The 57,671-nt window shown below is 55.4% G+C and carries 50 protein-coding genes (1 of these 50 running past the window's edge); 25 read left to right on the top strand and 25 right to left on the bottom strand.

All coding sequences use genetic code 11. The annotated features are described in order from the left end of the window. On the bottom strand, positions 1 to 1,039 hold the 5' portion of the coding sequence (locus tag OXR04_RS20325) for a sigma-54-dependent Fis family transcriptional regulator (protein ID WP_267372718.1). Its footprint begins 851 nt before the window's first position; the window shows 1,039 of its 1,890 coding nt (coding positions 1-1,039); the start codon lies at positions 1,037 to 1,039; its stop codon lies beyond the left edge, outside the window. A 275-nt stretch (positions 1,040 to 1,314) separates the two neighbouring features. On the opposite strand from OXR04_RS20325, the gene ssuD reads away from it, so the two are divergent. The 5 genes from ssuD (at position 1,315) to OXR04_RS20300 (ending at position 8,275) form a co-directional block, all read left to right on the top strand. Beyond that, positions 1,315 to 2,487 carry an FMNH2-dependent alkanesulfonate monooxygenase gene (ssuD, locus tag OXR04_RS20320; protein ID WP_009093153.1) on the top strand — a complete coding sequence of 391 codons (1,173 nt, stop codon included), beginning with the start codon at positions 1,315 to 1,317 and terminating at the stop codon, positions 2,485 to 2,487. Positions 2,488 to 2,506: 19 nt separating this feature from the next. After that, complete coding sequence (locus OXR04_RS20315; protein ID WP_267372717.1) at positions 2,507 to 3,919, top strand: FAD-dependent oxidoreductase; 1,413 nt, start codon at positions 2,507 to 2,509, stop codon at positions 3,917 to 3,919. Positions 3,920 to 3,988: 69 nt separating this feature from the next. Then, positions 3,989 to 5,395 carry an LLM class flavin-dependent oxidoreductase gene (locus tag OXR04_RS20310; protein ID WP_267372716.1) on the top strand — a complete coding sequence of 469 codons (1,407 nt, stop codon included), beginning with the start codon at positions 3,989 to 3,991 and terminating at the stop codon, positions 5,393 to 5,395. A gap of 209 nt (positions 5,396 to 5,604) precedes the next feature. Next, positions 5,605 to 7,065, top strand: a complete 1,461-nt coding sequence (locus tag OXR04_RS20305; protein ID WP_267372715.1) for an MFS transporter — start codon at positions 5,605 to 5,607, stop codon at positions 7,063 to 7,065. Next, complete coding sequence (locus tag OXR04_RS20300; protein WP_267372714.1) at positions 7,058 to 8,275, top strand: monooxygenase; 1,218 nt, start codon at positions 7,058 to 7,060, stop codon at positions 8,273 to 8,275. Before OXR04_RS20305 ends, OXR04_RS20300 begins: the two co-directional genes overlap by 8 nt. A gap of 34 nt (positions 8,276 to 8,309) precedes the next feature. Here the strand turns inward: OXR04_RS20300 and OXR04_RS20295 are convergent, their stop codons facing one another. The 7 genes from OXR04_RS20295 to OXR04_RS20265 all read right to left on the bottom strand — a co-directional run bounded on the left by OXR04_RS20295 (position 8,310) and on the right by OXR04_RS20265 (position 15,385). Further along, positions 8,310 to 8,960: a methionine ABC transporter permease gene (locus OXR04_RS20295; protein ID WP_009093148.1), complete on the bottom strand. Its 651-nt coding sequence runs from the start codon at positions 8,958 to 8,960 to the stop codon at positions 8,310 to 8,312. Continuing rightward, entirely contained in the window at positions 8,944 to 10,047 is a 1,104-nt protein-coding gene (locus tag OXR04_RS20290; RefSeq protein WP_154929215.1) for an ATP-binding cassette domain-containing protein, read from the bottom strand. The genes OXR04_RS20295 and OXR04_RS20290 overlap by 17 nt, the downstream gene beginning before the upstream one ends. 2 nt (positions 10,048 to 10,049) lie before the next feature. Next, the gene (locus OXR04_RS20285) at positions 10,050 to 10,856 is read right to left on the bottom strand and encodes a MetQ/NlpA family ABC transporter substrate-binding protein (RefSeq protein ID WP_267372713.1); all 807 of its coding nucleotides are present in this window, start codon (positions 10,854 to 10,856) and stop codon (positions 10,050 to 10,052) included. A 24-nt stretch (positions 10,857 to 10,880) separates the two neighbouring features. Continuing rightward, positions 10,881 to 12,239: an LLM class flavin-dependent oxidoreductase gene (locus OXR04_RS20280; protein WP_267372712.1), complete on the bottom strand. Its 1,359-nt coding sequence runs from the start codon at positions 12,237 to 12,239 to the stop codon at positions 10,881 to 10,883. Next, complete coding sequence (locus OXR04_RS20275) at positions 12,236 to 13,426, bottom strand: SfnB family sulfur acquisition oxidoreductase (protein WP_267372711.1); 1,191 nt, start codon at positions 13,424 to 13,426, stop codon at positions 12,236 to 12,238. Before OXR04_RS20275 ends, OXR04_RS20280 begins: the two co-directional genes overlap by 4 nt. 9 nt (positions 13,427 to 13,435) lie before the next feature. Continuing rightward, entirely contained in the window at positions 13,436 to 14,647 is a 1,212-nt protein-coding gene (locus tag OXR04_RS20270; RefSeq protein ID WP_267372710.1) for an SfnB family sulfur acquisition oxidoreductase, read from the bottom strand. A 270-nt stretch (positions 14,648 to 14,917) separates the two neighbouring features. Further along, positions 14,918 to 15,385: an SgcJ/EcaC family oxidoreductase gene (locus OXR04_RS20265; protein WP_009093142.1), complete on the bottom strand. Its 468-nt coding sequence runs from the start codon at positions 15,383 to 15,385 to the stop codon at positions 14,918 to 14,920. Positions 15,386 to 16,225: 840 nt separating this feature from the next. Between OXR04_RS20265 and OXR04_RS20260 the strand changes: the two genes are divergently transcribed. Further along, on the top strand, positions 16,226 to 17,263 hold the full coding sequence (locus tag OXR04_RS20260) for a tyrosine-type recombinase/integrase (protein ID WP_267372709.1): 1,038 nt from the start codon (positions 16,226 to 16,228) through the stop codon (positions 17,261 to 17,263). A 228-nt stretch (positions 17,264 to 17,491) separates the two neighbouring features. Here OXR04_RS20260 and feoB read toward each other — a convergent pair whose 3' ends face one another. The 3 genes from feoB to OXR04_RS20245 all read right to left on the bottom strand — a co-directional run bounded on the left by feoB (position 17,492) and on the right by OXR04_RS20245 (position 21,157). Further along, positions 17,492 to 19,816 carry a Fe(2+) transporter permease subunit FeoB gene (feoB, locus tag OXR04_RS20255; RefSeq protein ID WP_267395158.1) on the bottom strand — a complete coding sequence of 775 codons (2,325 nt, stop codon included), beginning with the start codon at positions 19,814 to 19,816 and terminating at the stop codon, positions 17,492 to 17,494. Next, a complete protein-coding gene (locus OXR04_RS20250; RefSeq protein ID WP_058958133.1) occupies positions 19,816 to 20,040 on the bottom strand; it encodes a FeoA domain-containing protein in 225 nt (74 codons plus the stop codon). The genes feoB and OXR04_RS20250 overlap by 1 nt, the downstream gene beginning before the upstream one ends. A gap of 166 nt (positions 20,041 to 20,206) precedes the next feature. Continuing rightward, complete coding sequence (locus OXR04_RS20245) at positions 20,207 to 21,157, bottom strand: Rpn family recombination-promoting nuclease/putative transposase (protein WP_267372830.1); 951 nt, start codon at positions 21,155 to 21,157, stop codon at positions 20,207 to 20,209. 355 nt (positions 21,158 to 21,512) lie between these two features. On the opposite strand from OXR04_RS20245, the gene OXR04_RS20240 reads away from it, so the two are divergent. From OXR04_RS20240 to OXR04_RS20230, 3 genes are all read left to right on the top strand, one after another. Beyond that, positions 21,513 to 21,794, top strand: a complete 282-nt coding sequence (locus OXR04_RS20240) for a hypothetical protein (RefSeq protein WP_140029903.1) — start codon at positions 21,513 to 21,515, stop codon at positions 21,792 to 21,794. 912 nt (positions 21,795 to 22,706) lie between these two features. Next, entirely contained in the window at positions 22,707 to 22,943 is a 237-nt protein-coding gene (locus tag OXR04_RS20235) for a YgdI/YgdR family lipoprotein (RefSeq protein WP_009093133.1), read from the top strand. A gap of 352 nt (positions 22,944 to 23,295) precedes the next feature. Then, positions 23,296 to 23,601, top strand: a complete 306-nt coding sequence (locus OXR04_RS20230; RefSeq protein ID WP_033736866.1) for a hypothetical protein — start codon at positions 23,296 to 23,298, stop codon at positions 23,599 to 23,601. A gap of 66 nt (positions 23,602 to 23,667) precedes the next feature. Here the strand turns inward: OXR04_RS20230 and OXR04_RS21585 are convergent, their stop codons facing one another. After that, positions 23,668 to 23,844 carry a DUF2256 domain-containing protein gene (locus tag OXR04_RS21585; protein ID WP_072215522.1) on the bottom strand — a complete coding sequence of 59 codons (177 nt, stop codon included), beginning with the start codon at positions 23,842 to 23,844 and terminating at the stop codon, positions 23,668 to 23,670. A gap of 1,216 nt (positions 23,845 to 25,060) precedes the next feature. Here OXR04_RS21585 and OXR04_RS20220 point away from each other — a divergent pair. Further along, positions 25,061 to 25,462, top strand: coding sequence for an H-NS family nucleoid-associated regulatory protein (locus OXR04_RS20220; RefSeq protein ID WP_009093130.1), 402 nt, complete (start codon positions 25,061 to 25,063; stop codon positions 25,460 to 25,462). A gap of 153 nt (positions 25,463 to 25,615) precedes the next feature. Here OXR04_RS20220 and OXR04_RS20215 read toward each other — a convergent pair whose 3' ends face one another. Next, entirely contained in the window at positions 25,616 to 27,172 is a 1,557-nt protein-coding gene (locus OXR04_RS20215) for a sensor domain-containing diguanylate cyclase (RefSeq protein WP_267372827.1), read from the bottom strand. 275 nt (positions 27,173 to 27,447) lie between these two features. Here OXR04_RS20215 and OXR04_RS20210 point away from each other — a divergent pair, with 275 nt between their 5' ends. Then, on the top strand, positions 27,448 to 27,849 hold the full coding sequence (locus OXR04_RS20210) for an H-NS family nucleoid-associated regulatory protein (protein ID WP_267372826.1): 402 nt from the start codon (positions 27,448 to 27,450) through the stop codon (positions 27,847 to 27,849). Positions 27,850 to 27,925: 76 nt separating this feature from the next. Here OXR04_RS20210 and OXR04_RS20205 read toward each other — a convergent pair whose 3' ends face one another. The 5 genes from OXR04_RS20205 to OXR04_RS20185 form a co-directional block, all read right to left on the bottom strand. Beyond that, the gene (locus tag OXR04_RS20205; RefSeq protein ID WP_267372825.1) at positions 27,926 to 28,918 is read right to left on the bottom strand and encodes a helix-turn-helix domain-containing protein; all 993 of its coding nucleotides are present in this window, start codon (positions 28,916 to 28,918) and stop codon (positions 27,926 to 27,928) included. A gap of 71 nt (positions 28,919 to 28,989) precedes the next feature. Beyond that, complete coding sequence (locus OXR04_RS20200; protein ID WP_267372824.1) at positions 28,990 to 29,769, bottom strand: MBL fold metallo-hydrolase; 780 nt, start codon at positions 29,767 to 29,769, stop codon at positions 28,990 to 28,992. 217 nt (positions 29,770 to 29,986) lie between these two features. Further along, positions 29,987 to 31,003 (bottom strand): NAD(P)-dependent alcohol dehydrogenase, encoded by a 1,017-nt coding sequence (locus tag OXR04_RS20195; RefSeq protein ID WP_009093125.1) that lies wholly within the window; start codon positions 31,001 to 31,003, stop codon positions 29,987 to 29,989. A 104-nt stretch (positions 31,004 to 31,107) separates the two neighbouring features. Next, positions 31,108 to 33,081, bottom strand: a complete 1,974-nt coding sequence (locus OXR04_RS20190) for a methyl-accepting chemotaxis protein (RefSeq protein ID WP_267372823.1) — start codon at positions 33,079 to 33,081, stop codon at positions 31,108 to 31,110. Positions 33,082 to 33,430: 349 nt separating this feature from the next. After that, the gene (locus tag OXR04_RS20185) at positions 33,431 to 33,727 is read right to left on the bottom strand and encodes a hypothetical protein (protein ID WP_140923814.1); all 297 of its coding nucleotides are present in this window, start codon (positions 33,725 to 33,727) and stop codon (positions 33,431 to 33,433) included. Positions 33,728 to 33,925: 198 nt separating this feature from the next. Between OXR04_RS20185 and OXR04_RS20180 the strand changes: the two genes are divergently transcribed. The 3 genes from OXR04_RS20180 (at position 33,926) to yajD (ending at position 35,009) form a co-directional block, all read left to right on the top strand. Next, positions 33,926 to 34,102, top strand: a complete 177-nt coding sequence (locus tag OXR04_RS20180; protein ID WP_009093122.1) for a general stress protein — start codon at positions 33,926 to 33,928, stop codon at positions 34,100 to 34,102. Positions 34,103 to 34,317: 215 nt separating this feature from the next. Continuing rightward, positions 34,318 to 34,485, top strand: coding sequence for a hypothetical protein (locus OXR04_RS20175; protein WP_162836542.1), 168 nt, complete (start codon positions 34,318 to 34,320; stop codon positions 34,483 to 34,485). 176 nt (positions 34,486 to 34,661) lie between these two features. Continuing rightward, positions 34,662 to 35,009, top strand: coding sequence for an HNH nuclease YajD (gene yajD / locus OXR04_RS20170; RefSeq protein ID WP_009093119.1), 348 nt, complete (start codon positions 34,662 to 34,664; stop codon positions 35,007 to 35,009). A gap of 56 nt (positions 35,010 to 35,065) precedes the next feature. Here the strand turns inward: yajD and OXR04_RS20165 are convergent, their stop codons facing one another. Continuing rightward, complete coding sequence (locus OXR04_RS20165) at positions 35,066 to 35,788, bottom strand: 2-phosphosulfolactate phosphatase (protein ID WP_267372822.1); 723 nt, start codon at positions 35,786 to 35,788, stop codon at positions 35,066 to 35,068. Positions 35,789 to 35,977: 189 nt separating this feature from the next. Between OXR04_RS20165 and OXR04_RS20160 the strand changes: the two genes are divergently transcribed. The 4 genes from OXR04_RS20160 to OXR04_RS20145 all read left to right on the top strand — a co-directional run bounded on the left by OXR04_RS20160 (position 35,978) and on the right by OXR04_RS20145 (position 41,349). Continuing rightward, positions 35,978 to 36,316: a cupin domain-containing protein gene (locus tag OXR04_RS20160; protein WP_267372821.1), complete on the top strand. Its 339-nt coding sequence runs from the start codon at positions 35,978 to 35,980 to the stop codon at positions 36,314 to 36,316. A gap of 496 nt (positions 36,317 to 36,812) precedes the next feature. Beyond that, a complete protein-coding gene (locus OXR04_RS20155) occupies positions 36,813 to 39,140 on the top strand; it encodes an FdhF/YdeP family oxidoreductase (protein WP_009093116.1) in 2,328 nt (775 codons plus the stop codon). A 236-nt stretch (positions 39,141 to 39,376) separates the two neighbouring features. Beyond that, positions 39,377 to 40,492: a metallophosphoesterase gene (locus OXR04_RS20150; RefSeq protein WP_267372819.1), complete on the top strand. Its 1,116-nt coding sequence runs from the start codon at positions 39,377 to 39,379 to the stop codon at positions 40,490 to 40,492. Positions 40,493 to 40,548: 56 nt separating this feature from the next. Then, positions 40,549 to 41,349 (top strand): MBL fold metallo-hydrolase, encoded by an 801-nt coding sequence (locus OXR04_RS20145; RefSeq protein ID WP_267372818.1) that lies wholly within the window; start codon positions 40,549 to 40,551, stop codon positions 41,347 to 41,349. A 49-nt stretch (positions 41,350 to 41,398) separates the two neighbouring features. Here OXR04_RS20145 and OXR04_RS20140 read toward each other — a convergent pair whose 3' ends face one another. Both OXR04_RS20140 and OXR04_RS20135 read right to left on the bottom strand, forming a co-directional pair. Continuing rightward, positions 41,399 to 43,324, bottom strand: coding sequence for a methyl-accepting chemotaxis protein (locus OXR04_RS20140; RefSeq protein WP_150030324.1), 1,926 nt, complete (start codon positions 43,322 to 43,324; stop codon positions 41,399 to 41,401). Positions 43,325 to 43,932: 608 nt separating this feature from the next. Beyond that, complete coding sequence (locus OXR04_RS20135) at positions 43,933 to 45,597, bottom strand: methyl-accepting chemotaxis protein (RefSeq protein ID WP_140029914.1); 1,665 nt, start codon at positions 45,595 to 45,597, stop codon at positions 43,933 to 43,935. Between the two features lie 617 nt (positions 45,598 to 46,214). Here OXR04_RS20135 and OXR04_RS20130 point away from each other — a divergent pair. Continuing rightward, positions 46,215 to 46,544 (top strand): hypothetical protein, encoded by a 330-nt coding sequence (locus tag OXR04_RS20130; protein ID WP_046103071.1) that lies wholly within the window; start codon positions 46,215 to 46,217, stop codon positions 46,542 to 46,544. Between the two features lie 59 nt (positions 46,545 to 46,603). On the opposite strand, the gene OXR04_RS20125 is transcribed toward OXR04_RS20130, so the two are convergent. Next, positions 46,604 to 46,837 carry a DNA polymerase V subunit gene (locus OXR04_RS20125; RefSeq protein ID WP_267372815.1) on the bottom strand — a complete coding sequence of 78 codons (234 nt, stop codon included), beginning with the start codon at positions 46,835 to 46,837 and terminating at the stop codon, positions 46,604 to 46,606. Between the two features lie 726 nt (positions 46,838 to 47,563). Here OXR04_RS20125 and OXR04_RS20120 point away from each other — a divergent pair. From OXR04_RS20120 to OXR04_RS20110, 3 genes are all read left to right on the top strand, one after another. Next, positions 47,564 to 48,781, top strand: a complete 1,218-nt coding sequence (locus OXR04_RS20120; RefSeq protein ID WP_267372814.1) for a diguanylate phosphodiesterase — start codon at positions 47,564 to 47,566, stop codon at positions 48,779 to 48,781. Positions 48,782 to 48,950: 169 nt separating this feature from the next. After that, entirely contained in the window at positions 48,951 to 49,160 is a 210-nt protein-coding gene (locus OXR04_RS20115) for a CsbD family protein (RefSeq protein WP_009093260.1), read from the top strand. A 187-nt stretch (positions 49,161 to 49,347) separates the two neighbouring features. After that, positions 49,348 to 50,112, top strand: a complete 765-nt coding sequence (locus OXR04_RS20110) for a MerR family transcriptional regulator (RefSeq protein WP_033736893.1) — start codon at positions 49,348 to 49,350, stop codon at positions 50,110 to 50,112. A 72-nt stretch (positions 50,113 to 50,184) separates the two neighbouring features. Here the strand turns inward: OXR04_RS20110 and OXR04_RS20105 are convergent, their stop codons facing one another. Together OXR04_RS20105 and OXR04_RS20100 are read right to left on the bottom strand one after the other, a co-directional pair. Further along, on the bottom strand, positions 50,185 to 50,673 hold the full coding sequence (locus tag OXR04_RS20105; RefSeq protein WP_009093258.1) for an Hsp20 family protein: 489 nt from the start codon (positions 50,671 to 50,673) through the stop codon (positions 50,185 to 50,187). Between the two features lie 171 nt (positions 50,674 to 50,844). After that, complete coding sequence (locus OXR04_RS20100; protein WP_009093257.1) at positions 50,845 to 51,084, bottom strand: hypothetical protein; 240 nt, start codon at positions 51,082 to 51,084, stop codon at positions 50,845 to 50,847. Between the two features lie 367 nt (positions 51,085 to 51,451). Between OXR04_RS20100 and OXR04_RS20095 the strand changes: the two genes are divergently transcribed. From OXR04_RS20095 to OXR04_RS20085, 3 genes are all read left to right on the top strand, one after another. After that, positions 51,452 to 51,676, top strand: coding sequence for a DUF3606 domain-containing protein (locus OXR04_RS20095; protein ID WP_267372813.1), 225 nt, complete (start codon positions 51,452 to 51,454; stop codon positions 51,674 to 51,676). Positions 51,677 to 52,194: 518 nt separating this feature from the next. Next, entirely contained in the window at positions 52,195 to 53,979 is a 1,785-nt protein-coding gene (locus OXR04_RS20090; RefSeq protein WP_046103066.1) for an EAL domain-containing protein, read from the top strand. A 168-nt stretch (positions 53,980 to 54,147) separates the two neighbouring features. Further along, positions 54,148 to 55,335, top strand: coding sequence for a diguanylate phosphodiesterase (locus OXR04_RS20085; protein WP_009093254.1), 1,188 nt, complete (start codon positions 54,148 to 54,150; stop codon positions 55,333 to 55,335). A gap of 1,262 nt (positions 55,336 to 56,597) precedes the next feature. Here the strand turns inward: OXR04_RS20085 and OXR04_RS20080 are convergent. Continuing rightward, positions 56,598 to 57,671: a RepB family plasmid replication initiator protein gene (locus tag OXR04_RS20080; RefSeq protein WP_009093253.1), complete on the bottom strand. Its 1,074-nt coding sequence runs from the start codon at positions 57,669 to 57,671 to the stop codon at positions 56,598 to 56,600.

Below are 57,671 nucleotides of genomic sequence, written 5' to 3'. Positions count from 1 at the left end.
GTTCCCGCTCATGCTCCGGAGCCTGGCAGGAAGCGGTCTGGCGCTGACGCAGGGCGGTGCGGCGCGGTTTAATCACGCCGAGGTGTCCCAGCTGGGTTCGCAGCGTATGACGGCTGATGCCGAGCAGAGCGGCAGCCTGAAGCTGATTGCCCTGGGTCAGTTCCAGCGCATTTTTCACCAGCGCGGCAATCACGCGGGGATAGAGTGGCGTTTCGCTCTGCTGCATCTGCTGGCGCAGGAACTGATCCAGCGCCTCTTCGCCAGGCGGCAGATCGCTCTCCGCCAGCGGACTCAGCCGCAGCTGCTGCGGCGTTACCACGGAGCTTTTGCTGAGCAGCACGGCGTTGTGCAGCGTGTTCTCCAGTTCGCGGATGTTGCCCGGCCAGCTGTAGGCCATCAGCGTCGCCAGCGCCTCCTCGCTGAGGCGGAGCTGAGGACGGCCCAGGCGACGCGCATAGAGCTGCAGAAAGTGTGTGGCCAGCACCGGGATATCCTCGCTGCGCTGGCGCAGCGGGGGCAGCGTCACACTGGCTACATTCAGCCGGTAGTAAAGATCTTCCCGGAATCGCCGTTCACGAATCGCTGCGGCCAGATCACGGTTCGTCGCCGCAATCACACGCACATTGACCTTTACCGCCCGTGACGATCCGACGCGGGTGATCTCACGCTCCTGCAGCACGCGCAGCAGCTTTATCTGTAGCGACAGACTCAGTTCGCCGACTTCATCCAGCAGCAGCGTGCCGCCTTCTGCCGCTTCAAACCAGCCCCGATGCCGCTCCTGTGCGCCGGTAAACGCCCCTTTCTCATGCCCGAACAGTTCTGACTCCGCCAGACTTTCGGTCAGCGCGCCGCAGTTAACCGCCAGGAACGGCTGCCGGCTGCGCGCGCTGTGGTGATGCAGATAGCGCGCCATCACCTCTTTACCGGTGCCGGTTTCGCCAATGATCAGTACGGTCGCATCGGTGGGGGCGAGCTGATCCAGCACGCTTTTAAACGCGCGCGATGCGGGGTCAATCAACTCAGGGCTGGAAATCTGCATCTCGTTTTACCGGGTTACCAGAAGAGTGATGACCATACCGCGCGTCCGCCGCATAAACGAGAGGCCGGAGGTGCCGGATTGTTGCCGACGCGACAGCCTGCCACCCTTACTGTTGCAAATGCAGCAGTACCAGTCGAAATGGTAAATGCCTATCTCACTGAATTAACGGGATAAAAATAGCTGCTCACTCTGGCACGCTATCTGCTAATGGCTATATAACCAAAGGAATTATCCCTATGTATTAAATTCAAATATCGTTATAAAGGAATCTGCTAATGAGTCACGCGACACAGGAAAACCTGAATCTCTTCTGGTTTCTGCCCACCCACGGTGACGGGCGCTATCTGGGGACAACCGAAGGAGGCCGGGCGGTCGATTTACCCTATTTACAGCAGGTGGCGCTGGCAGCAGACAATCTGGGCTACTACGGTGTGTTAATCCCGACCGGCAAGAGCTGCGAAGATTCATGGCTGGTCGCCTCGGCGCTGGCCCCGATCACCAAAAACCTGCGCTATCTGGTGGCCGTGCGCCCCGGCCTGCAACCGCCGAGCCTGGCGGCACGCATGGCCGCGACGCTGGATCGCCTCTCGGGCGGGCGTCTGCTGATTAATGTGGTCACCGGCGGCGACCCGGTGGAGAACAAGGGTGATGGTATCTTCCTCAGTCACGCCGAGCGCTATCAGGTGACCAGGGAGTTTCTCGACGTCTACTCCCGCCTGCTGAAAGGCGAGAAGGTCGACTTCGCAGGAGAGCATATTCGCGTAGAAGGCGCGGAGATCCTCTTTCCTCCGGTGCAGGAGAACGGCCCGCCGCTCTATTTTGGCGGTTCCTCGGAGGCGGCTATCGACGTTGCCGCCAGCCAGATCGATACCTATCTGACCTGGGGAGAACCGGTCGAACAGGTGGCAGAGAAGCTGGCTGTAGTGCGTCAGCGGGCGCAGGAACAGGGCCGCACGCTCTCCTATGGCATCCGGTTACATGTCATTGTACGGGAAACGGAAGAGGAGGCCTGGGCCGCCGCCGATCGGCTGATCTCGCATCTGGATGACGAGACGATCGCCGCAGCGCAGAAGATTTTCGCCCGGATGGATTCAGCCGGTCAGGCGCGGATGAGTGCGCTGCATCAGGGATCGCGCGAGAGTCTGCGCATCGGGCCTAATCTCTGGGCGGGCGTGGGACTGGTGCGCGGCGGCGCAGGCACCGCGCTGGTGGGCAATCCGCAGCAGGTTGCCGATCGTATTCGTGAATATCAGGCGCTGGGGATTGAGAACTTTATCTTCTCCGGCTATCCGCACCTTGAAGAGGCGCACCGCTTTGCCGATCTGGTGATGCCGCTGCTACCGCTGGCGGCCAATGCTGAAAAGAAACAGCGCAGCGTGAATACCGGGCCCTTTGGCGAAACCATTGGCGGCGACCGTCGCCCGGAAAAGCACTCCAGCGCCAGTTAACAGAAGAAAAGGCTCGTTTATGTCACAACAGCAGATTGTCATCATCGGCGGGGGATTCACCGGCACCGCACTGGCGATCCATCTCGCCCGGCTGGGCGAGGCGGGGTTGAGCGTGACGGTGATCGAACCGCGGGCGCAGCTGGCGCAGGGCGTGGCGTATGGCACGCCCGATCCGGCGCATCGTATCAATGTGCCGGCTGCCAGAATGCAGCTGGCCGGGGATGAAGCGGGCGCGTTTGACCGTGACTACCGGGCCTCGCCGCACTTCCGCGACGATCCGGACGCGCTGTGGCATGACGGCAATGTTTACCCGCAGCGCGGTGAGTTTGGCCGCTGGGTCAACGCGCAGTTTATTTATCAGCAGCAGCACTCGCCCGTGACGCTGCGCCATTTACAGGACAGCGCGGTTTCCCTGCAGGATGGCATCGTCACTACGGCTTCAGGTCAGCGCATCCGGGCCGATCAGGTGGTGCTGGCGATCAGTCATCCGCCGCCTGAACTGCCTGCGCTGCTTAAACCGCTGCAGGCGCACCCCGCCGTCATCGCTAATCCCTGGCAGGGTGATGCGCTGGCCCGGATTGCGCCAGACGAGCGGGTGGCGATCATCGGCTCAGGGCTGACCATGTCTGATGTCGTCGCCTCGCTGCACCGCCAGCGGCATCGCGGCGGGATAACCGTTTTCTCGCGTCGCGGGCTGGTGCCGCGCGCCAACCTGAGCGGCAGCGAAGAAGAGTACACGCTGGATTACCGCCTGCCGCAGCCCGCCAGCGCGCGAGGCTGGTTACATCGGGTACGTCAGGAGGTTAAGCAGGCTGCGGCGCTGAATCTCCCCTGGCAACTCGTGCTGGATGATATTCGCCGCAACGGGCAGCGTATCTGGCAGAGTCTGCCGCTGCATGAACAGCAACGCTTTCTGCAGCATCTTCGTCCCTGGTGGGACGTTCACCGCTACCGCATCGCCCCCCAGGTCAGCCAGGTGCTGACTCAGCTGCAGGCCAGCGGGCAGCTTTCGCTGCGGGCGGCGCGTCTGATCGCCGCCGAACCGGCGGGAGACGCGCTCCGGCTGACGCTGCGGCTGCGGGGCGCGCATCAGGAGAGCCAGGTAGTGGATCGGGTGATTGTGACGACCGGCCCGGCGCATAACGCGCTGCTCAACAGCAATGCCCTGCTGCGCCAGCTACACCGCGACGGCGTGATTCAGCCCGATGCACTGTCGCTGGGCATCAGCGTCAATGCGCTGTCGCAGACGCTGGATGCCCGGGGCGAACCCAACCCGCATCTCTCTGTCGCCGGGCCTGCCGCACGAGGACGTTTTGGCGAGCTGATGGGACTGCCACAGGTGGCAGAGCATGCGGAATTGGTGGCGCACAGGCTGCTGAGCATTACGCCCTCCTCCCTCAGTGAGCGATGTCCCGGCTCCCTGACGCACTGATTCAGCCCTGAAAAAACCTCAATCTATACGCGGGCGGCAAGCGATTGCCGCATCCGCTCAGGAGTCGCTATGTCATCGCAACGTGAAATTCGCCTTAATGCTTTCGATATGAACTGTGTCGGTCATCAATCTCCCGGCCTGTGGGCGCATCCCCGCGACCGCTCCTTGCAGTATAAAGATCTGGAATACTGGACCGACCTGGCGCGCCTGCTGGAGCGCGGTAAGTTTGACGGGCTGTTTATTGCGGACGTACTGGGTGTCTATGATGTGCTCAACGGCAATAATCAGGCGGCCATTCGCCAGGCCACCCAGGTGCCGGTTAACGATCCGCTGGCGTTAATTACGCCGATGGCGCTGGTGACGGAGCATCTGGGGTTTGGCCTCACCGCCTCGCTCTCGTTTGAACACCCCTACCCGTTTGCACGGCGCATTTCCACGCTCGATCACCTGACCAAAGGCCGCATCGGCTGGAACATTGTGACCTCCTATCTGGAGAGCGGCGCGCGCAATATCGGCCAGCAGACGCAGACCGATCATGACGCGCGCTATGACTATGCCGATGAATATCTTCAGGTGATCTATAAACTGCTTGAGGGTAGCTGGGAAGATGACGCGGTCGTGCGCGATCGCGAACGCCATATTTTCAGCGACCCGGATAAAATTCATCCGATTAACCATCAGGGCACCTTCTTTCAGGTGCCGGGCATTCATCTCTGCGAACCGTCACCGCAGCGCACGCCGGTACTTTACCAGGCGGGAGCCTCCAGCCGCGGCAAGGCGTTTGCGGCGGAACATGCCGAGTGCGTGTTCGTGGCGGCTCCCTCGAAAGTGCTGCTGAAAAAAACCGTGGCGGATATTCGCCAGCGAGCCGCCGCGGCGGGACGCGATCCACGCGACATACTGATCTTCAATCTGCAGACGGTGATTGTGGGTGAAACTGACCTGGCAGCGCAGGCCAGATGGCAGGAGTACAAACGCTATGTCAGTTACGAAGGCGCGCTGGCGCTGATCTCCGGCTGGACCGGTATCGATTTCGGCCAGTATCAGCCGGATCAGGTGCTGAAGCATCTGCACACCAATGCGATTCAGTCGGCGGTAGAGACCTTCTCCACCGCCGATCCGAACCGCCAGTGGACGGTCCAGGGCCTGGCAGACTGGGTCGGGATCGGGGGATTCGGGCCACTGCTGGTGGGCAGTGCTGAAACCGTGGCGGATGAGCTGCAGAGCTGGGTGGAGGAAACCGATGTGGATGGTTTTAACCTCGCCTACGCCGTAACGCATGAAACCTTTACCGACGTGGTGGAGCTGCTGGTGCCGGAGCTGCAAAAACGGGGGGTCTATAAGCAGGATTATCAGCCGGGAACGCTGCGTGAAAAGCTGTTCGGACAGGGGCCACGGCTGGCATTGCCGCATCCGGGGGCTGGCTATCGCCGGCGTTCTGATTCAGCGCAGCGGACGCTCAACCTGGCGGTTTAGTATCAGGCTGTACGCACAGCCGCCTGACACCGGATTTACCTGAACGCTGCCGGATGAAATAACCCCTTCATCCGGCCTTTCGCATGCCAGTAAAATCGCATTAACTTATTGAATTTATTATAATCGTTATCCATATTTGTTGGTTGTTTACTGCCCCGGGAATACCTATAAAAGCCTCGTTACCTGCTGAATACAATAACGAGGATACGATGAGTACACTGAATATTGACGACACCCTGACCATCCCGCCGCCCCACTCCACGCCGGTGCGTTCGGTGAGCGACGTGGCCCGGCTTATCAACAGTAAAAGTGAGAAAAACAGCTACGCCCGCTGGATCGTGTTTCTGGCGCTGGGCGGTGTGTTTCTTGATGCCTACGACCTGACGACGCTCTCTTACGGCATTGATGATGTCGTCAGAGAGTTCAGCCTGACGCCGGTGCTCACCGGGCTGGTGACCTCCTCCATCATGATCGGCACTATCGTGGGCAATCTGATCGGCGGCTGGCTGACTGATAAATATGGCCGCTACTCCGTATTTATGGCGGATATGCTCTTCTTTGTCGTCTCCGCCATCGCTGCGGGTCTGGCACCCAACGTCTGGGTGCTGATTGGAGCGCGCTTTCTGATGGGGATCGGCGTGGGGATCGATCTGCCGGTGGCTATGGCTTATCTGGCGGAGTTTTCTAAATTCTCCGGCAAAGGCAATAAAGCGTCGCGCCTCGCGGCCTGGTGCCCGATGTGGTATGCCGCCTCATCCGCCTGTTTCTTCATTATTTTTGCGCTCTATTTTCTGCTGCCTGCTGAACACATCGACTGGTTATGGCGCGCCTCGCTGCTGTTTGGTGCCGTACCGGCCCTGCTGATTATCGCGGTGCGCAGCAGATTTATGAACGAGTCTCCCCTCTGGGCGGCTAATCAGGGCGATCTGCGTGGTGCGGTGCGCATCCTGCGCGACTCTTACGGCATCGAGGCGCATGAAGTGCAGCCCGAAAGAGGCGTTACCGTGAAGGCGGCGCCGAAAGTGAGTTTCCGGGTGCTGTTTCAGAAGCCTTATCTCGATCGCACGCTGGTCAGTGGGGTGATGAACGTCTGTATCGCCTTTGAATACACCGCCATCGCCTTCTTCCTGCCGTCGATCCTTGCGCAGTTTCTGGGAGCGGGCGTCTTCGAAACCATCTCTGCCTCGCTGGGACTGAATGCGTTGTTTGCCTTTACCGGCGGCCTGCTGGGCATGCGGCTGGCGTGGAAATTTCCCTCCCGTCATGTGGCGATTGCCGGCTTTGCGCTGCAGTTTATCGCGCTGATCTCGCTGGCACTGATTGGTCATCCGCAGGCGACGACGGGTGTGGTGGTGGCGGTGCTGATGCTCGGTCTCTGGCTGTTTGCTGAAGGTTTCGGGCCGGGTGCGCAGTTGATGATCTATCCGGCACTCTCCTACCCGACGCATATCCGGGCCACCGGTGTCGGCTTCAGCCGCTCGCTTTCCGGCATTGGCAGTGCGCTGGCGCTGTTTATTCTGCCCATTCTGCAGGCGCGCTACGGCACCAATATGTTCTGGATTGTCTCTCTCGCCGCCCTTATTCCGATTATTTTCCTGTTGATCGTCCGGTTTGAACCGACCCGACAGGACATTGATGAACAACCCGCCACAGGAGACGATCATGTCTGAACTCAACCCGACTGAATTTGCCGCGCTGCGTGACCATTTCAGACCGCTTTTTGCCCGTATTGCCAGCGAGGCGGCGGCACGGGAAACCGGCCGCACGCTGCTGCATGAGCCGATCCGCTGGCTGAAAGAGGCCCGGTTCGGCACACTGCGAATCCCGAAAGAGGACGGCGGCTTTGGTGTTTCGCTGCCCCAGCTCTTTTCGTTACTGACTGACCTGGCCGAGGCAGATTCGAACCTGCCACAGGCGCTGCGCGCGCACTTTGCCTTTATCGAGGATCGTCTGAACCAGCCTGACAGCGAAGCACGCCGTCGCTGGTTCCGGCGTTTCGTCGACGGTGAGCTGGTGGGCAGCGGCTGGAGCGAGGTTGGCGCGGTGAAACTGGGGGAGGTGATCACGCAGGTTTCCCCCGCGCCGGCGGGATGGGTGATCAGCGGTGAAAAGTTTTACAGCACCGGAACCCTCTATGCCGACTGGATCGATGTCTATGCAAAGCGGACGGACAATGGCCGCGACGTGATTGCGCTGGTGAACACGCACCAGACCGGGGTGGAGCGCGATGACGACTGGGATGGTTTCGGGCAGCGGCTGACCGGCAGCGGCACCACCCGCTTTCATCAGGCCGGGGTTGAGCAGCACCACGTTTATGATTTCAGCGAGCGCTTCCGCTATCAGACCGCTTTTTACCAGCATGTCCTGCTCGCGACGCTGGCGGGAATTGGCCGGGCGGTGGTACGCGATGCGGCACAGGCGGTGGCGCAGCGTAAGCGGATTTACAGTCACGGCAACGCCCCTCAGGTGAGGCAGGATGTGCAGGTGCTGCAGGTGGTCGGACAGATCAGCAGCTGGGCCTGGGCCGCCGAAGCCGCCGTCGACCGCGCGACCCACTCACTGCAGCGGGCGTTTGAGTTACAGCTCAGCGGCGCGGATGATGCAGCGCTTCACGCGGCTAACGTGCTGGCAGAAGTGGAATCTGCTAAAGCGCAGACCGTAGCCACGGAGCTGGTGACGCGGGCCGCCACGGAGCTGTTTAATGCGCTTGGTGCGTCGGACACCCGCGTCAGCAAGGCACTGGACCGCCACTGGCGTAACGCCCGCACGGTCTCATCACACAATCCGGTGATCTACAAAATCCGCAATGTGGGTGACTGGGAAGTGAACGGCAGCGATCCGACGTTCATCTGGCAGATAGGCAATGGCGAAGGCGCGTGAGATCGCTAAGGCCGGGTTTCCCGGCCTTAACCGCTCAGCGATGATTCAGACGACGCGACAGCCGGTCTCCGCATAACTGAAGCAGCGTGACCAGTGCGACCAGCACCACAATGACCGTCACCATGACCTGCATGTCAAAGCGCTGGTAACCATAACGATAGGCCAGATCCCCTAATCCCCCGGCACCGATGGCACCCGCCATGGCTGAGGCGTTGATCATGGTGACCAGCGTAATGGTGAAACCGCTGACGATGCCAGGGCGCGCCTCCGGCAGCAGCACATGCCAGATAATGTGCCAGCGATGAAAACCCATCGCCTGCGCCGCTTCGGTCAGCCCTTTATCCACCTCCCGCAGGCTGACCTCCGCAATGCGGGCAAAGAACGGGGTTGCCGCCAGGGTCAGCGGCACGACGGCCGCCCAGACGCCGTAGGTCGTCCCGACGATCCAGCGGGTAAAGGGGATTAACGCCACCATCAGAATCAGAAAGGGTATGGAGCGGAAGAGATTCACTATCCAGCCCAGCACCCGATTGAGTGCCGGACTGGGAAAGAGATCGCCCCGTCCGCTGACCACCAGAATCACCGCCATCGGCAACCCCAGCGCCAGAGCCAGCGCAGAGGAGACGCCAACCATCAGCAGGGTGTCCAGTAACGCGGTCCACAAACGATCAATAGCCTGTGACATAACCCACTACCTCCAGTCGATCGGCAATGTGCGCCAGTTGAGCGGTGACGGATTGCGCCTCATGCTGTGCATCCAGCAGCACCAGCAGCTGCCCCACCGGTTTCTGTTCCACCCACTCAATCGCGCTGTGGATTAGCGTAATTTCCCCCGGCACCCGCGCGCTCAGCGCGCCGATGTCGGGCCGGGCACCCTGTCCGGTGTAGCGCAAGCGCAGTAACAGCCGCGCATCCTGATGCAGCCGATGATCACTCAGGCGGGCGGCAACGGATTCGGGCAGCGTCTGATGACCGGGATTGAGCAGCTGACGCGTGGTTTCCTGCTGCGGGTCGCTGTAGACCTGCCAGACCGGGCCGCGTTCGATGATTTCCCCCTGATCGATGACCGCCACGTTGTGGCAAAGGTCATGCACCACATCCATCTCGTGGGTGATCAGCACAATGGTGATATGACGCTGCTGATTAATCTTTTTCAGCAGCGCCAGAATCGCACGCGTGGTCTCGGGATCGAGTGCTGAGGTGGCTTCATCGCACAGCAGCAGTTCCGGGTCGTGCACCAGCGCACGGGCAATACCGACGCGCTGCTTCTGCCCCCCGGAGAGCTGTGCAGGCCAGGCGTGTTGCCGCGCTTCCAGCCCGACCAGCGCCAGCAGTTCATCCACCTTTCGCGCCCGCGCCGCCGCCGGCACGCCGGCGACCCTGAGCGGCAGCTCAATATTCTGTCTGACGGTTTTGGCGGAGAGCAGATTGAAGTGCTGAAAGATCATGCCCGTGCTGCGCCGCCATTCGACCAGCTGCCGCGCGCCCAGCGCGCTGATGTCGGTGCCGTCGATGACGATGCGTCCACCGGTGGGATCTTCCAGGCGGTTCAGGCAGCGGATAAGCGTGGATTTGCCTGCGCCGCTGCGGCCGATGATGCCGAAAATCTCACCGCGCTGGATCTCCAGGTTGATGTTATGCAGTGCATCGGCCGTCTGACCGGGATAGCGTTTACTGACCGCTTCCAGCCTGACGTGAGCAGCAGCGTGGGTGCGGATTGCGGCGGCGGCATGGGGCAACGCCGTCGCGTCAGGAATGACCAGGCTGACCATCGTTACTGACTCCAGCCCGGCTGATAGAGTTTGCCGTAGAAGCTGTCGAGGCTGGCGCGTACCACCGGCGAATGCTGATAGATATCGACAAATTTTGCCAGGCGCGGATCGTCCTGGTGCCCCTCCCGAATCACAAACTGAATCACATATTCCGGATGTTCCAGCCCGTCGAACAGCAGCGCGTGATTCGGATCGATGGTTTTCGCCAGACGCAGATAGTGCGGATACCCCTGCGCCAGGTCGACCTCTTCCAGCGACCGTGAGAGCTGTACCGCTTCAACCTCAATGATTTTCAGCTTCTTAGGATTGCTGACGATATCATCGACCGTGGATTTCAGTCCGGCGCCCGGTTTAAGGGTAATCAGCCCCGCCTTCTGCAGCAGGAGTAAGCCACGCGCGCCGTTGATTGGATCGTTGGCGATGGCGACGGTGCCCCCTTCCGGCACCTGGTCAATGGCGTTGTGCTTTTTAGAGTAAAGCCCGATATTGTTGATGATAGCAGGCGCATAAGCGACCAGATGGAACCCTCCTGACTGATTAGCGTTCTCCAGAAAAGGCTTATGCTGGAACAGGTTAACGTCGATATCGCCATTCTCCACGCTGACGTTGGGCGCAGTCCAGTCGGTAAATTCAACCAGTTCAACCGCCAGCCCCTGCTTTTTCGCTTCCGCCACCGCCGTCTCCAGCGGCGGAGCAAAGGCCGCGGTCGTGCCCACTTTGAGCGGACCGGAATAGTCTGCAGCGGCGACGGCAGAGAGTGTCAGCAGCAAGCCGCCCAGCGTGGCGCGTAATCTGTTTGTACGTGTCATGATGATTCCTTGAGGTTAAGCGGATCAGCGACGGCCGGTGGCATGACGCCACTGCGCCGCCGGGTGGCGATCGGGCAGGCGATCCTGCTGAAAGAGTTTGTTGCGCAGTGAGCCGGGCTGATAAGCCGTTTTGTAGCGACCGCGCTGTTGTAATTCCGGCACGACTAACTCGATAAAATCGCGGTAACTTTGCGGGTTAAGAATGCGGGTCAGGTTGAAGCCGTCGATATCTCCCTCATCCATCCACTGCAGCAGCGCCTCCGCAACCTGCGCGGGATTGCCGATAATCAGGGGATAACGACTGCCCATGGCGTGCTGCTCCAGCAGGCGACGGCGGGTCCAGCCGCTGTACGCCTGACTGACCGACTCTATTGCGCGAGTTTCACCGCTGATGATGGGCTCATCCGGACCGAAAGCCGCCAGATCGAGGCCAATCGAGCTGGAAAAATGGGCGATACCCGCCTCCGGGCTGGCATATTCGAGATAGCTGCGGTGCTTCTCCTGCGCTTCCCGCTCGGTCGGAGCCACAATCACACCGACTCCCATGAAAATACGCAGGTCCTCTGCACGGCGGCCCGCCGCTGTCGCCGCTTCACGCAGCCGCTGCGTCTGCTGACGCAATGCCGCGGGTGTCGCGGCATTGACGAAGGTGCACTCGGCATGACGCGCCGCAAACTGAATACCCCGGGCAGAGGTGCCGGCCTGAAACAGCAGCGGCGTGCGCTGGGGTGACGGACTGCTGAGGTGATACCCCTCAACCTGATAAAATTCCCCCTGATGTCTGATGGGATGAATTTTGCTGGCATCGGCATAAAGACGACGCTGGCGGTCGACGACGAGGGCATCATCCTGCCAGCTGCCTTCCCAGAGCTGATAGCTGACGTCGAGAAACTCATCCGCCTGAGCGTAACGCTGGTCATGCGCCAGCAGCTGTTTGTTACCCATCGCCCGTGCGGCACTGTCCAGGTAGCCGGTGACGATGTTCCAGCCAATCCGCCCCTGCGTAAGATGGTCGAGCGTTGAGAGACGACGGGCAAAGGTAAACGGTGCTTCATAGCTGAGGTTAGCGGTCACTGCAAAACCGAGATGCTGTGTGACGCCCGCCATGGCTGAAACCAGCATCAGCGGATCGTTGACCGGCAGCTGAATCGACTCGCTCGCCGTCAGCCCGATACCCTGCTGATAAACGTCATAGACGCCCAGGATGTCCGCAATAAACAGTCCGTCGAACAGCCCGCGCTCCAGCAGGCGTGCCAGATCGGTCCAGTAACTCAGGCTATTGAATTCGGTGGAGTGATCCTGAGGGTGTGTCCACATGCCGTGATGAATGTGCCCGACACAATTCATGTTGAAGGCGTTGAGCAGAACCTGTTTCTGACTCATAGCGTACCCCGGCGCGGTGGCAGTACGCCATTGAGCAGGAAGTTGCCTATCGCGGGATATTTCCAGCGCACCGGATCGTGCAGGGTGTGAGTGCGCGCATTGCGCCAGTGGCGGTCGAGATGATATTCACGCAGGCTGGCCCGTGTGCCGCCGAGTTCAAACAGCAGGTTAGCGGCCTCCAGTGCGACCTCGGTGGTCCAGGCGCGTGCCTTCGCCACCGCAATCGAAGCCTGCGCCACCGTATCAGCATCAGGCTGTTGTTGCGCAACGTCAATGGCTGCACCCGCCTCCGCGATGAGCGCCTCGCCAGCCCGCAACCGTGCCGCCAGACGCCCGGTGCGATCGAGCGTTAAGGGGTCCTCACAGGCGCGGGTCACGCCGCTGTCTGGCCACGGCCGGGCACGCTGACGCAGAAAGTCGAGCATGTCATAAAACGCCGCCTGGGCAATGCCCTGATCGATCGCGGCATGCAGGATCTGTGCAAAAGGGCCCAGCGAGGTCGGCCGCTCAAATGCGGTCTGAAACGGCACCACATCGTCTGCCTCCACCCTGACGTTCTCAAACAGGACGCTGCCGCTGCCGGTGGTGCGCTGGCCGAAGCCACTCCAGTCATCAATAATCGTCACGCCTGCCTGATGTCGGGGCACAAATATCAGCTGCTCTTTCTCGTCTTCGTCGCGCGCCGCCGTGGGAATGCGATCGGCAAACAGCGCACCGGTAGCGTAAAATTTCGTGCCGTTAAGGACATTATCGCGGATCTGTGTGGTGCGCTGATGTGCCGCGCGGGAGGCAAATTCCGCCAGCGCATTTCCCAGATGGACGCCAGCCAGTACCTCGCCATAAAAGCGTTGCTTTTGTGATTCACTGCCGTTGAGGCGCAGGACTTCCAGTGCATAGAAGTGATTCTGCGGAACCTGTCCTATCGCCGCATCGGCCTCACTGAGCAGGGTGATAACGGAGGCGAGCGTGGCGGTTGAAACCGCAATGCCGCCATACGCCTTTGGAACGGTGATCGCCCCCAGGCCTGACTGAAACAGTCTCTGCAAGGGGGCATAGGGCAGCTCACGTTCGCGATCCCGCTCGGCGGCACCCGCACGGAACGCCTGCGCCAGTTGCGCGGCCACGTCCAGCGCCTGTTGCTCACTGCGGAGGCGGTCGGCGGGCTGTTTCGGCTGAACCTGACTCATTCTTTCTCCTTAAATCCACGCATGGCGCGCAGGGTAGATCGCATTGAGGTAGTAATTGCCAATGGCGTGGGTTTTCCAGCGCACCGGGTCATGCAGCGTGTGGGTGCGGGCATTGCGCCAGTGGCGGTCGAGTCCATGCTGCAGCAGCGTCGCGCGGCTTCCACCCCATTCCAGCAGCTTTTCGCTGGCACGCAGCGCGATATCGGTGGTCAGCACCTTGGCTTCCGCCACGGCAATTGAGGCGGCGGCGCTGTTTTCCGCCGTCAGAGGCTGCGAGGCCAGCGAATCAAGGACCCGGGCCGCCCGTCGCAGCAGGGCATTCGCGGCACTCAGTTCGGTACTGATGCGCCCGATGTCAGCCAGGATATAGGGGTCATCAGCGTTGCGAGCGACGCCTGCATCCACCCAGGGACGTGAGTGATGGCGGACAAACTCCAGCGCATCGTCCAGCGCGCCCTGCGCGATACCGGCATCAATCGCTGCCTGAATCAGCTGTGACACCGCACCTCGCAGGGTCGGTTTGTCTGACGATGGCAGGGGAATGATTGCGTCAGGCCCGACGATGACCCGATCAAGCCTTACCGTTCCGCTGGCGGTGGTACGCTGACCCATCCCTGACCAGTCATCCACGATCTCCACCCCTTCGGCAGGCAGCGGGATAAAAGCCATGGCCGGCTGGTCGTCCTCCTGCAGTGCGGTCGTGACCAGGATATCCGCGAACAATGCGCCGGTTGAGTAGAACTTCTCCCCGCTCAGACGCGATGTCTGACCCTCACGCACCAGTCGGGCCTGGATGTCACGCGTATGGCGGCTGTTCTTTTCAGGGCCACCATTGCCCAGTCGCTTGCCACTGACCACCGCCTGCAGCCATTTTTCCTGCTGTGACGGTTCGCCTTCGCCAAGAATGAACTGGATCAGGCCAAAGTGATTCTGCGGGATCTGGCCCAGGGAGGGATCGCTGGCCGAGATGATGCGAAATATCTCCGCCACGGTCCCGAAATCCAGCCCGCCACCGCCAAAGCGGCGTGGCACGCTGATGCTGCCCAGTCCGAGCCGGGTAAACTGACTGAGCAGTTCACGGGGATAGAGCCGCTGCTGATCCCGGGCAACAGCACCCGGTTTCGCCTGTTCAGCCAGCGCATGTGCGGCCTGAATGGCCTGTTTTCGACAGGTTATGACAGCCGCCTGAAAGGTTTCGGGTGGATCGGAAATAAGATTCATGGCGCTTCCGGTAAAAGAGCGAGACATCAAATCAGGCAGGCTGATATTGAGTGCATCACATTAATTAACGTTGAAAGCGATAATAGGCAGCTGGTCAGAACGAAGTAAATAGCGCGGTTATTACAATATCCGCAAAGCTAATTCATATTACAGCTTTGCATTTAAAATGGATATATGTCTGGTACTGCAGAAGTGAAACTGTCGGTTTTATATAAAATTAAAACCAGCTTCAGAGGCTGGTTTTAATTTTAGAGTGATGATGCGCTGTAATTATTTGCTTGCCGACTCAGGCATGGCAGAGGAGTGATGGGTCGAAATTTTCCAGCCTTTTCCATCCCAGACGTAGGTAAACGTATAGCGCGCGGTTACCTGCGTGTTATCTTTAAATGTAAAAGTATAAACGCCGGCATCAATCGCTTTATTACAGCCGGTTCTGATGGTGCGGGAGTTGATTTTACCGCGCGGCCCTTTTTTCAGAAAGTCTTTGAAATAATCAATCCGTTCCTGATCGGTGAGTCTGACCTGATTGGAGATAGTGGGCAGTAATACCGCATCACTGACATAGAGTTGCGAAACCTTCGTCGCATCGCCGGTTGCCAGCGTGTCATTCCACTTGTCGAACAGGCTGGCGACATCCTGTTCAGAGGCTTTAATGCAGGTTTCCGGCTGCTGTGCCAGCGTAATGGCGGGCGCACAAAGCAGACCTGTCAGGGATAATGATAATAATGTTTTTTTCATGAAATAGTCTCCATTAACTCATCCTGGCTTAGGGTGGCGCCCTCTCTGAACTCTGAGAAAACACCGGTAAATACGGGTTAAAATAAGGAATCGTGAATCTGAAATGTAAAGGATGTAATTAGTTCTTGATGCCGTAATGAATAAAAAGCAGCCGGATTTAGTTATTATTATGTTAAGCCTGTCTGTCAGTGTTCTGCTATTATGACGAAACGTTACCTTACGCCCTGCTCTGCATGAAACTTAAATCTCTGATATGCGATTATTTAGATTTATGTGCTGATTTCATGTTCTCCTCATCAGATTATTAACGGCGTTAAGGCGCATTTTTCAGGAGTAAAGCAGGGGCGAAGATAACGTGTCCGAAGCGTTTCGGGTGATATTTAAAGCGTAGGGGAATATAGCGTCGCAGTTTTTTTAATCAACGCCAGATGGCTAATTACTTCACGACCGGACATTGACGGATCTCAGTTAAACATAAACCATCAGCTTCGCTGCCTTCCCGCTTGAATTCGGATAAACCTCTGGCGCGATTTCTGAATTTCATTCCTGAGCCTCTTTCCTGTCACTTTCCATACGGTGTCGATATCCTCGCGAATGTCAGTAGATTCCTTGCAGCCGTCGTTGCCTCCTGATGAAAAAGTGGGTCATCTGGCTGACTTCGTATAATTATTCTTATACGAAGTCATGACAGTATGGATACGCCGGGTTATGATGACAGACAGTCAAAACCACTTTTTAAAATGGCAGCGCTACGCAAATTCTGGCCGGTTGACCCCCTGCTTTTTTCTCAGAATTCACGTAGCGCGATCAACGCTGTTTTCGATCAATCAGTGAGCAAAAATGACAGAGTTAGTGCCGTTAACTGAACTGCAGATGAACCGGAACGGGGATATCGCTGAACGCCTCAGACAATTTGTGCAGGATAAAGAGGCCTTTTCGCCTAACACGTGGCGACAGCTTCTGAGCGTGATGCGGATCTGCAATCAGTGGTCGGAAGAAAATCAGCGCAGCTTCCTGCCGATGAGCGCTGACGATTTGCGCGACTATCTTACTTTCCTGGCTGAAAGCGGGCGGGCTTCCTCCACCGTCACGTCACATGCGGCTCTGATTTCGATGTTACACCGTAACGCCGGTCTGCCCGTGCCCAACACCTCGCCGCAGGTTTTTCGTGCGATGAAGAAGATAAACCGGGTGGCGGTGATGAGTGGCGAGCGGGCGGGACAGGCTGTACCCTTCAGGCTGAGCGATCTGCTGGCGCTGGACAGGCAGTGGTCAGGTGCTGACAGCCTCCAGGCGCGCCGCGATCTGGCCTTTCTGCACGTCGCATACGCAACGCTGCTGCGTATCAGTGAACTGTCGCGGTTACGGGTGCGTGATGTGATGCGTGCCGGTGATGGACGTATCATTCTGGACGTGGCCTGGACCAAAACCGTTGTACAGACCGGTGGATTGATTAAAGCCCTCAGTACGCGTTCCACCCAGCGGCTGGAGGAGTGGCTGGACGCGTCCGGGCTTTTCGGCCAGCCCGATGCCTACCTGTTTACCGCTGTCCACCGCTCGGGGCGTTCCCTCCCAGCCGAAAAACCTATGAGCACCCGGGCTCTGGAGCAGATTTTCGAACGCGCCTGGCGCTGTGCGGGAAAAACCGGAGGCGTGAAGGCCAATAAAAATCGCTATACCGGCTGGAGTGGCCACAGCGCAAGGGTTGGCGCAGCACAGGATATGGCAGATAAAGGCTACCCCATAGCCAGAATCATGCAGGAAGGCACCTGGAAAAAGCCGGAGACGCTGATGCGCTATATCCGTCATGTCGAAGCCCATAAAGGGGCTATGGTGGAGTTTATGGAACAGCATGCTGACGGTACATTGCCTGATTAACGCTGACATAAAAGCGCGCTCAGCGTCTTCGGCGGATAAAGTTATCCACAGAAAAAGTGGACAGCCTGTGAGTAAACCGGTACGGGACAGCACTTTTCGGGCTTTATTCCTGAATCATCTCACTGATTAACAGGCGGTTTCGCCGTTTCCTGACGCGTCGCCGCCATTGTATTCAGATCTCCGGCCTTGCCCCTGGTCAGTAACTGACGCTATCTCCGGGTGATCGGGTCAGGCATATCCGCCCTGCTTATCACAATTGCCGTGGCAGCCCTGACAACGCCCTCTCTCCTCCCTGAACATGATGGGGATGTTCTGCACACGGTTCCCTGCTTTGCGCAGTGCCAGCAGAATGATGACATTCAGCACCACGACACATAAGATGCAGATCGCGCTGAATGCGGGATGATGGGCAAACGTGACCGCCTGATAAAAGAGCGTCGCCGTGGTGTAGGCGATGTTCAGTCCCCAGAAAAAGGAGAACATCATCCATTTTTTGCCTGCTTCGCGTGCAATCGCCCCCATGACGGAAACACAGGGGACGTAAAGCAGCACAAAGATCAAATAGCTATAGGCGGCAAACCCGCTGCCAAATTTATCCGACATTACACTCATCGGGCCGGAGGCCATGTCGCCATCACCTTTACTGGCCTCAATGGGATGCGCCAGTGCATCGATCCTGAACGCAGCCTTTAAGCCAGTCCAGGTGTCAGTCAGCGCCTCTCTTAACTCTCCTCCCAGGTCAAAAGCCTGCGGATCGAACGGGCTGCTCTGAATCGCCTCGGTGGTGTAAAGACTGTTGAGTGTTCCCACTACCACCTCTTTCGCCATAATACCGCTCACCAATCCGACGGTGGCCTGCCAGTTATCCTGTGTGACACCCATCGGCAGCAGCGCCGGCGTAATCGCTTTACTGGTCGCAGCCAGTGCGGAGTGGTTAATGTCATTCACCAGCTGGCCATTGAATGCAAAACTGCTCAGTACACCAATCAGCATGCTCACCAGGATGATGACCTGCCCGGCCCGCACCACAAACATTTTCAGCCGTTGCCACGTCTGCAGCAGCAGACTTTTGAGATGGGGCCGGTGATAGACCGGCAGCTCCATGATGAACGGTGAGGCTTCACCTCCCAGCAGGGTATGCTTGAGTACCAGCCCGGTTACGACCGCGACGATAATCCCCAGCAGATAGAGGGAGAAAACCAGGCTGGAGCTGTGTGCATGGAAAAATGCCGCAGCGAAAACCGCAAAGATCGCCAGCCGCGCACCGCATGACATAAAGGGTGCAATCAGCACGGTCAGCAGACGCTCACGCGGCGTGTCCAGCGTGCGTGTCCCCATCACTGACGGCACGTTACAGCCAAAGCCGACAATCAATGGCACAAATGATTTGCCCGGCAGGCCCAGTGACTGCATCAACCGATCCATCACAAAGGCGGCGCGAGCCATGTAGCCCGAGTCTTCCAGAAAAGCGAGGAACAGGAACATCAGGCCAATCTGCGGAATAATCGGCAGCACGGTGTTGATGCCAGCCCCGATCCCCTGCGCCAGAAACACCGTCAGCCAGGCCGGGAAGTGACAGACCGCACCCAGCCATTGTGCACCATGAATGAATATCGCCACCGAACTGCTGTCAAATAGGGGCTGCAGGGCGGCGCCGATATTGATAGAGAGCACGAACATCACATACATCACCGCCAGAAAAATCGGAATGCCCAGCCAGCGGTTCAGCACAACCTGATCAATACGGCTGGTCAGATTCGCGGGCGCGGCCTGATCGCTATGACTGACGGCCGCACAGATTGCATTAATGGCGCGATAACGATAGTCGGCAATCTGTACGCCCGCCTCTTCGCCCGCCTGCTGCCTGATTTCAGGTAAGTCGGCTTCCAGTTCCGGACAAAGCTTCAGGCTGTTGATATCCCCCTCCAGCAACTGTAAGGCCAGCCAGCGGCGTTTCTGCGGCGCTAGGGTGGCAGACATCTGCTGACAAAGCTGCCCGATCGCCGATTCAATCGCTGCCGGGTAGCACACCTGCTCCGGTGCGCGGTAAATCTGCGGTTCATCGATTAACGCTTTAAGCTGTGCAATGCCGTCACCCCGGGTTGAGGTCAGTGAAACGACCGGACAGCCCAGGCGGGCCGACAGCGCCCCGGTATCGATAGTGATATTCTGGCTGGCGGCGATATCCTGCATATTGAGGGCAATAATGCAGGGTAGCCCGAGTTCCAGCAGCTGAAGCGTCAGGAACAGATTGCTTTCAAGACGGGAGGCATCCACGACGTTGATTACGACATCGGCATGTTCCTGATAAAGGTACTGGCAGGCGATGCTCTCATCGATGGAGCTTTCAGCGGACAGCGTTGTCAGCGAGCGGGTTCCCGGTAAATCGACGAGCCGGACATCTGACTGAGCGGTGAAAAACTGCCCCTCTTTACGCTCGACTGTGACGCCCGCCCAGTTCCCCACCCGCTGGCGGGCGCCGGTGAGCTGATTAAACAGCGTTGTTTTGCCGGTGTTAGGATTACCAATCAGCCCGATGGTTATCTTTTTCATCAGACGATCTCCTCCAGAATAATTGCGTCCAGGTCTCCCTGCCGCACCGCCAGAGTGACACGACGGGTTGAGATCTGTACCGGGTCACCCAGGGGGGCGACACGAATAATTTCAATCACTGCGCCCGGCAGCATGCCCATCGTCAGTAATTTCTGACGCCAGGTAGAATTGACCGAGGGTTGATAGCCCACTATCCGGTAGGAGCAGCCTGTGTTAATTGCCATACCCTGTTCTGCCTCTGAGTAAGAAGCACTTATTCTACAAATGATAAGCGTTTCGATTTTTGATCTGACATCGGACAGGCAGGGGAAAATGGCCGTCAGGGTAAACGGCAGTTCAACAGGCTGTAAAAGGGATATTCAGCGGGATTAACGGGAGGATGAGGCAAACTCAGTGGCGGATTTGTGACAGTTCCTCGTCGGTCAGGCCGGTCATCTTCATGACGGTATCGCGGTCGAGGCCATTCTGCAGCATCGTCCGCGCAATTTTCAGGGTTGCGTCGCGTTCACCTTCAGAATGGCCTTTCTCTCTGCCAATCTGAATCCCTTCCTCGATGCCTTTCTCAATGCCTTTCTCAATGCCTTTTTGCTCAAGTTGTTGTGCGATGGTCATGAGTGCGTCTCCGTGTTGCGGCACACGCTGTGCCAGTTCGCGAACAAAGGATTGGGCGTCGGATGTTTCGCCTGCCTGTAAAATATAGTGTATCAGCGATACGACCTGTGATGAAGAGAGATACCCGGCCAGCAGAATGGGTGTCAGCCGGTCTACCAACTCGGCCAGATCGCGTTGCCTTATGTGCTTCTGCAGCAGTGTCAGCGCCGCCATACTACGATGCTCTGCAATCTCTTCATCCGGAATAATGGTGACATCAACCAGAGGAAAAGCGCGGCTGTAGAGCTTTTCTGCCAGCAGCGGATCATCAAACTCATCCTGCCACCGTGTAGAGAAGGGATAAGGGGAACGCTTGCCGGCATAAAACAGTACGGGAATGACCAGCGGCAACGTTTTATGTCCCGCCTCCAGATGACGCTGCATGGCCGCCACCGCATAGCGCATCAGACGGAAGGACATATGTTTGTCGGGCGTAGACTGATGCTCAATCAGAACATGAATGTAACCGTCGCCAGCGCGTGTTTTAAGGCTGTAAAGCACGTCGCTGAAATATTGCCGAAGGTCATCCTCGACAAACGAACCGGATTCCAGCGTGAGTGTGCTGAGATCACAGATTTCCCGAAGCTCTGCCGGAAGATGGATTTCCATAAAATCACGGGCAATATCTGGCTGGGTCAGAAATTGACGGAACATAGCGTCATGAGGTGTAGGGGTATAGTTTGTCTTCATCTGCCCTGACTCCGAAATAGGGACATGTTCACTACCACAGGCGCAAGAGCAACGATGCAGAGTTACAACGGACGTTATTTAAACACAGGGCACACAGCTCAACGCGTCATGCTCTTCTTACTCACGTTCTGTATACCTTTTTAACCTGCAATAAACCTGGTTCGTTTTTTTAAAGGGATATCGTGTGCCTGCAAAAATGTCAATCGAAGCACTTCGATTAGCTATTCTCTTTGAAAAAAATTAATCGTTATTCTGGCCTGCTAATCTGCTAGACCAGCAGCGTTGAAAAAGACTTTTTTGATAAAATGACGTCGCAATACCCACTTAATGTAACTTAAATGTAGAGGGAGTTAATATGCGCTTATTAAATATATCAGAAGCGAAAAGCGTCAGCGGTGCTGATATCGGCTACGCAGAGTTACTCGGGATGTGGAATGATGCTGGCCTGAATTCAGATTGCTGCTTCAATTATAATCGTGCCGCTAAAAGTATTAATGCTATCGGTCTGGCCAGCGCGACTGAATACAAAAGCTGGAACAATTCGTCTATGGGGGAAGCCGGATGGATGCTCAACGAGGCGGGCGAGAAAGTGACCTGGTTCAATAACGGTCTTTTTATTGCTTTTCAGGTCAGTTGATTCGGCCTGCGCAATGGGCGAATCGTTGCATTATCTGACCGCGTGATACCGGAAAAGGTTTCTGATACCTCAGGAGCCTTTTATTTAAGTTAAGCAGTGGCTTTACTGATCTGCCGCTATATCTGATCTGACATCCACCTTGGGGTTAGTTACATCATACATACACTACAGAAACAGCTGTTACGGCCCTCCGGGCCGTGCGGGGCGGCTTGTCAAAGGGCACTCGGAGTTTCAGAACAGCTCGATGATAATTGTCAGAGAGGGGCAGCGGTGCACAGGCTCGCTCGGATAATACTGCCAGCTCTTATTGGTTGTTGTAACTAATATAAAGATTGATGACAAATAATCTGGCCTTTCTTTTCCGCCTGCACATCATGGCGCAGACCGTCGTGGCATCCATTATCCGGTATAAGTGCCAGGATGCTGTTATGGGTGCTATATCCTGCTCTCTGAATTGTCTTTCAAAACGTAATCCCTCGCGGGCTGTTAAGCAAGTAACATCATTCAATTCTTCCTGATCCGGCAAACACCCTCCCCTGGCGTCGGTTATAACGCCTTAATGACTCAGCGATTTATGTAAAAAAGAACCACTCAGGTGAGAAGCAATATAGGGTTAATTTGAAATCCAATAGTAACCTGTAATTACATTGAGGCTTTATCCCGATGCGACATCTTTGCATATCGCCAAACATAAGCGTGTGTGCTCTTCGGCGTCATTGTTCTGCCAGAATTTAAAGCGGATTGTAGTGGCTGGATAAGGCTGCCGTTAAGAGAGGGGACTCGGCTTGTTATAAATGATCCAGATCAATTTAATTCACGTAATTTTTTTGAACGCCCTACCGTTATCACGTCGTTTAAGAATGCGAAACCATAATACGGCATCGTCTTAAACAGGAATATACGGGAACGGTTATGAAATCCTCAGCCTTTATCCACAGAAGTGCCATTATCCTTGCCATGATGCTCTCAGCCATGTCACTGGCTGCCTGCTCCGGGAGTTACATCATCTCAACCACGGATGGTCACATGATTACCACCAAAGGCAAGCCGGCTAAAGACAAAGAGACCGGCATGATTGCCTATAAAGATACAGATGGAAATATGCATCAGCTCCAGCAGCATGATGTTAAGGAAATTGTACAAAAATAGGCCTTTTCTGCACTGAGCAGAGTTACCTCATCCTCTGACTTCACGGAAAACAGGTTCGATGGAATGTCGTTTGAGCGGTCCTGGCTTAGCACTGTGTGCCTCTTCCTCTGCAATGGCGACAGGCCTCAACGCAGAACAGGGTAAACACTTCACCACCCTTGAGGCAGAGACGGGCCACTCCTCCAGCAGTATCTATCCGGACAGTCAGTGGATAAAAGACGATAGATGACGTTGAGATTGCTCAGACAGGAACGGGCTATAGCCTGGAGACTGGGCCAGTAATTATAGCCGCCGGCGTTAAAACCACGTATGTCGTTAGCGGTATGACTTTTTAATAATCGCTGAGAAACAGATGATGAAACCTTTCCTGTTACTTTTCTTCACTCTCTGTCTGACCGGATGCGTTCAGTACAAATGGGTTAAACCTGATGCCTCTGAGCAGCAGGAGATGATGGCAGAAACCGCGTGTCAGGCTCAGGCGCTGCGTGAGTTGCCGCCTGATAACATTGTCAGTGGCAAATACACGTCTCACGACGACAAGCATAAAACAACGGATACCGACTACTCCACCAGTGACGCGAACGAAAGTCAGCGCGAAATTCTGGTGAAAGATTGTATGTTCAGACAGGGCTGGCAACAGATTGAGGTTCAGCAGTGATGATCTGATGACAGACGTGGCCGGGAGAACGTCTTCTGGCCCGTTCTGTTTTACCGTTGAAACGTTTTACAGAGGATCGTTCTCTGCCTGATCCCTGCGCTGTGCATGCGCCGCGCGTCGGCAGCGTTCAGAACAATATTTCACTTCCTCCCAGCATCTTTCCCATTTTTTCCGCCAGCTCATCGGTTTTTTGCACATTTGACAGTAACGAACCGGTAATGACTTTTTATTCCCCTTAAACACGTTACTCCCCCGCCTAATCAATCCTGACGCTGCTGTTAACCCCTCTGTTCTCTGAGTGTAGCTCAACCCGACAGCGCAACGTTTTCCGGAACACCTGATCCATGATGTCATCGTCAGACTCAGAACGGTCTCAGCTGTTTATAACCGTGTAAAATCTGACCATATTATCTGGCGAGACGGGCACATCAAAGCCTGAGCCGGTATCGACATCTGTACTCTGGCAGTTATATACAGCGTTAAACTGTGCGCTTCTTAAAGGCAAATTAATTACATCAGGCAACCATCGGACTCTGTTAATGCCCGCTAAGGTTAGCGGATAGTCAGAGGCGCTATTTTGCAGGGTGTCATGCAACAGGCTGTCGATACCTGTGCGCTTTGCAATGTTTTTACGATGCTGATCATAAGTTCCTCACCCACCTCAGACAGCAATGATGTGCCACGTTTAATGCATCCTGTGCAATAATACCGTCAGATAATATTACGTACGATGACATTAGCGCCCCCTGATGCACTTAGTTGTCCAGTCTGTGCCTGTACGCAGAGTAATTAGAACCGTAAATAATCTCTGAAGAACGGATTAGCGTCGCATGATTCCGCTTAAGTTATGTCCATCGGTTTAAGCACGTATTCGCGTAACGTATTAAAGCCAAACGGCACAACGTTTAGTAAACTATCCGCATCCTGATTATGTTAACAGCACCAGGCCACTCCAAATGAAAATCAATCAAATACAGTGCGTTACAAATAATCCCGGGCTAACCAGTCGGCCTGGAATTAACCGCTCTGGCGTTATTTAATAAGGGTTTTCACAGCTTATCCCTTCCTGACAGGATAAGCATTCGCCGTTTATCTGACGCCCGGTGTAAATAATTTTATCTTTTTCTGCTCATGAACCTAATCTGAGAGCACACGGCTTCGCTTGAAAAATGGCGAACAAGTCTGGTAACAGACTGAATTATCCGATGAGGGCTGACAGGTTTTTTTTGACAGCGTACGTGAGAAAAGGGTAAAAATGCATAAATTTACTTTTGTTTAACGCTGATGCGCTAAATAGAGTTTCAACTCTCTCAGAAAGCGATTAATATGGCTGTGTTGAACTCCAGGTTCTGTATTTGATTCTTCGAAGGCAAGCATCCTAAAAAAGCAGGTCTGACGAAAAGCATCAGCGTGAACCCGCTCTGTATTTTATTATCTGAACATGACTATGGTGACTTTGATGAGTGACACTCTCAATAGCTTGAATAATATCCGTACCCTTCGCGCTAACGCTCGCGAACTTGATCTTGCTGCTTTAGAAGAAATGCTGGAAAAACTCTCCGTTGTCGTTAGCGAGCGTCGTGAAGAAGCGCAGGCTTCAGAAGCGGCTAATCGTGAAAAAGCAGAAAAACTGGCAAAATACCGCGAATTACTGCTGCAGGAAGGTATCGATCCTAACGAGCTGTTAAATGGTATGCAGACTGCGCCGACAGAGAAGAAAAAGCGTGCGCCCCGCCCTGCCAAATATCAGTACACCGATGAAAATGGCGAAGTTAAGCAGTGGACCGGTCAGGGCCGTACCCCTTCTGCGATTAAAGCTGCCATTGATGAAGGTAAATCGCTGGACGATTTCCTGATCTAATCCAGCAGGCGTTTATCAAAACCCGCCCGGCGTTGCCCGGCGGGTTTTCTGCATCCTGTTGTTTAGCGAAACGCGATGAAACTAACCCCGTCATGCATGTCTGTCACACCCTCCTGACATCACATTAGCTCCCTCAATGGCTGATCCTCCGCGTTACTGCTCTTCACCCATAACCTGGTTTCGCCCTGCCCGTTTTGCACGATACAGAGCCTCGTCCGCGCGCGCTATCAACGCCTGAGGCGCTGACGGAGAGTCAGCCGCCAGGCTTACAGCACAGCCAGCACTCAGCGTGACATGTTTTTGCGGCAGTTCAGAAGTGAGGTGCGGAATATCAAGCTGATTAACGGCTTCGATGAGGGTTTCAGCGAGATGGAGCGCGGCTGACTGCGGCTGATCCGGCAGAATAATCGCAAACTCTTCTCCGCCGTAGCGTGCCGTGAGTTCGTTTTTACGCCGCGTGTTCTCTGCCAGCACGGCAGCGACTTTTTTCAGACAGTCATCACCGGCCACATGGCCATAGGTATCGTTGTAACGTTTGAAATAGTCGATATCAAACAGAATCAGTGATACGGGCTCGCCGCTGAGCGCCGCCTTCTGCAGGCTCTGCATCAGCATTTGATCAAAATAGCGCCGGTTGGCGACGCCTGTCAGGCCATCACTGTGTGCCAGATTTTCCAGGGAGCGGTTAGCAGCAGTCAGCTCATCGCGCAGTCGGGTCAGCTCACGCTGATACCGCAGCGTATGCCGTGCCTGACGCAGTACAAAGTTACCCAGTAAGATGATAACGGCCAGCAGGATGAGGCTCAGTATCAGATCCTGTACCCAGCCTCTGAGCCAGTGCTGAAACAGGGCGCGTTTGTCATACCCGGCGGCAACCACCAGCGGATAGCGCTGCGATCGGACAAAACCAAAGATGCGCTGTTTACCATCCAGCGCGGCGGTCCACTGACCGCTGCCTTTGTCGGCATTCGCCAGCATCTTCAGGAAAAGCGGACTCACCGAGAGGTTTTTGCCGATGTAGCTATCCGGCATTGGCCGGGCGTAGAGCACCGTACTGTCTGCCAGCATCAGCACCAGGACATCCCCTTCACTGAGTTCGTAGTAGCTGTAAAAACGGCGGAAGTAGTCCACCTTGATGGTGGCCAGTAAAACGCCGCGAAACCCGTTATAGGCATCATTAACGCGCAGCGTCACCGGAATCACCAGTTCATGCGTGGTGCGACTGCGCAGCACCGGGCCAACATGCAGAGTGTTTCGCAGACTGGAGCGGTGATAAGCAAAATATTCACGATCGGCGTTATTGATATCAGGCGGGATGCGATTCATGGATGTGGCTATCCACTTACCGTGCGCATCATAGTAAAACAGGCCGTGAAGCTGAGGCAGACGGCTCTGCAGCAGGCGCATTGTCTCGCTCAGCCCCCGACCATCCACCCCGTTCGTCGCAATCTGCTTTTCGAGCTCGCGCTGTAATTCACGCAAAGAGAGTTCGGTCTGTAAAAACGTATCGTCCGCCTGGCGCGCCTGCGATAGCGACAGGTTGACCGCCGTATCCTCAACTTTCCTGACGGTGTTGTTCCAGTCTTCACGCAACGACCAGAGATCGGATCCAATCACCAGGACAGCAAGCAATACGCCTGACAGCGTAATGCTTCTGAGAAGGGGGGAAATCCCTGACGCTGTCTCATCATTTTTACGGCGAAACTTCATGCCTGTCCTTAATAAAACCTGTTGACTGATTTAAGCACAGTTATCCCCCGGCAAAAATGTAAATCCCGCAATCCCCTTTCGATAGCGATAATCGCTATTTTATCAGCAGATTTCGCTTTTATATTACGTCGGGTCAACTCAGGGAACACCCCCAAAACCGGAAAAGCAGTGCATAAATCTACAGAGAGACTTCAAATGGCATGCGGGTCAGTGTTACCCTTGCCCGCTGAAAAATTTGCACTTTATTGATTAACTTGAGTATTTGAGAATTTTGTATGAATAAGAACCTGAACAGCCTGAATAATATCCGCACGCTTCGCGCCGAGGCACGCCATCTGACTGTGGCTACGCTGGAAGAGTTACATCAGAAATTAGAGGCCGTGGTAAACGAGCGTCGCGAAGAGGAAAATGCGCGGGCAGCAGAGGCGCGTGAGAAGGCGGAGAAACTGGCCTTCTACCAGGAGCTGTTGCAGGAAGAAGGCATTAATCCGGCGGAGCTGGTCAACAGCACCCCGACCCCGGCTCGCGGTAAAAAGAAACGGGCGAAGCGTCCGGCGAAATACCGTTACAGCGATGATCAGGGCCAGGTTCACTTCTGGACAGGTCAGGGCCGGACGCCCAGCGTGATCAAAACAGCCATTGATAAGGGTCAGTCGCTGGATGAATTCCTGATCTGATCAGGGTGAACATACTGCCGTTACGCTGGTGGGCCGCTGCAGCCGATCGCGGTATTCAGGCATGACCAGGCCCTGGTCATGCCCCATCCCGCCGCGCTTTTTCCTCTTTTATCACTGACTTTGGGCCGCGGAATGTCCGGCGCCACTCGCTGGGCGAAACACCAAACCGGGATTTGAAACGCTGGCGAAAAGAGACGGGTGATTCAAAACCCACCTTCGCTGCCACCGATTCAATGCTGTTACTGGTGGTTTCCAGTAACAGCTGGCTGCATTGCAGACGCTCCGCCATCAGCCACTCACCCGGTGACATTCCCGTCGCCTTGTGAAAGTGACGTGTCAGCGAACGACGACTCATACTGAGCGTCTCTGAAAGCGAATCAAGATCATGCGGCTGATGCAGATTCTGCCGCAGAGAGGCCAGCAGTGCATTAATCCTGCAGTCACGCGTGTTATCGGGCACTGGCCGTTCAATAAACTGTGCCTGCCCCCCTTCCCGATAAGGCGGCACCACCATGCGCCTGGCGACCCGGTTAGCGATGGCACTGCCATAATGCTGGCGGATAATATCGAGACAGCAGTCGATACCTGCTGCGGTACCCGCCGACGTAACCAGCCTCTCATCCCGGGTATAGAGAACATTGCAGTCGAGATGGACCCGGGGGAAACGTTCGCTGAAATCACGTTCAAATTCCCAGTGGGTGACAGCCTGATGCGTATCGAGCAGTCCGGCATAAGCCAGCACATAGGTACCCAGACATAGCCCAACAACTTCTGCACCGCGTTGCCAGGCGGCCACCAGCTTATCAAGCAGCACCTGAGCCGGTTTTTCAGCCGGATTGTGCCAGTAGGGAACGATAATGATATCTGCCCGGTCAAACAGCTCAACCCCCTGCTCGACCGTCACTGATAATCCCCTTTCTGAGATAACCAGCCCTGCTCTCTCCGCACAGATTTCCAGATGAAAGAGATCCTGTTGCGGCAGAGCTGACCCAAACATCATGCAGGGCACTGAAAAGTGAAACGGACTAAATCCAGCCGTTGCCAGCACGGCGACTGTCAGCGCAGCCATCTTCTCCCCTTTCCCTAAGAACTCAGATGTGAATCGCCAGCAAGCAATGGTGTCAGTTGCTGATCCGATATTCAGAAGGTCATTGATTCACCATCTTCAGGGATCAATACCCGATCAGCAATACCCTGTTCCGAAGTGTAAGCACGCAGTTCAGCGCGAGTCAGTAAACAGTGGTTAATGGCTTCCATGTGCGAGGCGACCAGAGTAGCGTCCGGCAAAAAACGCAGGGTGCGTAGCGTGTCTTCTTTTCCCATAATGATCGGTCCGTAACGATCGTTCATCGCGTTGCCGGTATTCATCACCACGACCTGAGGTGCAAATCGTTGCAGCGTTCTGACATAGGGTTTTACCCAGACCGTATCACCTGCAATATAGAGCGTTTTCTCTGACGGATGAGTAAATACCAGGCCACAGGCATCGCCCAAAATATCGCCCATAACGTTGTCGGCATAGAGCGCATTACTGCCGTGCTGACCCTCAGTTTTATAGATCGTCAGCCCCTCAGTAAAGGGATTCGCGTCCTGCAACACCCTGACGTTATCAAACCCTTGTGAGCGTATCAGCGCTGCATCACTGCTGTTCTGGCTATAGAGAGTCATGCTTTTTGGAATCAGCTGCTGTGCTTCTTCATCCCAGTGATCGCTGTGCGTGTGTGTGACAATCACTGCATCGACTGCCAGCAGTTCAGAAAGCGTGAACGGGAGATCGACCATCGGGTTTCTCAGATGGGGACGCGCATAACCGGCAAAACCGGGCCTGGCCTCTTTTTCAGCCAGCATCGGATCGATCAGGAACTTTTTGCCTGCATAATCCAGTAGTAGTGTGGCATTTCGAATCTGTGTCAGCTTCATTTATGGCTCCGTTAATCGTCTCACGCGGTAACCAGGAAACTTTACGGCAGGACCCTGTCAGCGCGTGACAGGCTCAGAAGACAGGATTCGATGGAATCGGGCCAGACTGCGAGTTTTTACGGATAGCAGATGACGTCATCACTGCTGCACTGGAAGAAGGGTGAAGATAAAAAAAATGCCGCAGCAGGCTGCTGCGGCATGACTATTCAGGCTTCCATCAGAAATCGGCTTTCAGTACCACACGGTAATTGGCTTTACCGGCACGAACGTGGTCCAGCGCCTTATTGATGTCAGACATCGGGAAATACTCAACCTGAGGGGCAATGTCAGCCCGGGAAGCGAGGCGCAGCAGAGAACGCAGCTGGCCTGGCGAACCGGTGGACGACCCCGTCACCGCCTTATCGCCCATGATCAGTTCGAAAGCACTCACTTCAATCGGCTTCATCACAGCACCCACGGTGTGGAATTTGCCCTGAGGAGCCAGCGCAGCGAAATAGGGCTTCCAGTCGAGGTCGACAGCAACGGTGCTCAGGATCAGGTCAAAACGACCCGCCTGTTTCTTCAGGGCTTCAGCGTCGCGGCTGTTAACCACTTCGTCAGCACCCATATCCAGGATTGACTGCTTCTTATCCGGAGTTGAACTGAAGGCCACAACTTCGGCGCCCATCGCGTGCAGGATCTTAATCGCAATGTGGCCCAGACCGCCGATACCAATCACGCCGACGCGGCTGGTGGCAGTGATGTTGCTCATCAGCAGCGGTTTAAACACGGTAATCCCGCCACACAGCAGGGGACCCGCGGTCGCTGCATCCAGCTTCTCTGGCAGCGGGATCACCCACTGCCAGTCAGCGCGCAGCTTCTCGGCAAAACCACCTTTGTTCATGATGGTCGGGATACTGCCCTGCTGGCAGTTAACCTGTTCGCCGTTGATACAGGCATCACAGTGCTGACAGCTTTTTGCCGTCCAGCCAATGCCCACTCGCTGACCGACAGAGAGTCCTTTGTTTTTAGCCGCATCACCCAGGGCAGAGACCCGGCCGATGACTTCGTGTCCGGCAATCACCGGAAACTGAGAGATGCCCCATTCGTTGTCGATCATCGACAGGTCTGAGTGGCAGACGCCACAATACTCGACCTCGACTTCAACTTCTTCGGCTGCCAGCTCGGCGGCATCGTACTCATAGAGTTCCAGGGCCTGGCCAGCCTGCATGGCTGCATAACTTTTGATTTTCATTTATACCTCTGCGTGGTTAATCACCGACAAGTGTAACAACTGCGGGCGCGGCTTGCCTGGCCGATGCGCTTATATCGCAATTTCTTACATTTTATCGAGATAAATCAGCCTTTAACCTGTGCGCCGGAGAGCGTCTGCAGCACCTTAAGCTGGGCTACTGCCTCCTGCATCGCGTCCATGCCCTGCGTGAGTTCACGCAGGCTGCCGAGGTGCTTCGCAATATCGGCGCGCTCATGTCGCGTCTGCTGATTCATGGCAGCCAGCGTGTCGGCTGCGCTGATGCTGCGCTCTGCCATCTGCGCGGCGGTCTGCGCTGAATCACTGGCCACCAGCCGGATACGTGAGATGGTGCTTACGGCCTCACTGATGTTACTGGCGGTCGCTTCAGCCTGCTCTTTCGACGAGTGCGCCAGCCGACGAACCTCGCCCGCCACCACGGCAAAGCCGCGTCCCGCCTCGCCCGCGCGCGCCGCTTCGACTGCCGCATTCAGGGCCAGAATATTGGTCTGGAAAGCAATGTTGCTGATGCCGTGCGTAATGTCGTTGATGCCGTTAGAGATTTTCTCCAGATCGTCCAGCCCCTCATCCAGCCGGCCCTGTGCCTGCTGACTTTCCGTCGCGATGTTACTGATGTTACGGATACTGCTCTCCGCCAGGCTCAGGGTTTCGCCCTGGCTCTGGGTCGCCAGTTCCAACACCGGCAGCGCTTCCATCAGCGGAGTCAATGCCTGCTGATAGGTGATGACCCGATCGAGCACCCGCGTCTGGATGCTGTTCAGCGCTTCCCAGCGACGCAGACCGCGTTGCGCGTAATGCGCGGCATAACCGGCATACTCCACCGGGAACTGGCTCATGGCTTTCACATCGCGATTGAAGAAGACCAGCGCCGAAAGCGTCTGATTGATCGGCACGCCCAGAATTTCGCCGAAGCTGGAAAAACCGGCAGCGGCAATCCCTTTAAAGAAATGGGCATTATGCAGCTTGTCGGCATTGCCGACGCGGCGCAGGATACAGTCATTCATCAGAATCGCCGCCGGTTTACCATGCTGAGCGGTAAACGCCTGCCACTCCTGCTGCGTCGTCTGCTGGAAATCTTTTTCCTGCATCAGGAACAGCCGGTCGCCAAACTCCAGGTCGCAGAAAAACTGCACGCCGCTGGATTCGATTTTGGCAATGGAGCGGATAAAAAACTCATCCCCGACTTTAACGCCAAAGGTCAGCCCTTTCAGCCGCTCGGCCAGTTGCGCTTCACTGCAGTTGAGGTGTTCGCACAGCGCCGGAACAAAGGGCTGCTGCTGACCGTGACGGTTAAATACCGAGGTGACGGAGCGCGCGACCGGGTCAGCTTCGGCTATCAGCCAGCTCTGATCGCGTGGCGTAAAGTTCTGGCTTTTAAACGGCGCAAAGGATTTTCCTGGCGCCATCTGGCAGAAAACGATCACCGCTTTGCCCTGCAGCACCTTGCCACCGACACCGATCCAGGTGCCATCAAAGGTAATCCGGCCGCCCGCTGAACCGCCAATGGCCAGGCAGGGAAAGCGCCCGCTGTTGTACCAGGCCTGCATCAGAAAACCTTCTGATGCGGAAAGCCCGTCACAGTAAATCATGGCGAAAGTACGGTCGGCAGAGAGCGGCATTCGCACCGGCAATCGCGCCAGCTCCTGCTGGATGGCGCTGATGCGCTGGCTGGCGGTCTGCGTATCGGCGACGTGAAGATCGACAATGTGCGTCTCATGACGAGCGATCAGCGTGTCCGGCAGCCAGAGATAGCTCCCTTCCGGACCATTCCCCTCACAGTAAGTGCTCTGTGGACGGCTGCTGCTCAGCGCGCCATTCGAGGAGAGTGTCAGCACCGTCAGATCGGCAGACGTAAAGCGTTGCCAGGCCTGACTGACCCGCCGGAAATCCGCCTCAGGCGGAACAAACGTCATCAGGATCCCGCCCGCGCGTGCGCTCAGGCCGATGGAAGAGAGTGAAGCAGGCATTGCACGGCAATCGTAAGTGCCATTTGCAGGCTGGCTGCTACGCCGGAGACGCGCAGCAGGCAGGCGACTTTTGATCGTCTTGATGATCGACATATTATTATTTTCGCTTTTATAAGATTAACTTACGCATAAATTTTGCGTTTACTGGTGTGTAAAAGGAGGGCTAAATGCAGGTCCGTTCGCGTTCAGAACTCGGCGCTGAGTACCGGTTTCGTCAATGATCGGCGGGCTCAACGCCTATGGGTTATCGCCCGTAGTGGGAAAACCTTTAACGATTGCTGCAGGTGGTTTAATCAATGAATTTGTTACATTTTATTAGCATAATGTAACCCCGGGCAGCGGCAGGCCAGGAAGATATAAAGCTGCGCGGGCCTCTCTTCCGCCGCATCCGGATAAATTACGTGGCCGCACGGTTTCAGGAACTGAGCGGCACACTTTCCTTCTACCTTTCGTTCTGCTCCTGCCAGTGTTCTTCGCACCGCGCCCGCGCTTCAGCGGGCAGATCGCGCAAATCTGGCAATGTATCGCCGGAGCCGTAGCCCATTGCTCCTGTTGCCTCCTGCTGTTCATCCTGCGCAGCGAAAGTAAGCTTCTCCTCCAGGGCCTGCCAGCTATCACCCTGCTGCCGGTAGATCACGGCATAAGTGGGCATCTGGTCATCATCACCATAAATTTCATATTTCTGTTTCTGTCCACCGGAACCCAGCTCCAGCGTGTCGATTAAGGTGTCATTACGCATTGCGTTCTCCTTTTTCGTCAGGCTTTTAAGCGTAGTTCAACTGCCATGACCCTGCCGGCGCTAAAAATTCATTCATTACCCCTCCGCTTATCAAGGAATTCATGGTCAGCCTTTGCTTAAACGAAGCGGACGACTATCCTTCCTGCTGTGACTAGCTAGTCCTTTTTATCTCACGGAACACTGATAGGAGGTCTTTCTATGACACAACAGAAATACAGAGGTGGTGCCGGTAATTTTGCCAACGATCCAGAACGCGCGAGTGAAGCTGGCAGTGCAGGAGGCAAGGTCAGTGGGGGCAATTTCAAGAATGATCATGAAAAAGCCAGGGAAGCGGGTCGGAAAGGAGGCAAGATTAGTCGCCGTCCTTCTAAGTAGTTCTGAATAAAGCGCTTTAGGAGTTTGTACGCCATGGAGTGGCATCTCTGCCGACGATGTCCAGAGCTCTCACTCCGCCGTTTCGCTCTATTTTCTCCTGAACGTTGCCGATACAGGCTGGCAGAGGGAGGGTTTATCATTCGTCTGATGAAGCACCGCGCAAAATAATCAGTCCTGACTATCCTGAAATAAAGGATATTAATCAGGAGAGAACGATGAAATTTTTCTATTTTGTTTCGCTTATTGCCTCTGCACTCTATTTACTGGCCTTTCTGCCTAAACTCCGCACTCGCCGCGAACCCATTGCCTACTGGGGATGCTGGACTTATCTTGGTGCTAACGCCATTTTCTGGGCCGTTTATGGTGTTCTGCATTACATTTAGTGGAACGCCGTAAGCAAAGCGCAAAACAGCCATTTATTCCAGCTATCCGATTGAAATAAATGGCTGTTTTTACCCACTCCTTCACAACAGTAGAGGATGATCTCTTCTTCTCTCCGATTGTGGGATATATTGGCAGCACTCTCGTGAACCTCTCTGCATAACAGGTACTTTCGGCAATGGCTTTAATCCCTAAAAACTATGCGCGGCTTGAAAGCGGCTACCGTGAAAAAGCACTCAAACTCTATCCCTGGGTGTGTGGTCGCTGCTCGCGCGAGTTTGTTTATTCAAACCTGCGTGAACTGACGGTTCACCATATTGACCATGACCACACCAACAACCCGGAAGATGGCAGTAACTGGGAACTGTTGTGTCTCTATTGTCATGACCATGAGCACTCGAAGTATACCGAGGCGGACCAGTACGGCACCCGCGTCGTAGCAGGCGAGGATGCACAAAAGGATGTCGGTGAAGCCACCTACAATCCTTTTGCTGACCTGAAATCGATGATGAATAAGAAGAAGTAACCTCTGCCCATCCCGCCTGTCGGCCCGCTGAACGCGCACTGACAGGCTCAGGTCCTTCACTGGCGGGCGGTATAAAAATCACCCTGCAACTGACATGCCTGTTGCCCGCTGTCCACCTCCAGACAGAGATCGACATCCTCACCAAATCCGCGCTGCTGAAGTTCCCGGGCTGAAGAGCACCCGCGAAGGGATAGCGGATTCATCTGCTGCCAGGCGGCGACCGCCCCCTGCGCTTCCGGGGAACAGCGTTCACGTCCGATAGCGGCAATAATGCCGCCTGCGGCCAGATAGTCTTCGATCGCAGGGCGAAGCGTGCCGTCAGGCCAACGCTCGCCGCAGGGGATAACCAGGACGCGCCGGAAGTCACGACAGGCTCTGGCAGTGAGTGAGAGATTCCGGAAACAGCCGCTGAATACCGTCACGCCACTCTCCCGCGCCAGGAACGAAATCGCTGAACCATTGGGAGAGGGAAGCACCAGTTTTTCGCCCGCGGCCAGTTTTCGCATCGACGCCGGAGAGAGACTGAAACCGCCTGTACCACTCAGCCTGTCAGGGCTGGCTGCCCTTGCGCCGATGCTGTCTGCATACGTCAACGCAGAGGCGTCTTTCCAGGGGTACGGATAAACCTGTGCGCCCTGGTCGACCGCCAGACTGACACAGGTGGAAAATGACATGACGTCAACGATCACAATACAGTCCACATCCTGAGCAACGTAACTGACGGCCGCGGGCCCCCACTCAAGACGGATGTCAGACTGCGCCTGATTACACCACTGCATCTCTTATCCTCCGTGGCAGCCTGCCACTCATTGCCAGCGATCATGCGCCAGATTGCAAACGGGCGCTCGTTAGTCAGAATATCAGGCTGCGCAGGAAGAAAACGATAGCTGAAATAAAAGTTTGAAAATCAATTTCCTGGCCAGCTATAGTCAGCCAGAGAAGATGAGCGACGACGCCGGAGCAGATCGATGATTTCAAAAGAGAATGCGGAACATTATCAGTGGGGTGACAGATGCGACGGCTGGTACCTGGTCAACCGCCAGGATATGTTAATCATTCACGAAAAAATGCCGCCCGGCACGCGTGAGAAACGGCACTATCATGCGGCGTCCAGACAGTTTTTCTTTGTTCTTAGCGGGGTGCTGACGATGGAGCTTGACTGCACCGTGCAGGATATCAGCGCGCAACAGGGTATCGAAATCCCCCCGCAATCTGCACATCAGGCGCAGAATAACGGTGATGGCGCGGTCGAATTTCTGGTTATTTCGCATCCCACGACGCGCGGGGATCGTGAAGATATAGCCTGAGCAACCGCCTCTGTCATTACGGCAGGCGCGAAGCACAAGAATACGCTGCCGTCATATTTACGCTGAACAGGCACGCTGTACCCTCTGTTGATTTTGCCCTTCTGCGGCTGTGAATATTATTGCCGCATTAATGCAGGTCAGAAAATTTATCGACACAACTTTCCCTAGCAGAAACTAATTAATTCCCGGGTACTTTCCGCGCCATTCACTTCTATTAAAATACATAAAAACAGTCAGTTAAAAAGTTAAGAGCGATACCAATGCTTACCAGGCTTAAATTAAGCACGATATTCCTGTTAAGTCATGACAGTCCGCCTCGCTTATTTCCCGACAAAAACAGCGCGGCGCTCTGCTTATTTTCGCGCTGAAAAGGATGGCGCAGTACCCACCGAAACATTTTGAGAAAGAATTTCGCGACATATTAGCCAGAATCCACGCGGTTAACGGTTTTCTGTACCAGACTTAGCCGATAACAATAGAGACAATGTGGAGCATTATGAAAGAGCAAAATCGCACAAATGGCATTGCCCCTTATGGTGGCGCGGCCGGAGGCTGGGGTGCATTAAAGGCGGTTGCCGATGCTATCCGCGGCCAGATGTCTGTAAAACAGGATGTTATCGCCCTGTTCAAAGTTAACCAGCCGCAGGGCTTTGACTGCCCGGGATGTGCCTGGCCGGATCCGCAACATGCCTCGTCCTTTGAGTTCTGCGAAAACGGGGCAAAAGCGGTGTCATGGGAAGCGACCAGCAAACGCACCACACCCGCCTTCTTTGCCGCCCATACGGTGACAGAGCTATGGGAGCGCAGCGCACTGCACCTTGAGGGCGAAGGCCGCCTGACGCATCCGATGAAGTACGATGCCGCATCTGACACCTATCAGCCCATCGAATGGGAGACCGCGTTTCGTGAGATTGGTGAACACCTGCGCAGTTACGAAGACCCGGACAGCGTGGAGTTTTACACCTCCGGCCGGGCCTCAAATGAAGCCGCGTTTCTGTGGCAGCTCTTCGCCCGCGAATATGGCACCAATAATTTCCCCGACTGCTCAAACATGTGTCATGAACCCACCAGCGTCGGACTGCCGGAGTCCATCGGCGTCGGCAAAGGCACGGTTGAACTGGAGGATTTCGACCACTGTGACCTGGTGTTATGCATTGGTCACAATCCCGGTACGAATCACCCACGCATGCTGGGGACGCTGCGCGAAGTCGCTAAGCGCGGTGGCACGATTGTGGCGATCAACCCCCTGCGGGAGCGCGGTCTGGAGCGCTTTACCTCACCGCAAAGCCCGATAGAGATGCTGTCGCTAAGCTCGACTGAACTGGCCTCAACCTATTACAAAGTACGGGTAGGCGGCGATGCAGCGATGCTGAAAGGGGTGATGAAAATCCTGCTGACCCTGCATGAAGAAGCGCTGAGTCAAGGTAAACCAGGCGTCATTGATGAGGCGTTTATCACTCAGCACACCGAAGGCTTCGACGCGCTGAAAGCCGACCTGGAGAGCACCGACTGGGATCATATCCTGAAGGTCTCGGGGATGACGCGTGAAGAGATCCAGCACGTTGCCCGGCTCTATGCCAGCGCTGAACGCACGATTATCTGCTACGGCATGGGGATCACTCAGCACCAGTACGGCACCCAGAATGTGCAGCAGATTGCCAACCTGCTGCTGATGCGCGGCAACATCGGTAAACCCGGTGCAGGTATCTGTCCGTTACGCGGTCACTCCAACGTTCAGGGCGACCGCACGGTGGGCATCACGGAGATCCCGCCGCAATCGCTGCTGGACAGTATTGAAAAAGTGTTTGGCTTCCGGCCGCCGCAGAAGCATGGTCACGGTGCCGTTGAGGCAATTAAGGCGATGCGCGATGGCAAAGCCAAAGCGCTGCTCTGTCTGGGTGGTAACCTGGCAGAAGCGATCTCCGATCCACAGGTCACCTTCCCGGCGATGCGTAATCTCGATCTGGTTGTGCATATGGCAACCAAGCTGAACCGCTCACACCTGCTGCTCGGCAGGCATAACTATCTGCTACCGGTGCTGGGCCGCACGGAGACGGATGTGCAGGCAACGGGTGCGCAGAGTGTGACGGTGGAAGATTCGATGTCCATGGTGCATGCCTCGCGCGGCTCGCTCGATCCGGCATCGCCGCATCTCAAATCGGAACCGGCACTGGTGGCCGCGCTGGCTAAAGCGACCCTGCCAGACAGCGTGGTGGACTGGTCCGCGATGGCAGCCGATTACAGCCGCATCCGTGACGCCATCGAAGCGGTCTTTCCGGCGTTCGAAAACTTCAACGAGCGGATTAAGCACCCGGGTGGATTCCGGCTCTATAACGCCGCATCAGAACGCGTCTGGCATACGCCTTCCGGTAAGGCGCAGTTCAAAGTGATGCAGGGCATCAATGAAGATCCCCGCTCGCTGAAATGCCACGACCTGGTGCTGACCACCCTGCGCAGTCACGACCAGTACAACACGACCCTTTATGGGCTGAACGACCGTTATCGTGGCGTCACGGGCCGTCGTGATGTGCTGTTTATTAATGCCGAAGAGGCGGAGAAACGCCAGTTGCGGGTGGGCGACCGTGTCGATCTGATGGCGCTGGACCCGGAGGGCAATCCTACCTCCCGCCAGATGAAAAACCTGACGATTGTGATTATCGATATGGCACCCGGATCGGTCGGGGCCTACTATCCGGAAGCCAACGTGATGGTGCCGCTCGACAGCCACGACACGCAGAGCGGCATTCCGGCTTACAAAAGCATTCCGATCGCCATGACACGCGTCACGGATGAGACACAGACAACGTCGGGTGTTCTGCGCTGATCCCGTGTGTCGCAAAGGTTGAGACCTGATGTTACCCGCGTGGCCGGCGTGCCGGTCACGCGGGTTTTTTCGTCCCGGCCAGGCGGCCCGCTGCGCCGGATTGAACACGGCCAGAGCACCTGCCGTGAAGCAGATCTGGCAAACTCATCCTATACCTTACCGTGTTAAAACGGTTTCATTCGCTATCCTCTCTTAACTGCCTGCGCTGACCGTCAGCGCCTCACCGGAAGATTGCCATGTTTCACCTGATTTTCAGCTTACCCAGCTGGTATGTCATTGCCCGCGTCATTATTCCTTTGTCCCTGCCCCTGTCCGTAAAAATCCTGCTCTCTGCACTGGCGCTGCTGGCCTCTCAATATCTGCTGGTGAGTCGCTTCACATCCGGCGGGATCTTCTCAGCAGAGATGCCCCGCGCCATCATCATTCTGTTTAACTGGGCTTACGGCACCGTGCTGCTGCTGGCCGTGTTTCAGATCGTGCTGGATGCTGTCATGCTGCTTGCCCTGATGCTGCGACATCCGCTGCCGCTGTCGCCCGGTGCGCGCTATCTGACCGTCCTGCTGGCGATGGGGCTGGCGGCTTTCGGGGTTCAGCAGGCAATACGGGTGCCTCCCGTCAAAGAGGTGACGCTGTTCCTGCCGAATCTGCCTGCTGAGTTTGATGGCTATCAGCTTCTGCAACTGACCGACCTGCATATCACGCGACTGTTTAATGCTGTCTGGACCCGCGCCATGGTGGAGCGGGCGATGTCCCTCCGGCCCGACCTTATTGTGGTGACGGGGGATGTGATCGATGGCAGCCTGGAACACCGGCGGCATGATGTTGCGCCACTGCACGGTCTGGCTGCGCCCGACGGCGTCTGGGCCATCACCGGCAATCACGAATATTTCTTTCATCAGGCGATCTGGACGGCGCATCTGGCTTCGCTGGGGCTGCAGCCGCTGCTTAACAGCCATACGGTGATTCAGCGCGGTGAAGCCAGCCTGGTCATTGCGGGTCTGCCCGACGCCTCCGCGCCGCGCCGACAGGCGACCGGCCCCGATCTGGCCCGTGCGCTGGAGCAGGTTCCCGAAAACGCCCCCATTATTCTGCTGGACCACCAGCCACGCAATGCCCGCGAGAACGCCGCACAGGGTGTCGATGTGCAGCTCTCCGGCCATACGCACGGAGGTCTGATTGTCGGGCTGGATCGCCTGTTTGCAAAACCCAACGCCGGTTTTGTTTCCGGGCTTTATCAGGTCGGCGGAATGCAGCTTTATGTCAACAACGGCACGGCGCTCTGGCCTGGCATGGCGATCAGGCTGGGCCGCCCCTCGGAGCTGACCCGGATTACCCTGCGCCGTCAGCCCTGAGGCGATAAAGGCGCCGCCGGGTGCGCATCATCCCGATCGAGACAAAGGAGAACCTCATGACCCTGTTATGTACCGCCTGTGGCACCGCCTATCCTGCTTCGGCTACGCATCAGCACTGTAAAATCTGTGAGGATGAACGTCAGTATATCCCGGCTTCGGGTCAGGGCTGGATCCCGTTCGACCAGCTGCGCGCCAGCCACGCCAATAAATGGACGGCACACAGTGAGGCACTGTTAAGTTTTAAAACCGTGCCCGCGTTTGCCATCGGCCAGCGCGCTTTTCTGCTGCGGACGCCGCAGGGCAACGTGCTGTGGGACTGCCTTGCCAACCTTGATGATGCCACCTTTACGCTGATCGCGGCGCTGGGTGGCATTGATGCCATCGCGATTTCACATCCGCACTACTACACCACGATGCAGGAGTGGGCGGAGGCGTTTAACGCGCCCATTCATCTGCATGCCCGTGATCGGCAGTGGATCGTCCGGGAGAGCCCGCATATCCGGCTCTGGCAGGGCGGCTCGCTGACGCTGATGCCGGGTGTGACGCTGTTACGGCTGGGGGGGCATTTCCCGGGTGGCTGCGTGCTGCACCGGGACGAAGGCGACGGGATCATTCTGGCGGGTGATATTCTGCAGGTGACGCCGGGTGCGCATGGCGTGTCGTTTATGTGGAGCTATCCGAACATGCTGCCGCTCTCTGCGGCCACGGTTGGTGACCTTCTGCAGCGGCTCTCGGGTGTGACATTCGGACAGCTTTATGGCGCCTTTGAAGGTCAGGATATCCTTCAGCAGGCGAAAGAGAAGGTGATGCGATCGGGAGAGAAGTATCTCGCCTGTCTGCAGGATCATCAGGCGTGACACAGTAACGGAACAGCCGCCCCTTCAGGCGACGGCTGTTCCGGTCTTATCAGGCCGTTTTAAACAGCGCGACCAGGGTACGCAACTGCACGGCCCGCCCGGCAAGCTCATCCGCAGAAGAAGCGGACTCTTCAACCAGCACGGCGTTCTGCTGGGTAACCTGATCCATCTGATTGACCGCAATATTGACCTGCGAAATACCGCTGGTCTGCTCTTCCGTAGAGGAGGAGATATCGCGCATCAGCTGAGAAGTCTGTTCAATCGCGCTGACGCTCTGCTTCACTCGGTCGCCTGCGTTCCGGGCCATCGTGATCCCTTCCTGCGCATGAAGCACCGACTGCTCAATCAGACTCTTGATCTCTTTGGCTGCTGTCGCTGAACGCTGTGCCAGCGCCCGCACCTCTGAGGCAACAACGGCAAAGCCTTTACCCTGCTCTCCGGCACGCGCCGCTTCAACCGCCGCATTCAGTGCCAGAATGTTGGTCTGGAAAGCAATGCTGTCGATTACCGACGTGATCTCTTCAATTTGTCCCGAACTGCCGCGGATTTTGTGCATGGTTTCCATCACCGAATCCATGGCCGAGCCACTGGAGAGGGCCGCCTGCGTCGCAGAATCCGCGCGTTCAGAGGCAAAGCGGGTGTTCTCGGCATTCTGCTGCATGATGGACGCCAGTTGCTCCATGCTGGCAGCCGTTTCCGCCAGGGACGCCGCCTGCTCTTCGGTGCGTGACGAGAGGTCGCCATTGCCGCGGGCAATCTCTTCCGACGAGCTGGCGATGGTCGCGGCGTTGCCTTTGATATCCGAGACCAGCTGGGCAAGACGCTGCTGCATCTGCATCAGGGCATTCAGCAGCTCAGCCATTTCGTTGCTGCCGGACACGGTCAGCTCTGCCGTCAGATCACCGGCGGCGACGCGACTGGCGACTTCCACGGCCTCTCTGACCGGCCGGGTGACCGAACGGGTGATCATCACGGCCAGCAGGATCGCCAGCAGGGCAATCGCCAGAAGGCCGGACAGCAACAGATATTGTGCATGTCGGCGCTCATCGATTTGTGACTGCAGGAGTATCTGCAGCTGGTTGCTGCTCTGACTGCCCAGCATGCCATAGCGATTAATCGCTTCGGTTAAGATACGGACATATTCTACCGGCGTGATGGTCACATTCCCGGTCACAATCGCCCCTTCAGCCTGCTGCAGGGCATTCAGAGCCTGCTGTCTGGCATTCTGCGCCAGCTCGCCGAACATCGCTTTGAGATCCGGTTCAATGGTGAACACCTTATCCATATTACTGCTGAACTGTGACAGCGCCGTTTTGCCATTATCGATCTGGAAGGCCAGGCGACTGCGATCGGCATCAGAGATATTACCGCTGGCGATCAGTGAGGCCCCCCCGCCACGGATCTGACCCAGCGTCTCGGTCAGCAGCGGCAGTCGGCTATAAACACTGACGATCAGCTGGTAGGTATTCAAATCAGCATCCAGTGAGAGCTGGTAGTAATCCAGTACATCCTGATTCGTTTCCAGCAGAACCTGGATCAGATGCGTGTGCCGTGCCAGGCTGGTCGCCAGCGTCAGTCGTCCGCCCACCAGATCCTCCTGCAGCTGACGCCACTCCTGATTAACCTGGTCCAGACGCGTTAATGGCTGCGCCTGCTCACTGCTTTGACGCAGATCGGCAGCAATGCTTTCAGATACGCTGTTAATCTGGGTCACTAACGCCAGACGCGGTGGGTTATCCATTCTGTTCTGGCCAATGGCGATGGCGCTTTCTGCACGATGACGCTGCAGCAGGCTCAGCAGCTGCAGTACTTTTTTCTCAACCGGAATACCGGTGAGTTCAACTTTCTTGGTGTCAATGAGCTGGTTGCCCGTCTGAATAAAGAGAAAAGTGGGTAAAACAAACAGCACCAGTGCAAAGGCTCCCAGTAAAAGGAATTTTGCTGGCAAATTAATCCGGTCGAGTACTTTTTTCATTCTTTTCCGCTCTGATGTGTTAAGCATGCAGGTGATGTCATACCCAAAATGGGTAATGTAATTTTATTTTTACGAATTTTTCATATGCAGCCCATAGCGGTTTATGCGTAGCACGAAGCCGCCTGAAGGCAATGAAATTTACTTAGTTAAATAAAGGGCTGGATAACAGCAAGAGAGAGTATAGATTGCACCAGGTTATTTTACAGTGAATAAACAGACGATAGTTACAGCCACTTCCACTTAAGCCAAACTGAAAAATAACGATAGATATCAATGTTATGAAAACTGCCTGATAAATATCACCTGTAAAGCCTTAAGCCAGACTTCAGCATCAACATCTGGAAAATAAAGAAATTAAAGTTAGCCCGGAATCAGCCGATACTAGCTGCCGTCTTTTTTCAGGAATAATTATCATTACGGATAAGAGATTAATTCATCCTTCCCGGGCAATTAATATTCAAACCGTTATTGCCGGGCAGGCCCTGAAAATATAATAAATGAAATCGTTTTCATTTAATTTAAAGAAGCGTGATGCATTGAAATAAAAATGAAATAAAGGCAAAAAAAAGCCCCCACAATGTGGAGGCTTTTCGGGAACGGCTTAAAGCTTAAAAGCTTTCCCAGTTTGCTTTGCTCAGGTCAACACTCTGCGGTTCAGGCTGACGGCTCTTTTTAGCCGGACGGAAGGCAGAAGCGGTCTGTGGCTGCAGCTGCGGTGCAACACGGCCTGAGCTTTCAACGGTAAAGGTCGAGACCAGCGCCGACAGCGTTTCGGCCTGTTCCTGAAGTGATTTCGAGGCAGATGAGGCTTCTTCCACCAGCGCGGCGTTCTGCTGCGTCACTTCGTCCATCTGGCCAATCGCCTGATGAACCTGCTCAATGCCTTTGCTCTGCTCAGAGGTAGCCGCGGCAATCTCATTGACCAGATCGGCGACCTGCTGGATCGCGTGACGAACGTTTTCGCTGTTTGAACCGACGCTGTTGGCCTGCTCTAACCCGTGCTCAACCTGCGAAACGGACGTGGAAATAAGGTCTTTGATTTCGCGGGCAGCCGACGAGGAGCGTTGTGCCAGGTTACGCACTTCCGACGCAACCACGGCAAAACCGCGACCATGTTCGCCGGCACGTGCTGCTTCCACCGCCGCATTCAGCGCCAGGATATTCGTCTGGAAGGCGATGCCTTCAATAAGCCCGGTAATTTCCGAGATTTTGGCCGAGCTGGCGCGAATATCATCCATCGTGGTGAGCATCTGCTTCACAGCCGTTCCGTTCTGGATCGACATATGGTTGGCGTTATTCGCCAGACTGCTGGCCTGATGCGCGCCTTCGGAGTTCTGCCGCACCGTTTCACTCAGCGTCGCCATGCTCGCTGAGGTCTGCTCCAGTGAAGCAGCCTGCTCCTCGGTGCGGGCAGAGAGATCTTCGTTACCTGCCGCAATCTGCGTTGAACCCGTACTGACCGATTGCGCAGCATGATTCACCGAGAGCAGCGTGCCAGAGACGCGCGCCAGCAGCTGATTAAACGCTATGGCCGTCTGGCCGATCTCATCCTTGCGGCTGACATCCGCAGTATGCGTCAGATCAAGCGTGTGGCTGACCTGGGTCATGGTATTGACGATGCCAGAGAGGCTTCTTTTGATGCCCATGATCACCTTAACGGAGAAGGCAGCCAGAATCAGGATCACCAGTAATGATCCCCCCGACATCGCCCACAGGGTCTGGGTGTAGACGCGTTTGTTTTCAGCACGCAGCTGTTCGCCGATGTCGATGTTCAGCTGAATCTGACGGGTGAAGTCCGCTTCCATTTTACGGGTTGCAGCGCCCACACCATTTTCACTCTGCAACAGTGGCAGGGTGACCGCGTCATCATGAGCGCGAGCCGCAGCAAGAAAAGCGGGCAGTGCGCTGCGCACCGCATCCAGATTCCTGTTGGCCTGTTCTGTCATCGCCTTGTCTTCATCGCTGGAGATGTCATTGGCCATGTAATAATCGTTCAGCGATTTAATCTGCTGCAGCAGATTATTAATGCGCTCTTCTGCAGCGGGGAACTTTGTCTCATCGCTGGTGCTGTGATAGCGGTAAAGAGCAATGCCTAACTGATTGGTTACGCTGATCGATTTATTCAGATCGCGAATACTGGGTATCGCGTTCACCTGCACATATTCAAAACGGGACTGAAAACCCGAAATCACAGATAACGAGATAATCACCAGTGCAATCAGTGACATTGCAAGCAGTGAGAAAATCATTACCAGACGCTGTGTAATAGTCATAAAGAACCCCTGGGGAGAAAGAATAATTTGAACAAATGTTAATGCTGGATCGTTCTTATCGGCTTTTTTCAGCGGCGCTTTAATTGATCGCAGGAGATATATTTTTTTATTTTTTCTTGCGCCTGACGCAGAGTGAACTAACAACGCAAAGAGGCTGATTCTTATTCTCTTTTAGCGTTAACATATTATTTACATCCCGCCATCCATGCTCACTTTCCTCCCTTAACTCTTTATCGTTATATGCAGCAACAATGCCGGATATAAGCACTGAATGTCATTTGCGGTGATCTGATAATAACGTGGCTGATTTAACAGCAGTGCTCAGGTAATCGGCAACGCTAAGCCTGCTCTTCTGCCGGAGAGGGTACGCGGCGGCTGTCAGCGGCAGAACGCGACAGCGAAATCCTGCCCTATCAGCGCGCTCAGCAGCCTCAGAGCAGGGCAAATCGCGTTATGGCGGGAGCACCTGCAACTCGGATTTTAGCCATTTGTGGCAGGGCCAGATTAAATTAGTGAATTGACTGGCGGAATGCTGATTCTGGTCTATGCTCACTGGCCCGACCAGGTTTTAACCTGCCGGACAGCACTAACGCTTACAATAAAAAAAGGTAGTCATCATGGATTTAGCCACATTTGAAACCAGAACCGGTCTTTGGCCACACATGCAGTTTACGGATGTTGAATATGAAGCATGCAGCAGTGGCGTTGAGATCTACGCCATTGATGTCACCCGTCAGACCAAGAGCAAGCTGTTCATCTGTCGCGTTGCAAACGAACAGCAGGCGGCCTCGCTGACGGCACAGTTTAAAGAGTGGTTACCGAAAATTAAGCTGAAAAAACGCAAAGTGGCTCTGAATATGGCACGCACGGGCTGCGAGAAGAGCTATTCTGCCAGGCCGAACTACCAGGACCGCGCCGGGTTGCGTCAAAGCAGCGTCAGGGCCTGATTGCGGCCTCAGCCTGTCTCTGCAGGCAGGCTGAATGCCTGATGGTTCTGCGGTGCGCGCTAATTGCGCGCCGCAGGAACCTGAAACAGCCGGCACTCACCCGGTTCGGTGGAGATATCACGGAATGTCGTGATATGGATCTCTATCCAGACATTCGCCGCTCGCATGGTGTGAGGTGTGTTGTGCAGGTCCAGCTGCGTGACAAAGTCCCGGGTGCTGATCGTACACAGCCCCTCGCTATCCCGCCTCATCGCCTCTCTGAATGCGATCCAGACAACATCATCCTGTTGCATTGCATTGCCCCCGCAACGTCTCACCACCATTAACTGTATATATAAACAGTATAATTATTCCCGGAGTCGGTCAAGCCTGTCTGGTTTTCGGCTGCGGAGGACGCCCTGCCCTGCCATTTTTATCCGTATCCGCCAGCGAAACGGGACTTTAATCCAAATCTTAGAAAACGTTTTCATTGACGTTTAACACATTGATTAAACTGAAAATGCAGTAAAGTGATCATTCTAATCATCTGATATCAAACTAAAAAAACGGTTAACCGCAGCGGCATTCAGGCCACTTTTGCCCTATCTTTAAATGGCTCTGTAACGAAATCCACTTCCTTTACAGAGTGATCTGACTCCTACCCTTGCCCCCTTAAACAGGGGGCACTTTTTCAGAGAGTGCAGCAGCAGAGATCACGTTTCACCGGCCAGCGTAAAAGGGCTGATGAAAGCAACCTGTAAACATCCGATTAACCAGCGCCTCACCAGGGATGCTGTGTCATTATAATAATGCGCTATATCTTCTGTTCGCCCCCGCTTTAACGGGGGGGCTTTTCTGCTTTATTACAATTGCCTGATCGCTGTCCCGGGAAAATGGCGATTAATGCCTCTTAACCCGGGCGGGATTCACAGCGATATTAATACCGAAAGCAGAACAGCATAATCATTTCAGTTGTGCCCTTAACCCCCGAAATATCTGTGATATGGTTAATAAGTCTCAACTGCCATGCGAGTCCGCTTATGCTCTCCACCCTTATCTACCGCAGCCAGCTTGCGGGTTCTGTCTCGCCGGAGAAACTGCAGGCGCTGGTGGAGCGTGCCAGTGTTAAAAACGCCGAGGCCGAGGTCACCGGGATCCTGCTTTATGACGGGCATCACTTTTTTCAGGTGCTGGAGGGGAGCGTTGAGAATGTCCACACGGTTTTTCAGCGAATCAGTCAGGACGATCGGCATTTTAATCTGATCGAGCTGATGCGTGACTACGCCCCGGCACGGCGATTTGGTCACGCCGGCATGGCCCTGTTCGATTTGCGTGACTATCAGGAGCATACCGTGGTGGAGGCTCTGCTTGGCCGGGTCACGCTTAATGAGGAGCGTATCCGGCATGATCGGGTCGTCAAATTCCTGCGTTCGTTTGTTGAAGGACGGGATAAAGAGACCTTTATTGAGATTGAACCAGCCAGTCAGTGGACACTGACCACTCCCTCCTCCTCCGCTGTACCGCTTTCCTGCCCGCCGGCCGCCGATCAGCGCTGTGCGTTTGCGCTGCAGCCGATTGTGGATGCCACAAATCGCCAGATTGTTTCCTGTGAAGCCCTGATCCGCGGTCAGCATGGCGCTTCACCCGCCGACTATTTTTCTCAGCTACCGGAAAGCCAGCGTTATCAGGCCGATCTTCACTCCAAGACGTATGCTTTCCGGCTGGCCGGACAGCTTGGCCTGGGCGATCAGACCCTCTCCGTTAACCTGTTGCCGATGTCACTGGTGATGATCGAGGGGGCGGTCGATCATCTTCTTCAGCAAATCCGGCTGCAGGGATTGCGACCGGAGCAGGTCGTGGTAGAAGTCACTGAAGATGAGGTCATCTCACGCTTTGACGCCTTTCAGTCCGCAGTGCGCCAGCTGAAAGCGGCCGGCATCAGCCTGGCGCTCGACGATTTTGGCGCCGGTTTTGCTGGCCTGTCTCTGTTAGCCGATTTTCAGCCCGACAAAGTTAAAATCGATCGCAAGCTGATCACTGATATTCACCGCAGCGGCCCGCGTCAGGCGATTGTGCTGGCCATCCTGAAATGCTGTCAGGCGCTGGAAATCACGGTCATCGCAGAAGGCGTTGAAAAAATTGAAGAGTGGCTCTGGCTTGAAGGTGCCGGGGTTCGCTATTACCAGGGTTTTCTGTTTGCGCGCCCTGCTCTCAACGCCCTGCCTGCCGTCAGCTGGCCCTCACGACGCCCGGCGTAATCCCGCCTGACTTCCGCTTGCACGCTGCCGTTTTGCTCATAATTTGATGCGGCTCACACCGCTTCGCTGCAAAGAGCAAAAGCTGTGCCATGCTTGATCCATCTGACAGCCATCTGGCCAACAGATATTCATCAGATCCCTGGATAATCACCGAGTTGGGAGAATCACCATGAACGAAGATCGCATTGGCGGTAACTGGAAGCAGTTCAAAGGTAAGGTTAAGGAAAAATGGGGCGATCTCACGGATGACGATATGACCGTTGTGGAAGGGAAGCGCGATCAGCTGGTCGGTAAAATTCAGGAACGTTACGGCTACGAGAAAGATCGTGCCGAGCAGGAAGTGAAAGAGTGGGAAGATTCCAACAAGTATCACTGGTAATCCCCTTTTCCCGCCGGGCGTTTACGCGCCCGGTGCCTGCCCTTTTCTCTCATGGATGTTAACGACCCCGCCCCGCTGTGCAACACCCGATACATTATGGAAATGATTGTTTCTTTATTCATCGCTGGCGCGCATACTACGCTGACTTCCCTGGTGACGGGAGCCCAAAACCTTACGGATACCAATCATGCCTCAACACTCTACCGACACGATATGTGCGCTTGTCGGTGTTCTTCCTGAAACGCTGAGACGCTGGCGCCGCGCCGGGTTGATTACGCCACCGGATGCTGGCGGTTATTCAGATAATCAGCTTACGCGTGCCCTCTATGTGCGGGATATGACGTCAGGCGGCCATACGCTTTTCGATATCCATGCAGCGCTTAACTGGCCCAGTGTTACGCTGCCCGGCGGCTGGGCCTGCCGGGAAGAGGATATGCTGCAGCTGCTCTCTCAGAGCTCAGACGAGGATATTCATCGCGAGTTGCGGATGATGAACATTGACTACTGTGGCGATGATTATGTGAACTGCTACCTGCGCCCGCTTAATCTCTGGCTGCGTACTGACGTCAGCGAAGGGGCAGCGCAGCGTCTTGAGCGTTTTCACACCGCCGTGGTGGGTCAGTGGGAACGCCTGGCGCAGGCCGCCAGACGACGCAGCACCATCCCGCTGTTCCTTGAAGCGGTCAGCGTGACGGATGAGACAGAGATCTGGATGGAAGCGATACGGCTCAACGGACAGGGATTCCGGGTTGAAGTGGCCGCCGAGGCGTCAGGCGTGCCTGCCGTGGCGAATCACCGCTTTGAGCACCATCTGATGTGGTGTGGCGACGGAATTACGCCATCCATGAAGGCAATTTTTCAGTCCAGTCTTGAGGCAGGCGATCCCGTCATGCTGACCGGAACAGACACCCGCGTGAAACTGCCTGAAAACACCCTCTCCGCCAGCGCCTGATTCCATGACTTCTTTTGCCTGCCCGCCATCAAAAAGGCGGAAACAGCCTTTGCCATTTCCGCCCTGCAGCTATCAGTGATGCTCAAGCGTACGCGGGCCGCCGATGGCAATCGGAATGCGACGCGGTTTCTCGCTCTCCGGTATCTCCTGAATCAGATCGATACGGAGTAATCCCTCAGCCAGACTGGCTCCGGTGACCTTCATATGCTCCGGAATGGAAAAGTTCAGCTGGAAGTCGTGGCGCGCTATCCCGCGATGGATCCAGCCGCCGCTCTCCTCCCGGGCCTCGCCTGTCGATTCCTGCGACGCTTTTTCCCTGTGACCGGCGATGGAAAGACGCCCGCCACGTAACTCGATCTCCAGCTCATGCTCTTTCCAGCCAGGCGTGCTGACGGTCAGCGCATAGTGGTTATCCTCCACGCGCTGCAGATCATAAGCGGGAACGGAGGTGACCGGGCTGTCACCCGTCAGCTGACTGAACAATTTATCGATGCGGCTGAAGCGGTCTGAAAAAACGGAATCAGCCAGCGAAGGCAAAACTGAAAAGGGTTGTAGTGACATCGTGATAATCTCCTGAACAGGTTCATCCAAAAGTTCATCTGACCGGTTTCAGATTCCCGATCACCTTCAAAATAGGGATTAGCGCTACATTTTCAAGCCGGGAAATAGATTTTTTTCCGCTTCTCCGGATCCTGTTATCACCGGGAGTCAAATCAGGATAGCGGGCTGCCGCTATTTTTTATTCTGCGGTGCAAGAACGAAATGGGGATGACGGCCGGCCAGCAGCAGCAGCAACTCATATTCACCCTGACTCAGTAACGCAGGATTGGCTGCAGCTTCTTTCGTCTGCCAGACGCGCAGACTGAGGTCGAAACGCTCTGCGGCGCTCTGCTGTGACAGCCCGGCGGCCAGACGAAGTTCACGCACATTACTCTGAACAGCCACAGGCGGCTGAGGGGGACGATTAACCAAAAAGGACTCCTTCAACATGATGAAACCGCAAAGGCGCAGCGCTTCGCCTGTATAAAGCGAAGCGACCCGGAAGTGGCCCTGCGAATTGACCTGAGAATAATTGACCATTTTAAATAAATGTCAAATTCCGGATTCTGCATTCCGGCAGGATTTCTTTGTAAACGAAACGCGTAATTCTGCCCCGCCGGCGACTTTTCTATTTTTTTAGAGTGCCTTATTGCGCCAGCCAGGAATAGTCCTGATATTTGACTTAAGCGCGATTCAGGGATTAATCCGCTACCTCAATGCCTCACTCTTCATCACGATAGCTGTTTAGCCTGAGGGTGCTGCTCAGCGGGCACCATCAAAAATACGAGGAGGATAATAAATGAAAAATCCTATCCAGCGTCGCTCACCCGACGATCTGTCACGGGTAGAGATCCGTGAACAGTGGCAAATCACCTACTGGACCCAGGAGCTGAAGACGACTCAGGAGAGGCTGACGCGTGCGATTCGCGAAAAGGGATCGCTGACCGAACAGGTGCGTGCGTGGCTGGAGCAAAACCCGCCACCCCGGCGTCCGTTACAGTCCCGGAACGGCATCAAACGTTAACCTGATTACTGCCTGACGTGCTGCGTCAGTGGCAGCCCGGCGGCGGATTGGCCTGTCTCAGCCATCACAATGGCGACAGGTTATCTCTGCCGGAGTGACCCGGTTTTCTGCTTTTACCAGTCATATTAACAGGTTATCTTTCTCACCCGTCTCTGCTCAGCGACGCGGTTCCGCAGCCTGTCGCGGCTGCAGGGTTCAGACTGACTTAGCAAAACCATTCACGCTCCTGAATGCATATTGTTCTGCTGCCCTGAAATAAATATTAAAAAGTCTGAAATCACGCGTTTTCTGAAAATGACAACAATATGTAAATATTAACGCCTCTCTTCGATTAAATTTTCGAATCGTAAACATGCTTTTAATGCGTTAAAGAAAATATTCAGAGACAGCTGCCGCAGAGTCACCTATCATTCAGCGGAAAATAAAAAATACGCTATATTTACTGCCGCCTGATCGACATTTCAAACCGGACAGTTTTCTTTTTCGCTCCGTAATCAACCGGTGCGGGGTATACACACATGCTTAAGAATTTAAACGGCGATGATGAACGCAGAAGCCGTGCTATACAGGCGTTGCGCAGTCCTGATGAAAGTCGCGATGACGTCCTGCGGAAATTTGTCCGTCTGGCGAGTCAGGCACTGGGCATTCCGGGCAGCTTTATCTCTGTTCTGGATGATGAGTTTCAGACCGTACAGGCCTCGCACACATTCAATCTTCAGCGCTCCACGCGTGAGGATTCTCTCTGTCGCCACGTGGTCGACAGTAACACGCCTATGGTCGTGCCCGACACCTGGCACGACCCGCGTTTTGTCAGGCATCCCCTGATCACCGGTGCACCCTTTATTCGCTTCTATGCTGGCGTGCCGCTGAAAACGCGCGATAACATTATTCTGGGTACGCTGTGTGTGACCGATACCGAGCCGCATGTGTTCACCTCTGACCAGGTCATCACGCTGACCCTGCTCTCCACGCTGGTCATGTCTTTTCTGGAAGCCTGGCATGCGGCCGGGTTTGTCGATCCGGTAACCGGACTGCCTAACCGCCAGCGTCTGATCCGGGATTTGCAGTATCTGGCCGTGGCGGGCGACATCACACCCCGCCGCCTGGTCCTGATTGATTGCATTGACATGTCACGAGCCTATGAACTGGCCCGCACGATGGGAATGGGGCCGGTTGAAAGCCTGCTGAAAGATATGGCCACCCTGCTGCCACTGCGGCTGCGTCCGGCGGTGGGCGAAATGCTCTATACCGTGGCCACCGGGCGGTTTGCTATCCTGACCCGGGCAGACAGCCGCCTGAGTGCCGCCTGGGTGGCCGGTCGTCTGGAGGGGATCAGTGCAGATGTGGATGATGGACTGTCGGTCGCGCTGACACCGCACACCGGCGAAGCGGGCTTTGTGGCCAGTCAACTGTCTGCACCTGAGGTATTACGTCGCGCCGTCAGTGCCCTGAACGATGCGGTCGGACTGGGGCTGCCCTCGCAGCGCTATGACGCCGAGGCGCAGACGCAGCATGCTGACGATTTACTGCTGATGAACGATCTTAAAGCTGCGCTGCGCGACAACGTCGGGCTCTATATGGTTTACCAGCCGAAAATCTGCCTGCAGAGTGGCAGACCGGTGGGGCTGGAAGCGCTGATCCGCTGGCAGCATCCTACCCGGGGTGAACTCTCGCCAGGTGCCTTTATCCCGCAGGCTGAACAGACCGAACTGCTCTCTGTGCTGACGGCCTGGATTATCGATCAGGCGGTAGCCCGCCTGAGGCGGCTCAGGAATAGCTGCATCCAGCTGCCGTTAACGATTAACGTCAGCGTGAACGACTTCTCGCAGGAAGGCTTTGCTTCAGCACTGGAAAGCAAGCTGGTCAGGGCTAAGCTCCCCACCTCACTGCTGGGCATTGAGTGTCTGGAAACTGAACGTATCCTTGAAAGCCCTGATGCCCTGCGCGGGCTGGAGAGACTCAGAGAGTGTGGATTTACGATTTCGCTGGATGATTTTGGCTCCGGCTACAGCAATATCAGTTATCTGCGCCGGATGCCGCTGGATGTTATCAAGCTGGATCGCTCCCTGATCAGCGAGCTCTCTTCCGATACTGCCTCACGCATCATTGCCCGCAGCATCATCGCCATGCTAAAAGAGCTGGACTACACCGTGCTGGCTGAGGGGGTCGAGTGTCCCGATGCGGTAACCTCGCTGACAGAGTATGGTTGTGACCAGGCACAGGGCTACTTCTATTCCAGACCGCTGAACGAAGAAGCGCTGGATCACTGGCTCAACTGGAAGCTGCGCGGAGAGCCCTGCTGAGCGCCCGTCTGCACGTACCGGAGCTGTGATCCGGAACGTCACCCGACAGCCGCTGCGCTTAGTGCTGCCTGCCCGTGTGCACGCCGTGCTACAGTCAGTAAGGAAAGATGAAACATTTTTTAAACAGTGTTAGCGTGTGCGCTATATTCACCTAAAGCGGAGCTGCACATGCTGACTACCATTATATACCGCAGCCATATTTCCGATGATTTTCCGGTCAGAACCCTGCCTGAGATGGTCGATCACGCCAGCGAAATCAACACTGCGCACGACGTAACAGGCATCCTGTTATTCAACGGCACACACTTTTTTCAGTTGCTTGAGGGGCCGGAAGCAGGCGTTCAGGCAGTCTATCAGCGCATCTGTGCCGATCGCCGGCATCATAATGTCGTGGAGCTGATGCGCGACTACGCACCTTCCCGCCGGTTTGGTAATGCGGGTATGTCGCTGTTTGACCTGCGTGAACATGACCGCTCGTCGCTGCTCCAGGCGGTGCTGGACAAAGGGACCTCGAAATATCAACTGACCTATGATGATCGGGCACTGCAATTCCTGCGGACCTTTGTTGAGTCACGCGAGAAGGAGAACTATTACGAGGTTCTTCCGCCCGGTTACTGGGAATTCATTTCAGAGCATAACGAGGTGCCGGATTCCCGCCCTGAAACAGAAGGCGTCAGTTTCCGCCCGGTCGTCGATCCGCTGGCTCGCAAGGTTACCGCGATTGAAGCCACTATTGTCAGAGCGGCGCCCTCCGATGCAGCCTCAGACGCCCAGCTTCACGCTGACGATCTGGAGACCCTGAAAAAGACATTCGCCCATGCAGGTCAGGTCTGCCCTGATGGCATGACGCTCTACGTCAGCCTGCTGCCGATGACGCTGGTGGTGATACCCGATGCCGTCACGCAGATTGTGGCCGCCATTCAGCAGGCGGGACTGGTGCCGGAGCAGGTGGTCATCGGCGTGAGCGAAACGGCGGTTATCTCGCAGCTGGCCGCCTTCTCTGAAGCGGTTCGTGCGTTAAAAGCCGCCGGGATCAGCCTCTCTATCGACAATTTTGGAGACGGCTCCGCCGGGCTTTCGCTGCTGACCCACATTCAGCCGGACCGTATTCGTATCGACGCCGGGATCACCCGCGACGTTCACCGCAGCGGCCCCAAACAGGCGGTGGTTCAGGCAATTATCAAATGCTGTTCTGCGCTGGAAATCACCGTGATCGCAGCCGGTATCGTCCAGGCCGAGGAGTGGATGTGGCTGGAGGCGGCTGGTGTGATCAACTTCCAGGGCACCCTGTTTGCTGCCGCTGGTCGCTACCAGGCTGAATCGGTCGCCTGGCCGGAATACCGGGAGGCGATGTAACGCAACCTGCCTGAACACAAACAGAGCGGCTGGCGCGCCGGCCGTTTTGTTGCCTCACTCCTGACAATCCTCACGCAGTTCACTGATTCACTTCCCTGCCCCGTCTCTTTCCCCTGACCTGCTGTATGAGCTTTTTACAGCTTCCCGTTTTGACAGCGTATTTCTGACCAGTCAGGCACAGGAATGAGGGATAACCACTATAGCGAGTAATGTTACTTCCCTGCTGCCTGCGGAAAGGCAATTTGTTGCATATTTACACACCGGCAAAGACGTAATGTGACACATATCCACTATAGCGAGTGAATCGCTGCTCAGCTCAGCGTCAGTAACCACTGTAGCGAGTATCGGTGCCAGTGAGAGTTCCTGCTCAGGCGGTTCAGCGACGGGAAACAGGCGAGCAACCACTATAGCGAGAAGACTCCTCAGGCAGGATGCGTGTTTACTGTTGCAGGGACTCTCTGAGGCCAACTTGGGTGCATCGGGCCTGTCATGCAGGTCAGTTCTGTGGCGGTCAGTCTTTAGGGAACCACTATAGCGAGTGATGACTGAGGCAGAGCATCGTCTTGGTATTTTTCTTGAGGTCTTATCTGACAGGGAACATGACACTAGTGAGCACTCACACACTAGGTAAGCCCACCAAAGGCGTGGCCGGACAGAAACAGTAACAACCACTATAGCGAGTAAACCTCCCCTGCCTGTTCCCGTTTGGCAACCACTGTAGCGAGTGTGTTTACCCCTTAAAACGCTATTATCTGATCATTAACTCACCGCTTTAGCGATAAAACAACCTGATAACCACTGTAACGAGTAGCTCACAGGAGAGGAAGAGCATGGGAATGGCACGATTAGCTTCGAAAACAGAAAGGGTAACCACTATAGCGAGTAAGTGAAGCGCGCGCTGCGCGATAAATACCTGCCCTGCCCCACTTCTTCTGAGGCATGAAGACGTTCAGCCGGATAACCACTGTAGCGAGTAAAGCAGAGAAATCTCTGTGTCAGCCGTACTCATCATCACCTTTAACAGAAGAGCAACCACTGTAGCGAGTTAACACTGGCTGCGTCGGTTAAAAACGACACAAGGCAGATTAGGTGGAGGCCACAGCGATTGAGCGGGATCTTTGAGCGGGCAGCGGGTGGATAACCACTGTAGAGAGTAACGTAACTCGCTACAGTGGTTGGGTCAGGCCTTCCTGACATCCCTACTCTCAGGCCGCGAGCGGAAAGGGCTATCACAGGGAACGAGGCGTGCTAACGTCTGAAAATTATTGCTTTTTTTGCTTCCTGATTTTGTTCAGCAGCTCTTTCTCCTCACGTGACACCATCACCAGCTCGCTGCTCTCCTCTTCCATCACGGCTTCAGGCTGGCCGACATCAATAACAGTCGGATCGTTGTAGAGATCGTCGAACTCATCCATTTCGTCATCGATCAGACCAGACTTGCTGAGCGGCAGCTCGGCCGGGCGCAGCTTGGGGTGACGGTAATGGACCCAGAAGTAAACCGATGAGCCGCGCCGGGTTTCTGTGTAGTCAAGGTATCCAATCTCTTTCAGCTGCTCCATGGCCTTTCTGACGGTGGCGTTCTGGGTGATCACACGCGAAGTGAGGTTAAGTCTGGCACGCAGCCGGGCCATGGATATCGGCGCCGGTTTAGGCGGAAGACTCTCAATGAAGGTGTAGAGCGCCTGGGCCGACTCTTTACGTGCCAGCTCATTGATGGCTTTCAGCTGCAGCAGGACTTTCCTGTCGAACTGGTAGAGCTCAAAGATTTTGGGATCGGCCTGTAAGGTGACCGTGTCCTTTTTGATGCTGTATTTGGCAGACTGCACCAGATGTGTGGTGTAGTTCTCGCCACCCTTGCTGGTAAATGTCAGCGTATTGGAGGCAATACGGGTCAGGGAAGCATCCAGACGGCTTCTGAGCTTCGAGGAGAGACGCACAGAGGGTATGCCACACAGTTTGGCGAATTCAACGAAAGAGAGCGTTACCGTGTCTCCCAGACACTCATGCGTGGCGAAGGCACGGATGATCCCCACCCAGGTTTTGAAATCGTTATCCATATCCAGGCGGGCACCCAGAATCTTGATGTTGTCATACCCTTCCGAGCGGACCAGGGATAACTGTTTAAGATCCTGTGTCACATCCATGGCATTCATCTGGTTTTTCTGACTGCGCGCCGTGGATTTCAGCGTCGGAACAAACAAGCCAAGTCGCATCAGCGCGACCGGCTGAACGGTGTTATTGCTGTTAGGCGTGAGAGTAACAACCTCGCCAGTGCGTTTGTCTGTTTCGCTAAATGCATCCGCTATGTTCAGGATATCGGGTTCTTTTCTTGGCAT

It is taken from the genome of Pantoea sp. GM_Pan_3, from assembly GCF_026541045.1.
Taxonomy (GTDB): Bacteria; Pseudomonadota; Gammaproteobacteria; order Enterobacterales; family Enterobacteriaceae; genus Pantoea; species Pantoea anthophila.
This window is presented reverse-complemented; position numbering and strand designations above follow the sequence as displayed.

Coding starts and splice junctions, on each gene's coding strand:
- ssuD (WP_009093153.1), top strand. CDS start 1,315: ATGAGTCACGCGACACAGGAAAACCTGAATCTCTTCTGGTTTCTGCCC.
- OXR04_RS20315 (WP_267372717.1), top strand. CDS start 2,507: ATGTCACAACAGCAGATTGTCATCATCGGCGGGGGATTCACCGGCACC.
- OXR04_RS20310 (WP_267372716.1), top strand. CDS start 3,989: ATGTCATCGCAACGTGAAATTCGCCTTAATGCTTTCGATATGAACTGT.
- OXR04_RS20305 (WP_267372715.1), top strand. CDS start 5,605: ATGAGTACACTGAATATTGACGACACCCTGACCATCCCGCCGCCCCAC.
- OXR04_RS20300 (WP_267372714.1), top strand. CDS start 7,058: ATGTCTGAACTCAACCCGACTGAATTTGCCGCGCTGCGTGACCATTTC.
- OXR04_RS20295 (WP_009093148.1), bottom strand. CDS start 8,960: ATGTCACAGGCTATTGATCGTTTGTGGACCGCGTTACTGGACACCCTG.
- OXR04_RS20290 (WP_154929215.1), bottom strand. CDS start 10,047: ATGGTCAGCCTGGTCATTCCTGACGCGACGGCGTTGCCCCATGCCGCC.
- OXR04_RS20285 (WP_267372713.1), bottom strand. CDS start 10,856: ATGACACGTACAAACAGATTACGCGCCACGCTGGGCGGCTTGCTGCTG.
- OXR04_RS20280 (WP_267372712.1), bottom strand. CDS start 12,239: ATGAGTCAGAAACAGGTTCTGCTCAACGCCTTCAACATGAATTGTGTC.
- OXR04_RS20275 (WP_267372711.1), bottom strand. CDS start 13,426: ATGAGTCAGGTTCAGCCGAAACAGCCCGCCGACCGCCTCCGCAGTGAG.
- OXR04_RS20270 (WP_267372710.1), bottom strand. CDS start 14,647: ATGAATCTTATTTCCGATCCACCCGAAACCTTTCAGGCGGCTGTCATA.
- OXR04_RS20265 (WP_009093142.1), bottom strand. CDS start 15,385: ATGAAAAAAACATTATTATCATTATCCCTGACAGGTCTGCTTTGTGCG.
- OXR04_RS20260 (WP_267372709.1), top strand. CDS start 16,226: ATGACAGAGTTAGTGCCGTTAACTGAACTGCAGATGAACCGGAACGGG.
- feoB (WP_267395158.1), bottom strand. CDS start 19,816: ATGAAAAAGATAACCATCGGGCTGATTGGTAATCCTAACACCGGCAAA.
- OXR04_RS20250 (WP_058958133.1), bottom strand. CDS start 20,040: ATGGCAATTAACACAGGCTGCTCCTACCGGATAGTGGGCTATCAACCC.
- OXR04_RS20245 (WP_267372830.1), bottom strand. CDS start 21,157: ATGAAGACAAACTATACCCCTACACCTCATGACGCTATGTTCCGTCAA.
- OXR04_RS20240 (WP_140029903.1), top strand. CDS start 21,513: ATGCGCTTATTAAATATATCAGAAGCGAAAAGCGTCAGCGGTGCTGAT.
- OXR04_RS20235 (WP_009093133.1), top strand. CDS start 22,707: ATGAAATCCTCAGCCTTTATCCACAGAAGTGCCATTATCCTTGCCATG.
- OXR04_RS20230 (WP_033736866.1), top strand. CDS start 23,296: ATGATGAAACCTTTCCTGTTACTTTTCTTCACTCTCTGTCTGACCGGA.
- OXR04_RS20220 (WP_009093130.1), top strand. CDS start 25,061: ATGAGTGACACTCTCAATAGCTTGAATAATATCCGTACCCTTCGCGCT.
- OXR04_RS20215 (WP_267372827.1), bottom strand. CDS start 27,172: ATGAAGTTTCGCCGTAAAAATGATGAGACAGCGTCAGGGATTTCCCCC.
- OXR04_RS20210 (WP_267372826.1), top strand. CDS start 27,448: ATGAATAAGAACCTGAACAGCCTGAATAATATCCGCACGCTTCGCGCC.
- OXR04_RS20205 (WP_267372825.1), bottom strand. CDS start 28,918: ATGGCTGCGCTGACAGTCGCCGTGCTGGCAACGGCTGGATTTAGTCCG.
- OXR04_RS20200 (WP_267372824.1), bottom strand. CDS start 29,769: ATGAAGCTGACACAGATTCGAAATGCCACACTACTACTGGATTATGCA.
- OXR04_RS20195 (WP_009093125.1), bottom strand. CDS start 31,003: ATGAAAATCAAAAGTTATGCAGCCATGCAGGCTGGCCAGGCCCTGGAA.
- OXR04_RS20190 (WP_267372823.1), bottom strand. CDS start 33,081: ATGTCGATCATCAAGACGATCAAAAGTCGCCTGCCTGCTGCGCGTCTC.
- OXR04_RS20185 (WP_140923814.1), bottom strand. CDS start 33,727: ATGCGTAATGACACCTTAATCGACACGCTGGAGCTGGGTTCCGGTGGA.
- OXR04_RS20180 (WP_009093122.1), top strand. CDS start 33,926: ATGACACAACAGAAATACAGAGGTGGTGCCGGTAATTTTGCCAACGAT.
- OXR04_RS20175 (WP_162836542.1), top strand. CDS start 34,318: ATGAAATTTTTCTATTTTGTTTCGCTTATTGCCTCTGCACTCTATTTA.
- yajD (WP_009093119.1), top strand. CDS start 34,662: ATGGCTTTAATCCCTAAAAACTATGCGCGGCTTGAAAGCGGCTACCGT.
- OXR04_RS20165 (WP_267372822.1), bottom strand. CDS start 35,788: ATGCAGTGGTGTAATCAGGCGCAGTCTGACATCCGTCTTGAGTGGGGG.
- OXR04_RS20160 (WP_267372821.1), top strand. CDS start 35,978: ATGATTTCAAAAGAGAATGCGGAACATTATCAGTGGGGTGACAGATGC.
- OXR04_RS20155 (WP_009093116.1), top strand. CDS start 36,813: ATGAAAGAGCAAAATCGCACAAATGGCATTGCCCCTTATGGTGGCGCG.
- OXR04_RS20150 (WP_267372819.1), top strand. CDS start 39,377: ATGTTTCACCTGATTTTCAGCTTACCCAGCTGGTATGTCATTGCCCGC.
- OXR04_RS20145 (WP_267372818.1), top strand. CDS start 40,549: ATGACCCTGTTATGTACCGCCTGTGGCACCGCCTATCCTGCTTCGGCT.
- OXR04_RS20140 (WP_150030324.1), bottom strand. CDS start 43,324: ATGAAAAAAGTACTCGACCGGATTAATTTGCCAGCAAAATTCCTTTTA.
- OXR04_RS20135 (WP_140029914.1), bottom strand. CDS start 45,597: ATGACTATTACACAGCGTCTGGTAATGATTTTCTCACTGCTTGCAATG.
- OXR04_RS20130 (WP_046103071.1), top strand. CDS start 46,215: ATGGATTTAGCCACATTTGAAACCAGAACCGGTCTTTGGCCACACATG.
- OXR04_RS20125 (WP_267372815.1), bottom strand. CDS start 46,837: ATGCAACAGGATGATGTTGTCTGGATCGCATTCAGAGAGGCGATGAGG.
- OXR04_RS20120 (WP_267372814.1), top strand. CDS start 47,564: ATGCTCTCCACCCTTATCTACCGCAGCCAGCTTGCGGGTTCTGTCTCG.
- OXR04_RS20115 (WP_009093260.1), top strand. CDS start 48,951: ATGAACGAAGATCGCATTGGCGGTAACTGGAAGCAGTTCAAAGGTAAG.
- OXR04_RS20110 (WP_033736893.1), top strand. CDS start 49,348: ATGCCTCAACACTCTACCGACACGATATGTGCGCTTGTCGGTGTTCTT.
- OXR04_RS20105 (WP_009093258.1), bottom strand. CDS start 50,673: ATGTCACTACAACCCTTTTCAGTTTTGCCTTCGCTGGCTGATTCCGTT.
- OXR04_RS20095 (WP_267372813.1), top strand. CDS start 51,452: ATGAAAAATCCTATCCAGCGTCGCTCACCCGACGATCTGTCACGGGTA.
- OXR04_RS20090 (WP_046103066.1), top strand. CDS start 52,195: ATGCTTAAGAATTTAAACGGCGATGATGAACGCAGAAGCCGTGCTATA.
- OXR04_RS20085 (WP_009093254.1), top strand. CDS start 54,148: ATGCTGACTACCATTATATACCGCAGCCATATTTCCGATGATTTTCCG.
- OXR04_RS20080 (WP_009093253.1), bottom strand. CDS start 57,671: ATGCCAAGAAAAGAACCCGATATCCTGAACATAGCGGATGCATTTAGC.